This is a genomic window from Dictyobacter vulcani (genome assembly GCF_008974265.1).
GTDB lineage: Bacteria > Chloroflexota > Ktedonobacteria > Ktedonobacterales > Ktedonobacteraceae > Dictyobacter > Dictyobacter vulcani.
Genome location: NZ_BKZW01000007.1, coordinates 1 through 46,764, shown reverse-complemented (window position 1 = coordinate 46,764; position 46,764 = coordinate 1). Strand labels below are relative to the sequence as shown.

Genomic DNA, 46,764 nt, shown 5'->3' with positions numbered 1-46,764 from the left:
CCTATAAAAATCACGTGTGTGGGATGCTCAGGGTCTCACTATGAAAACTGTCTCTATTGGGCCTGTTTGATACCAGAGTGGTCAGCTTTGTGGTAGCACGCTTTCCTGGAGCAGGCCGTCGATGCGGGCGCTCGTCCGCGGCGAGCGGTCTGGCGGTAGAGCCGCATGATGTCGGTGATCGAGATGATGCCGAGGACATGTTCCATCTGTTCAAGCGGCTGTCTCTCGATGACGGGTGCCCAGCTGATGCGTTGCGTCGTCAGCTCCTCAAGTACATTGTCGAGGGTGTCCTCGACGTTGATGCTGGTGGACTTAGACTTAGGATTCATCGCCTCGCCGACGGTGCGGCTGGCGCGCAGCGAGGGCTCTGTGCGCTCAATATCGCCGGGCGTCAGGATGCCGAGCAGGTTCTCCTGTTCATCGATGACTGGCAGGCCGCGCAGTTTCTGCTCGGCGAAGAGCGTGGCTGCCTCACTGAGCGGGATCTCGGGATGCAAGCGGCGGGCCAGCGGTTTCATGGCCTGCCGTGCTGATAGCCGAGCCAGCAATGGGAAGGTGAACTGGAGCCGATGGGCCGGTGAATCCGCCCGGTTGGCGACCTGACTACTATAGATGGATTGCTGTCCCACGATCAGATAGGCCAGGCTGACCGCGATCATGGCCGGGGCCAGGAGCGAGAGATTAACCGGTCATTTCAGCTACCATCAGCATTACTGCGATCGGCGCATGGGCGATACCACCGAACAGGGCCATCATGCCCACGATCACAAAGGGTCCGGGTGAAGCCGGAATACCGGGCAGCACATGATAGCAGAGCCGCCACACCAGCGCCCCGAGCATCCCACCGATCACCATACCAGGACCAAAGATACCGCCGGAGCCACCGGAGCCGATGGAGAGTCCAGTGGTCAGGATCTTGACGAAGGGGAGCGCAATCACGATCCATAGTGGAATTGAGAGCAGACCAGTTTGATTTCATGCTGACCTGTACCCAGCCATAGCCCATGGCCGATGGCCTGCGGAATCATCAGTCCGATCAGACCTACCAGCAATCCACCGACGGCTGGCTTGAACCAGTTGGGAGCGGGATATGATGGAAGATGTGCGTGATTCCATAGAAGCCATTAGAATAGAGGCGACCAACCAGTCCGCAGAGCAGTCCCAGCACCACATAGTAGATCAACTGTGGCGGAGACGAGAAGGCCAGATTATTGGGCGTCGCGAAAATTGGATCCCAGCCGGACCAGGCGCCGAAGATGCTATAGCCGACGATCGAGGCCAGCAGGGCCGGAATCAGCGCTTCGACCTCCAGGTCATCGCGGTAGAGGATCTCGGCCGCCAGGATCGCGCCTCCCAGTGGAGCACGGAAGATCGCGCCGATACCTGCGCCGATGCCGGTTGCCAGTGCGATACGCCGATCCTGCGCATCCAGGCGCAACACACTACCCAGGATCGAGCCAAAGCCCGCGCTGATCTGGGCCGCCGGACCTTCCCGACCAGCCGAGCCGCCGGTGCCGATAGTAATCGCCGATGCCACCAGCTTGATCAGCGGAATCCGCGCCCGGATCGACTTACCTTCATGGAAGGCTGCAATCGCCGCATCAGTACCATGGCCCTCAGCCTCCGGCGCAAAGGTAAACACAATAATGCCCGCGATCAAACCACCCAGCGCAGTCACCAACGGCAACAACCATGGATGGGCCGCCGCCCAGAATGAGGTAACGACCGTCTCGCCCTCACCGGCTGGCTCCGGTGGCTGATAGCCAACCATCCCACCCAGAAAAACACTCGTCGAAAAATGGATCGCCGCATAAAAAGCGATCGCTCCCAATCCAGCAATACAGCCAATCAACGTACTTAAAAAGACCCATTTCAGTAGATAGCGCGGACTCTCAAAGCTGCGCATAAAACGCTGCAACGGAGACCTGCTACTCCCTGCCAACCTGCTCGCAAAAAATTTCATACAATTCCTTTCCTTAACACATAATATATATGAGTGGGCAGTCAACCATTAAAAAATCAATAAAAAAAAAAACCGTACCGTAGGTTCGACTCTTGCGGCCGATTGCGTCGCCCCCGCTGGCCTTGGCCCCTGAATTTACGTGACCGTGGGTTTTGGAGCCAGGCCCTGGATGATGGTGTGGGCGATGGCCTCGGCGCGATTGGTGATCTCAGCTTCAGGCCAATCGAGGACGCGTGCCGAGAGGATATAGGATTCGGTGAGGGAGAGGACGAGCAGAGAACTGGCCTCGATATCATCGCTCTGGATCTCGCCGTTAGCCTGTCCCTGTTCCAGGACCAGAGAGATTACCGCCAGATAGTCGCGTAATAGCCGGGTCGCCTCGGCCTGGAAGGCGCGATTAACGCCATAGAGGGCGCTCATATAGACACTGAAACTATCGCTATCCTCTTCCGCCAATCGGGCAAAGGCCAGAAAGAGCCGGGCGAGGCGTTGTTCCAGCGTCCCGGCCTCAGCCAGGGCTGCCCGTACCGTACCTAGTTGTGTCTGGGCAATCGTGCGTAGCATCGCCAGGAACAGCTCACGCTTATTCTCAAAATACAGATAAATAGTTCCCTTGCCGATGCCAGCCTGTTCCGCGATCAGATTAATATTAGCCTGATCAAAGCCCAGGCGCGCAAACTCGCGGGCCGCCTCACGCAGAATCTTCCTCCGCGTCGCCTCCCGCATCTGCTCATCCACAATCTTTGGCATATATCTCCCGTACCGGCAGCATTCATGGCTAATACGTTTCACTTAAGTCTTTTTCTGGACAAGATTGACGAAAGCATCTGAGCCGATCAGAGGCCCAGTGACTTCAAAGGATCAAGAAAAGCGAACCTACACGTTTTTCCTCTCTTGATCCTTTGAGAAGGTGTTCCTTCACCGTCATGCTATCATTTCAGCCATTCAATCCTTAAGTGAAAAGTATTAGCATTCATAGCTGCGACTTCTTGACGTATGAGCAAGTTCCAACGCTGGGAACGTTGCTCTTTTACGTAGTATAACATATAAATGGGCAGTTGGTCAATATAAAATTTTGGCCGGCTGCCAGCAATGGGCTAGAGTTTGTTTGCGCGCAAAAAGATCTTAACGGCCCTTTGGGTCTTCTCTTTCAACACAAGCCAATGTGTCGTTTATACTATAATTGAATAGGTGTTGATAATTATTGTCTCTTCTATTGGTTCTTGACGATTTTATGGTTGGATTCCAATAGTGGTAGATGTTTAGGAAAGGTTGTGATTTGTATGGCTGGTGTTGAGTTTGGTTGGATGCCTCCTGTGGGTGATAAAACGGTGTCGCGGCAGGAGTTTATGGGAAATGTGCAGCGTGGCCTGGATACGATTGTGGGCCATTTTGATTCGGTCTGGTTTCCGGATCATGTGCAGTTTGAGGACCGCGATTTTCTGGAGGGCTGGACGACTCTGACCTATCTGGCGGCGCGACAGCCACTCTTGAAATATGGACATATCGTGCTCTGCCAGTTGTTCCGCAATCCGGCCCTGCTGGCCAAGATGGCGGCGACCTTGCAGTATCTCAGTCAGGGAAACTTTATTGCTGGTATTGGCGCTGGCTGGAATGAGGCCGAGTGTAAAGCCTATAACATTCCTTATCCTGGTGCGGGTCAGCGCGTCGATGAGTTGGACGAGGCGTTGCAGATCATGAAGGCGCTCTGGCGCGAGGATCATGTGACCTTTGAGGGCAAATATCACCGTGTCACCGATGCCTTCTGCCAGCCCAAACCGGATCCCGTGCCGCCAATTATGGTGGCTGCCTTCCAGCCCCGCATGATGAAACTGGTGGCTCGCCACGCGGATTGGTGGAATACCGGCTTTAGTGATCTGGAAAAAACGCGTGAGCAATTGGCGAAGCTCGATGAAGCCTGCCACGCGATTGGTCGTGATCCAAAGACCTTGCGCCGTACCGCGATGATCAGTTGCTACTGCGCGCCCAACGAACAGAAGTTGCAGGAAATGACCTCGAAGCACAGCGGACCCTTCGGTGTCGGCCTGACCGGTACGCCTGAGCAGGTCGTCGAGCAATTTAAAGCGATTGTTGATCTCGGCATTGACTACTTCATGATCAGCGCCGGCGGCTTTCCCGACACCACACCCTCGAACTCCTGGCCCATGAGGTCCTGCCCGCCCTCAATGCACGTTAATCCTGGCCCGTAGGTTTGACCCTCGCGGTCGATTGGTGCCATGAGGTCCAGGCCGCCCCAACGTGAGCAAGAACCTGGGAATCGGTCTCTTTCGGGGCAAGATCGATGCGGGGGAGACAATCGACCGCGAGGGTCGAACCTACATTTTCGCTTTTCTTGCTCATTTGAGACAATGGTTCGTTTTATTGGCAGCAAACGATTTCGCCAACAGCAAGCTACTATTCCAGGGTGCGCACTTCTCGTACAAAGAGTGGCAGTAGCACGGTGAGTAGATTGAATAATCCGAATATTATGAATATGGGGCCGGCACCGAGACGATCAGTCATGATGCCCCCAAGGATTTCACCGACCGGGGCCATGGCGAAAGAGCCAAGGGTGTCAAGACTGATGACGCGCCCTAATTTGTCGCCCGGCACTGTTTCCTGGAGGATTGGTAAAAAAGATCGTATTAAAGAATGTCAGGCCAAAACCGACCAGTAAGCTTGCCAGGAAGGCGATGAATGGAGCCATGGCCTGTGGGAAAGGCAAACCAAAGATCAGGATGCCTGATTGGCTGTCAGACTGAGCGCGGAGAGTCTAGGAAATGACGCCGCGCTTTTTCAGCGATGCACTCCAGTCCGACCCAAAACCACACGCGGATTCCTGAAGCACTCAAATCACTCCCACGACCCGTGACCAAAGGGCAAAAAGGTTTACCTAAGAATATGCGCAGAAGGCATGCACCCTTCACTGATAGACATCATATTTCATCGTACTCCGAGAGATTGTTACATCGCGGACAAGGAGATGCGTGCCAGATAGAACACCGACTAGAGAGTTTAGCTTATAGTAAGCGAAGCGTGCATTCGCAGTGCGATGTGAAAGCGCCAGACCCTAGCGCCGAGTGAGCTTGCGCACATAACTAGACCAGCCCATCCACAAATATGTCGCTGCCGACCCAACCTCTGGTAGAAACAATCTTCGTCCGAAATCACGCGACTTCTTCTTATCGTGGATTTCTCAGAGTATGGTCATTTTCAACGAATATTCCCGAGCTCGCCTCAGCACCTGCTTTCGAGCTTCTACCTCAAAACGAGGAGATCCCGCTCTCGTTCAACGGCATTCTCTATCAATCTGCCTATCCACCTGATAGGGCGCGAGATACTGCTGGTTGTAGCGACAGGCGTCCAATCTCAACGCACGAGGGAGATGAGTAGACGAGCTGCTGAGTTAACAATAAAAGCTGATCGGTCGCATATAGACGGCATTTACGTTAAGATGCACTACCCGACGCCGGAGTCAGCTATGATCGCCGCCGGCTATTCACGAACCGGCTGCGGAGCGAATCTAACTGGTTCGCACGTACTTGATATCACTCATATTCACCCACGCGTATTCGTGAGTATCGTAAGTTAGAGCGCATCGCCTGAAGCCAAGTGATCACATAATTTTCGAGGACGAGCAAAAGCAGTGGACAACCGATAGAGCGCTTGCGAAAAGGAAAATTTCGTGCAGTAAACTTCCGCTTCCGTTGAGAATGTGCTCATAAACGCTTTCGACAGATTGCGACAATATAAGCCCGACTTGCCGAGAAAAACGCACAATACCAAAGATCAATGCTTCAATGATGAGATGCCAGAATTGTAGCTGACCCATAAAGCCAAGGATGCTGATGAGCAGCACCACGAAACCTCGTCCACCATCTGACCAGAGCATGATGAGGCGCCGGGGCAGACGATCGGCTGTGACACCACCGATCAACACAAAAATCAGGCGAGGTATGGTTGCCGCCATGAGAATTGTCCCATCGCCAACCCTGAATGAGTCATCAACAGGACCTGCCAGGCTAAAGCAATCGCAAAAACATCATCGCCGACATTCGATATCGCTTGTCCAATCCAGAGGAGTGTAAAGGGGCGTGAACGTAGAGCACGGGTAAGATTGAAACGCTTTCCAAAAATCATCATGATACAACCATAAATCCTTTTTTGTATAATAATAAGATCATTACTATAAAGAGACGTATTATATTATACATGAAGAATGAAGACTTATTCCACCTTTATGGAGGCTTCTTTTCAATACTCCATCCTGAGAGTACAGGTTTTTATTTGTTATGCGCATAAAATGGTTGTATACTGCGCAAAAGTATGGGCTGAACGCGGACAACTATTGCGACAGACAATGATTGCGTAGGAATTTAGCGGAAATAGAAACTTTTTTCGAAGATTTGAGTGTTATTAATAAGTAACCTATTAGCTGGCAGACGATAACGATAATCTCGTACAGGCTGTAGGATCTTCGATGGAAGGATCTTATTTTTTTTATGGCAAAAGAGCAGGTGGAACAGAGCGCTGCACAGACCGAGCAGATCAAAGCAGGTATGGTGGTTGAGGCGACACATGGTGATCTGGGTGAAGCTGATGTCAGCAAACCAAAGGTAAAAGATGTCATCCATGATGACAATGGCGATGTAGCGGCGATTGTGGTTGAGAAAGGTGTTCTCTTTAAGAAGCAGTTGGAGATTCCTGCCGACCGTATTCAGAGCGTAGAAATCAACGGAGGAAATGAGGGTGAAGGACTGGTACGGGTGGATGCCAGCGAGGTAGAACTGGAGGCGTTGAACACGGCTGGTCCTGAGGAACTGGTGGATGCTCAGGAGCATCAGCACAGAGAGAAACTGCAACCGCAGGATAGTGGGGTGTTGAGAGAGATCGAGGAGAATATCCCGACGGCCGAGGGCGTGCGTAGTATGGAGTTGAGCAATCGTCTGGGAGAGGATGCAGATCAGCAGCAGACTCCTCCGGCCGATGGGCAACGCCGGGGTGGTATGCCGCAGATCCTGCGCGTGCTGGGACCTGGCTTTATGGCCGGCGCGGCAGGTAATGATGCCTCGGCGGTCACAGCCTATTCCATCGATGGAGCGCAGAACGGTTACGGACATCTCTGGCTGCTGCTGCTCTCGACGCCGATGTATCAGGCGGTGCAGTATACCTGTGCGAAGATCGGGCGCGTCACCAGAATGGGATTGGCCGAGGTGTTGCGTGAGCATTATGGTCACTGGGTGGCCGTGATCGCGGCCCTGGTCTTGATCGTGGCTAATCTATCCCTGATCACGGCCGATCTCGTCGCCATTGGCAGTGGACTGGAACTGGTCACCGGGATTGCCTGGATCTGGTTTGTGGTTCCGGTTGCGGCCCTGCTCTGGTACTTTACGGTCTTTCGGGACTTTGAGACGCTCAAAAAGATCTTTATCCTCATGAGCCTGGCCTTTATTGTTTATGCCTTCACGGCGATCCAGTCGCACCCAAACTGGGGCACGGTCCTCTTCAATACTTTTGTGCCGCATGTGGATTTCAATTTTGCCAGCATCAGTGCCGCTGTCGCCTTGCTCGGGGCCACGATCTCACCGTATAACATTTTCTGGCAGGTCCAGGGTGAAAAGGAAGAGAAGCGTCCTGGACCGCTGCCACAGAAACTGCGTATGGCGGCCCTGGATATCGCGACCGGAGTGATCAGCGGCAACCTGGTAGCCTACTTTATTATCCTGACAACGGGCACCACAATCTTTATCAATCCGCAGCACCACAATAGCATCGAGACCGCCGCGGATGCGGCCCAGGCCCTGGTCTATGTGCTGGGTCCAATCGCCAAATACCTGTTCTCCATCGGACTGGTCGGCGCGGGCCTGGTGGCGATTCCCGTCCTGCTTGCCAGCACCTCATATGCCGTGGCCGGCACCTTTGGCTGGCCGGTTGGACTCTCGAAAAAGCCCTGGCAAAACGAAGGCTTCTACCTGATCCTGACCGTGGCCCTGGTGATCAGTCTGGGTATGTCCTTGCTGCGCCTGGATCCTATCAAGTTGATCTTCTGGGCCAACGTCATCTCAGGCGTCCTGGCCCCGATCCTGGTTGTCTACCTGATCTTTATTGGCAATAACCGCAAAGTGATGCGTGGCCAGGGACTAAGCTGGCTCACCAACATCTTCCTGGCCGCGACCGCCCTGATCATGATCGTTGCCAGCGTCCTCCTTTTCTATGGACTCTTTACCGGTCAGGGCTAAGCCTGGCTTGAATGACATATTAGGCTTGCCAGTCTGGTTTTTATCGGGTATGGTTGAGGTAGATGATAGAGAACGCGTGTTTTTTGTGTTAAAGGAGCAAACCTGTATGCCAATCTCTGCAGTAATCTTTGATCTTTTTGATGTCCTGTTATTGCACGAACAGCGCCATGTGCGGCATGCGTTTGAGCGGGAGCGCGGGCTAGCTGAGAATACACTGGAGCAGACGATGCTGCATTCGCCCCTGTTCCGGGATGCGTTAGCGGGCCGTGTCTCGGAGCAGCAGTTGTGGGAGGATGTGGCCACGCGGCTACAACTTGCCAGTGCTGAGTGGCGCACTGTAGCGGCTGTATTTTATCGAGGATTGACGCTCAATCAAGAATTGGTGGCCACCATGCGTACCCTGCGCCCGGCCTACAAACTGGGCATCCTGAGCAATGCGCCTTCAAGTGTACGTACGCTGGTCACGCAAGAATTTCAACTGGATCAAGTGGTAGATCTGATCATCATTTCAGCTGAAGAACTCCTGCATAAACCACAACCTGAGATCTATCAACTGGCCGCCCGGCGTCTGGACGTGCCAGTTGAAGCATGCCTGTTTATCGATGATCGCATGCCGTTTGTCGTCGCCGCCCGCCAGGTTGGCATGCAGGCCATTCAATTCCAGCATAACGAGCAAGCCATCGCCGACCTGCAAACGCTCCTATTGTAGCGGCAGCCTTCACGGCCAATACGTTTCGGTGAAGCGCATTTGTGACCATAAAAAACATGGTGGAGAAAAGCAGCGAATCATACGTGGAGAGGGCGCCACACGCGGAGGCCGGCATGCGGCGTTCTCGTGGAGCGAGGTGCTCAACGAGCATCGCATGCCTGTGGCGCCTCCACCGCGACGGATCCCGTGTCGTGATCCTCTTCGAGAAGGTACGGGGAGGATCCACGCGCTCACCCACCACGTTGCGGTGCGAGCAGGCACAAGAGATAGGATCCGTCGCGGTGGAGGCGCCACAGCACTGCGGACGCTTCGAGTCCGTTGCTCCACATAAACGCAGCAGTGCGGCCTCCGCGTGTGGCGCCCTCTCGACGTACGAGCATGTCCCTCCATGGGGTTGAGGTTAAATATTTTTGAGGTGACAAAAATATAAAAGCAGCGAATCATACGTGGAGAGGGCGCCACACGCGGAGGCCGGCATGCGGCGTGATCATGGAGCGAGGGGCACAACGAGCATCGCATGCCTGTGGCGCCTACACCGCGACGGATCCTGTGTCGTGATCCTCTTCGAGAAGGTAGGGGGAGGATCCACGCGCTCACCCACCACGTTGCGGTGCGAGCAGGCACAAGAGATAGGATCCGTCGCGGTGTAGGCGCCACAGCACTGCGGACGCTTCGAGTCCGTTGCTCCACATAAACGCAGCAGTGCGGCCTCCGCGTGTGGCGCCCTCTCGACGTACGAGCATGTCCCTCCATGGGGTTGAGGTTAAATATTTTTGAGGTGACAAAAATATAAAAGCAGCGAATCATACGTGGAGAGGGCGCCACACGCGGAGGCCGGCATGCGGCGTGATCATGGAGCGAGGGGCACAAAGAGCATCGCATGCCTGTGGCGCCTACACCGAGACGGATCCTGTGTCGTGATCCTCTTCGAGAAGGTAGGGGAGGATCCACGCGCTCACCCACCACGTTGCGGTGTGAGCAGGCGACGGCACACACGATCCCTGTAGGCGCCACAGCACTGCGAGTCGTTCTTGCACGCTGGCCTGCGCAAACACAGCACTGCGAGTCGTTCTTGCACGCTGGCCTGCGCAAACGCAGCAGTGCGGCCTTCGCGTGTGGCGCCCTCTCCACGTACACGACGCCACGCCATACCGTTGAGGTTATCTCCTTCAACGAAACGTATTGGCCGTGATGGCTGCCGCTACGGCCAATACGTTTCCAGTTGGTGTTGTAGGAATGCTAGCTTGTCGGGATTGAGGATGCTGCGTAGTCCTACGATGCTATTGCCGCGTAGCTCAAGGGCTAAGATCCAGTTGAGTTGTGCATCGATGTGGCATAGAAGTGCTGGCGCACCATTGATCTCTTCGATGGAGAGTGTGTGGTTCGCTGGCACTTTGTGCATGAGTGCGATAAACAGTCTGGCGATGTTGTCCTGCCCATAGACTGGATATAGTCCTGCACTGACTTTGCCGCCGCCATCTGCCCAGGCGGTTACGTCGCTGGCCAGTAGTTGCGTCAGGGTGGTGAGATTGCCTGATTGGCAGGCCGCGACAAACGAGCGCATGAGCTGACGCTGATTCTCTGGCTCAACATTCACACGATGATGTTTCCGCTCCACATGTTTTTTTGCGCGATGGAAGAGTTGCCGGCAATTTTCCGGACTCTTGTCGAGTATTTCGGCGATCTCGGTAAAGGGATAGTCAAACACTTTGTGCAGGAGAAACACCGCGCGCTCCGGCGGCGTTAACGTTTCCAGTAACACCAGAAAAGCCATGGAAATGGATTCTTGCCGCTCGAGCAGCGCTTCTGGCGATGACTCATCAGCTAGTGTGGTGAGAACTGGCTCTGGAAGCCAGATCCCGACATATTCTTCCCGCTGGACATAGGCGGACTTCAGATAGTTAAGGCTGAGATTGGTGACTATGGTGGTGAGATAGGTTTTGGGTGTATGAATAGTCGCAGGATCTGTCTGTTGATAGCGTAGATACGCATCCTGAACAATATCTTCAGCCTGACTCGTGCTTCCAGTCATTCGGTAGGCGATCGAGAAAAGCAAGGGGCGATAGCTTTGAAATTGGTCCATAGGGCAGTTGCTTCAGTGCCTCCTTACAATAATTATTGTTTTGAATATAGCATACATTACATGTTGACTTCAGCAAAAAATATTCACTGGATACCTGTCACGTTTGCGTGGGCTCAGTTGTCTCCTTTCCAGAAGCGCTTCATGAGATCTCAATAAAGCAACATAAGCACATATGAAAAAGGAGATAAAGATAAATGAACATTTTTGTGACTGGCGCCACCGGCGTCCTGGGCAAACCAGTGGTAAGTTCCCTTGTGAAAGCCGGCCATCGGGTCTATGCCTTGAGCCGTTCGGCAAGCAATGCAGAGCTGATTCGCCAGATGGGCGCGGAACCGCTAACGGTTGATCTCTTTGATCAGGATGAGCTGGTCAAGGCTCTGGCGGCCACGCAAGCTACTGCGATTGCGCATCTGGCCACGAAGATTCCGGCTACGTCGCGGATGGGAAAAGTGGCCTCGTGGCAGGAAAATGATCATATTCGGCGCGACGGCACGCGTGTTCTGGTGGATGCCGCCCTGGCCGTAGGTGTACAGACCCTGGTCTACTCGAGCTTCTATTATGTCTATCCTGACCGTGGCGAGCAATGGATCGACGCGTCCTCCACGCCGATACAGCCTCATGTGATCCAGCAAGCCACCATCGATGCGGAAAAGGAGGTCGCACGCTTCACGCAGTCCCGGCGCCGTGGGATCGTATTGCGGCTGGCTAATCTCTATGGACCAGAAACGCCATCCGCGCTGGAACAGCTCCAGATGGCGCAAAAGGGCTTTGCCGCCTTGCCGGGTCCGAGCGATGCCTACCTTTCCTATGTCTGGACAGAGGATGCCGCCAGCGCCATCGTGACGGCACTGCTAGAGGAGCCGCCAGCAGGTATCTATGATATCGCTGACGATGAGCCGCTCACCCGTGCCGGTTTTATGACGGCCCTGGCGCACAGCGTAGGCCGCAGCAGTCTGTTTCGGGTCCCCAACGTCATCATGAAAATGTTAACCGGTGCCGCTGCCGATATGATCAATCGCAGTCAGCGCCTCTCTAACCGCCGCTTCCAGGAGCTAACAAGCTGGAAACCCATGGTCCCCAACGCTCGGACCGGCTGGACCATGATTGCGCAAGCGCAACACAAATCCGACCGCGTGCCGACCCACGCCGCGTAGGTTCGGGGCATGCCCCGATTGCCTCGGCCCCCGTTAATCTCACCCGATGGAAACCATGTTGGATAGGTATTGATCCACATGATCTTGTGGAGGCGAGGATATCATGGGCCGGGACAATCGACCGCGAGGGTCGAAGCTACGATGGTATAAGGTGTTTGAGTTTGTCGGGATTGATGATGCTGTAGACGTTGCGGATGTGGGTGCCGACGAACTCTAGTAGTATCACGCCATAGATGCCTTTCTCGGTATAGCCGATGATGGCTGGCTGGCCGTTGAGCTGGATGATTTTGGCCTGCATACCCTCTGGGAAGAAGCGCATACCTCCGACCATACGCGCATGACCTTGTCGCGTCCGCTGACGGGTTTGCGTGCCATCGGGCCTGTGCCGTTGCCATCGCCGGTGAAGACGATGTCCTCAGTGAGCAGGCTAAGCAGTCCTTGCATATCGCCATTGAAGCTGGCGCGCATAAACTGTTGTATGAGTTGCTCTTGCTGCTCACGCGATGGCGCGAAGCGCAGGCGCTGCTGACCCAGATGCTGGCGGGCACGGCGCAGCACCTGGCGACAGTTGACCTCACTCTTCTCGACCATGGTCGCGATTTCGGCGTACTCATAGTCAAAGATATCGCGCAGCAGAAACACCGCTCGCTCCAGCGGTCCCAGTTTCTCCAGCATGACCAGGAACGCATAGGAGAGCGACTCGTCCTGGACCACGCTCTCGAAGAGTTCGGGATAGCGGTCGTTGGAGAGCGGTCCTGGACCACGCTCTCGAAGAGTTCGGGATAGCGTCGGTCGGTAGCCATGGTCCTGTATAGACCTCGCGCTGTACCCGTGCCGAGCGCGCGTGATCGATGCACAGCCGCACCACAACCGTCGAGAGATAGGCCTTTGGCGATGCTACCTCATCCTGGTTGGTCTGCAGCCAGCGCACAAAGGCTTCCTGTACCATATCCTCGGCATCGCTACTACTCCCGAGCATGCGATAGGCGATTGAAAAGAGCAGTGTTTTATACTGGCTAAAGATGCTTGTGGTTACATCTTCTTGACTATTCCCCATGGTCATGTTTCCTGTACTCCTCAAACAATGCTACGCGCTATTGTAGCACAGCTTCCTCTCGACTTACGTGCCTGGATGCTTGATCTTGCAGGAACAAGCGTGCGGCCTGACGGGCGCTGTTCATGCTGGCATTGACCAGAAATCCCTCGCCGATCCAGTCACCGATCAGGTAGAGCTGGTCAATGTTTGTGGCCTGGGTGCCTGGTCTACCAGCATAGCCGCCGATGCTGGTGGTTGGTAGCATGCTGACGCCGTTGATGCGGGGAAGAAAAACACGCTTGACCAGCAAGTCACGCCAGCCTGGCTGCACTCGGTCCAGTAATGCCTCCAGTTCGCGCTCATCGTCGTGGGGATCGCTGGGATGCTGTGGATCCAGCTGCTTGAAGGTATGGATGATTGCTCCACCTTCGGGCGCTATCTGCGCAAAGCAGGACTGCGTCGTCAGGAAGTGCGGTCCTTCCAGGTTCTGGACTATTGGTCGCATAGGATCAGGCAGGCTGCGCAGCGCTACATCCAGACAGGCGAGCTCGGCGGGCAGCATATTGTCCAGATAGCTCTTGAGTGGCGCGGCCGACTCCTCATCCAGCAACTTCACTGCCTCCTGGGGAGTGGTGGCGACAATGACGGCCCGCGCCTCTATGCGCTGTCCATTGGCCAGTCGCACGCCCCGCACCTGGCGATCCTGCTGCTCGACCGCCTCTACGCGCAGGCCATTATTGATCTGCACCCCGGCCTGTACGGCCTGCTGGCGTAAACCATCCACCAGTGTCTGCCAGCCGCCATCGATATACTGCAGCGGATGCTTTGTTATCAGTTGGAGATTATGTACCAGTACCTCCGCACTCACCTGATCCAGGGCGGCGCTATAAGTACTCGTGCAGGCAAGCATGCGCAGGAATTGTAGTACCCGTGGGCGTTTAGCGACCGTCATAATCCAGTCCGCCACGCTCACCCGGGCCAGCGTCTCTGGCTTTAAGCCTGGCAACTTGCTAAACATACTGGCCAGTTCCAACTTATCGCGTAGATCCAGGAGTCGGGTGCGTAGTAGCGCTGACGTACTATCTGGATACTGATAGAACTTTCCCGCGCGCAGCACCGAGAGGTGCATGGGACGATGCCCACTATAAGCGATGCCCAGTTCGCGCAATACCACCTGCTCGGCTGCGCCCCCACCATACAGGGCGTGCGCGCCCAGGTTCAAATGATAGCCATCAAAGGACGTGGTCTCCGCCGACCACCCAGCCGTGCCGACTTCTCATACAGCTGTACCGAGGCCCCGCCGCGCGCCAGATAACAGGCTGCTGCCAGACCCGCCAGGCCACCACCAACGATCACGACATCTGTAGTAACAACATCATTTTTCATTATCTTTGTCTCTTTCTTTTAATATGTTTACCAATTTGTTGCACACTAGACGGAAGAGGCCGATTATTTGTGACACCTTGTATGTTTTTGTCGATACCGATGAATAGCGTACCGGTCGCGTAGGTTCGTGGCTTGTCCACGATTGTGTTCCATCACGATGCCATCTACCTCAACACGATACGCGTTCGCCCCATGGAACGAGATCGTCCAAAGAGATCGTGCCCGGTGGAACGTTGTCGTAGGGCGAGGCAATCGTGGACAAGCCACGAACCTACTGCTGCATATGCAAGGATAGGGCTTGAAAATGCTTCTTCCTGGTGTTATCTTCGATGCAGAGATAACCGCACAGTTATTTTTATGTATCCATGTTTACATCTTTTTCTCATGAAGGAGCCTTGCATGACGCAAATTGATTTATCGCCTCTGGAAATTCTCCGTTCGCTTGGGATAGATGGGACGCCCACGGTAACCCCTGTGCAAAGTGGGTTTGACATGGCCATGTGGAAGGTGGAGTATGAGGACCAGACCTATGCTCTGCGCGTGTTTCGACCGGGGGAGCATGAGGAGTGCGAACACGAACGGGTCGTGATGGTTGCAGCGCGGGCTGCGGGCCTGCCTGTGCCAGAGGTGCGTGCAGCAGGTATCTGGCAGGATCACCCGGTGCTGCTGATCACCTGGCTGGCTGGGCGCATGGTGGCCGACGAGCTACGTGCGCGACCATGGCAGGTGTGGCGGCTGGGGATCTCCTTTGGCCGCATGCAGGCTGCGATCCATGCTGTGCCCGCCCCCGACCTGCTCTGCCAGCAACCAGATGCGTGGATTGCCTGGAAATGCGAAAGGGAGCAGACTTTGCAAGATCGCTTGCGTCACCTGTTGCTCGACGAGGCGGCTTTGCTGCATCTGGACTATCATCTACAGAACGTCCTAACTGATGGCAAACAGATCACTGGGATTGTGGATTGGACGAACGCACACGCAGGCGACCACGGGCCGATGTCGCACGCACTGTGTCTATCCTGCGCGTCGATCCACTAGCACGCAAGCCTCTTCTTCAGTGGATTGGCTTACGCATCTTTGAACAGGCCTGGCGCATCGGCTATCAACGCACGCGAGGACGCCTGAAAGATATGTCACTCTTCTATGTCTGGGCGGGGACCGTTATCCAGCACGATCTGGCACACCGCTACAAACACTCACCGCAGGAACTGACTCCTGCGCGCCGCTGGACTAACAAATGGAAGGCACGGATCGGGAGGCCAGGAATTGAAACGGTCGCGTAGGTTCGTGGCTTGTCCACGATTGCGTTCCATCACGATACCATCCACCTCAACACGATACACGTTCGCCCCCATGGAACGAGATCGTGCCCCAGGAACGTTGTCGTGGGCCAGGCAATCGTGGGCCAGGCAATCGTGGGCCAGGCAATCGTGGGCCAGGCAATCGTGGGCCAGGCAATCGTGGGCAAGCCAATCGTGGGCAAGCCAATCGTGGGCAAGCCACGAACCTACACGGGAAGATGTATTGAGCGGCCTCGGCTACCAGGGGCGCGGATCGTGCTGGTAGCTGTGCAGACGGGCGCGCAACTGCTCATCCAGCCTTTGCCTTGCCGGGTCTGGGCTACGAGCGTGGCGAGGGCCAGGCGGCGCAGGTGTGGGTCGGGACTGCCCGCAGGCTCTGCTCTAGCTCGGCCATGTTTGCTTCGGGTCGCGCGCTCAACTGCTCAATTTCTCGCTCAGCGCAGACCAGGCATCCGCATGCAGCTTTGGTGCCAGGGCCACGAGTGCTGAGGCAATCTCGTTCCATGGTAGCGCCTGAATGGTGAGTTTGATGCGCATTGTGAGCGTGAGTGGATCTTCTGCAAGCACCTGCAGGAGTATGTTGGTGGTTGGCAGTCGACGCTGGCGATCCCACTGGACTTCCCGTATGAAAGTTTCGATGGCTCTGGATAATTCTCGGCGTTTCTCTAGCAGTTCCCGGATAGCCTCCCAATGAGCGCGCTTTGCTGCTCAGCATAGATGGCAAAGACGGCCGGGAGGCGCTGGACGACTCATCGGGTAGTGGCGACTGCATTAACTGGAGCAGGCGCGGCGCCAGGATCTGCTCGGCATCGGTAAGAGGTAAATAGCTAAAGCGCTGCAGGGTACTCAGGCGTACTTCTGGTTCTGGATGGGTTAGCAGGAGGGCCAGCAGGTCCAGAAGCTGCCGTCGGGCCCAGGATGAGAGGCCATCGGCGGGAATGCGTCCGACGATTGGCGATTGAGAGGTCCGGATCTTGCGCGGCCCGTCTGAAGCTTTCCCATGTTTCTGGACGCTCTAGATAGGACCACAGGGCGCGGAGCAGGGCGATGCGTACATCGCGATGCAGCTCCTGCTGTTGCATTGCCTGTAGTTGCTGGTAGGCGGCCTCGGTGCCCAGTTCACCCATCAGGCGCACCACCTCTTTGGCCACTGTAATCTTGTTCAGCGGAGCGTCCTGCAGGAGCTTGAGGGCCTCGTCCTCAGGCATTCTCAGCAGGATGCGCCGTAAGGCATAGATCGCGATGCGGGCCCGCGCATCATCCAGGGCCGCAAATAATGTCGGAATACCCTGTCCGCGTCCAGGCGGCTCAGCACGCGCAGTGCCTCATCCCGGACTGGTAGGCGCGGGTCGCTGGCAAAGGCAATGATATCCGTAGCATCGATAAAGGCCATAGCTTCCAGTTGATGCAAGGTATGCAGCAGTTCGTGGACGGGACGATCCTCCTGGTGGCCAGTTCCAGTAGTGTCTGCGCGAACAGCTGTTGCTGCTGCGGGGTCCAGCGTTGGAAGCCATCACTAAACCCAACACCATGCGCGTCTTGCCGGTACTAAAGCGTCCTTCATAGGCGTGCTGACCCAGGAATGGTGTGACACTCCGCACGCCCTGAAGGGGCGGCGGCTTCTTGCACTCCTACGTAGTCGGCTCTCTGAGTCGGTGCCTCGTTGAGGCAACTCGTTGAAGAACCGTAGTGGGTGAGGAATACGCTCAAGCACAGATCCACACATCTGCTTGCTTAAAGGGCGGTGCCATGCCCGTTCACCGTTTCATGCCGTACCCGACGGGTGTGCAGCCAACGTCTGGTGTTTGGCGACCTGGAAAGGGTGAACACCTTTCTCTTTCGAAAACTGATGCACGCATCAGTGGGAGGCTTTTCTTGAACAATTTTACCTGGCAACACTTCCTAAGGCCGTACAGCCTGTGCTGTCGTGCCTTCGTTGCATCTATCCAGTATAATCCAACAATGCAATAAATGCAACAAGTAAGGGCTAAAGCCCAGGAGAAACCCGTCTATCCGCCTGGGTTTAAACCACAGCGGCTTGCGACGGGTTACGCTTTTGTCAGCAGATCCTGGCGGTGGCGATGCAGATAAGAGCTGACAGCCCCGATGGTAATAAAGCTTTTGTCCAGTTCGAGCAGACGTGGCACCAGCACATCTAGCCGCTCAGGCAGATGCAACGAGAAAAAATGGAGTATAGACCAGACAGTAGAATTGTTGCGGGTATCCTGCAGGAGTTTCTCCAGGATGGTCTGGAGTTCAGGAAAGTCACGGATGCGTTTCTTAAATAGAGAGGATAGTGCTACCAGGATGCCTTCATGCTCGCGGTCTTGCCAGGCATGGAGCATGGGGAGTAGCGCATGCGCGAGCTGGCGTGTCTCGTCTGTAGTCAGGGGACGGCCGAGCTGCGGGAGGCGGATATATTCGCGCTCACGATAGATCAGGGCCAGCTGGGGGGCCGACCATGCGGGATAAAATGGGAGGAGCTTCGTGACCAGCGTGAGGAGCGCCTGGACACTGGCGGACGAGAGATCGCTGGCATCCAGGGCATCGCGGACAATCCGTGTCAGGTCGCTGAGATCTTGCTCCTGCCAGCGACCTGGAGGTAGCGCGGCCAGCGCGGTCAGCATCGCCAGCCGCACCGGATCCTGCTCAAAGCGGCGTTGGAGTACCAGCCGCAGGACATCCTTGCGATGATCGGACTGGTAGCGTGTGCCGAGATCAATGTGCGCAACGTGAGCGCACGCGTCTCAGCATCGGGGGAGCGCAGCGAACGATCCAGGAGAGCCACGGCCTCATCCCAGGGTAAAAATGCCGCATAGGGTATGCGCTCGGCGGGTCGTGTCTGCAGCGCCGGTAGCTCCAGATGCCGCCGGGCCTCCGCCACCCTCTGCTCAGTCGGCAGCACCACCACAATATGCAGGGCTATAATACCTTCGGAGAGCGCCAGCCAGCCCCACAGAGCTGATAAATCGCCACGCGTTGCTCCGGTTTGAGTTTGCCCAGGCTGTTTTGATGGATCGCGTTGGATAGTGCTCAAATAAGGCAAGCAACTGCTCTGTGCTTAAATGTCTGACTACCCTCAGAAAGGAAATAGAGCTAGCCTCATGGCTATCCAGAACGAGATCTGCAACCTCTCGCGGTCGTCTTGTAATCAGCGTGTTCAGTGGCAAACGTGCCAGCGGAACCAGGGTATGCATCGCGTGTACCAGATCCAGAGCCAGATCGGGCGCAAGCTTGCTGAGTCCAGGGATCACTACACCCACGACCTGCAGTAACCGCTGATCCTGTGGTATCCTGTTCGCGGTCTGGATCCATGAGCGTATTTGTGCATGGGCAATTTCAGGATGGTGGCGGGTCAGCCGTTTCCAATCAATAAGATCGAATGTGTCTATCAATGGAGGAAGGGCACGCCGTACCAGATCCTGGGAAGCCAATGGCAACAGGCGCTTAAGATGCCGATCCTGGCGTGCAATCAGCGTCTCGATATAGGCATCCATCACCGCCTGTCGGTGTCGGCGGTCCAGATCATGTAGTAATGCCACCTTCGCATCCAGCGCCATCGTCTCCAGACCTGCCAGCACCTGAGCATCGCTGCCCAGCCGCGCCATGATAAAGCCCGCCAGTCCGCGTACACTGCGCGAAGCATCATTCAGTGCCTGCAACGCCGGATCAGCATCGCCGCTGCCAAAGCACGCCTGCAAGCCCAGCAGCCGCTCATAGATCGAGCCCCGCAACAACTCCCCGATTATCTCCCTGGCCCCCTGATCATGGCGTGCCAACCGACCAACCTCAACCATCCGCTGCATACGCCCCTTATGCGTCAACTGCGCACACCCTCAAGCAGTTCTGCTCTCGTCATGATATCCCACGCCTTCCTATAGCCTATAACATAGAAATAGCATCATTCCCATTTATGCGTATCGTAATCAAAAAAGCCCAGCTTGTCAATCAAGCCCCCCGTACCGGCAGCGCTGGTCGCCAATATTTTTCGGTTAACGATTTTTGTGGCTGCGAAAGACGTTGTGGAGAAAAGCAGCGAATCATCCGTGGAGAGGGCGCCACACGCGGAGGTCGGCATGCGGCGTGATGGTGGAGCGAGGGGCTCAAAGAGCATCGCATGCCTGTGGCGCCTCCACCGAGACGGATTATGGTTCGCGATCCTCTCCGAGAAGGTACGGGGAGGATCCACGTGCTCTTCTACCACGTTGCTGTGCGAGCAGGCAACGGCACGGCACCCACGATCCCTGGAGGCGCCACAGCACTGCGCATCGTTCTTGCACGCTGGCCTGCGCAAACGCAGCAGTGCGGCCTCCGCGTGTGGCGCCCACTCGACGTACACATGGCTTGCTGGTCACGTCGAACCATCTCTCAACGTTTCGCTTAAGCCCAGGGACGGTTTGATCCCTAGAGGAGATGAACGAAAGTAGGTTCGACCCTTTGGGTCGATTGGTTCCCTGCATACTATCCTTGCTTGACCATGAGCAAGCTATGCCATGTGAGGCAATGCGTTCGTGTGGGGAGAGACAATCGACCCAAAGGGTCGAACCTACCATTTGTATCTCTCTTGATCATTTTTGCATGCGTTGCTTCATGATCATGCCACCATTGTAGCCATTCCATCCATAACCGAAACGTATTGGCGACGAGCGCTGCCGGTACGCCGGGATTCCTGCTCGTATTTTCTTTGTTTACTGAAAAAGTTCATCTATTGCGACAGGAATAGAGCAGTGCCATCCGGGCCAACTGGGGCAGTGGTTGATGACCATACTGATGAGGATAACTATAATTGGTGCCAGGAAACCGATTATGGAGAACCCCAGTCCCCAATTGGCCAGTGATTTGCGGGTAATTGATATGCGTCCGACAAGCGATAAGAATATACCAACAATCGCAAATGGTAGGCTGAAGAGATAGATTGTACAGACAAAGAACCAGCTGATCGCGCCGAAGCTATAGCCAACTATCGCCAGTATTGCATATGGATCTGATACGGCTTTCCTCTCCCATATATTCAGTTTGATCGATTGAATGCTCAAGAGCAGGGTTATATACAGGATTGGAAATGTTATCCAACTGAATATTAGAGGAATGGAAAATGGCTCATTGAGGAAGATTATTTGATACAGCGTCTTGAAGAAGCAGAAGATTATGAGAATGGCTATGGCATGTAGAGGCTTTAATGGGGATATGATCCATTTTGGGAGCTCCACGTGCATTCCCAATGCTTGATTACGTCTACTCTGTATAATAATGCGGGTTAGATAGCCGATCCCTATGAACCAGGCAATAATCCAGAAAGCCACGAACGCTATACGTGCGATCTGATGAAGCATATCAGGTGGGGCCGGTATGAATGGGAGTGGAAAGACGATCAGCGAGATCAACATTAGCAAGTTAATAAAGCTAGCGGGATAATAATGCCAATGATGATCAGGATGACACGCAATGCGTTCTTGCTGCTGAGAGTATCCTGGCTTGATTGCATAAGGGGTCTCCTTAAAAGATGAGCTTAGGTAGAGCAAGTATAGCAGTAAAAGAAACAAGAGGCAAGAAGGATTTTACTGTCAATATGCTGTTTATGGCACCTATCTGGTTTGAATTAGTAATTGAGGAAGAATTCCCTTGATATCCCCTTGACCTGGAGTGAACTTAAGGTTGTATAGTTCTTGCATGGAAACAGAATTCTCGATCCAGCAGGTTGCAGACTTGACAAGGCGCTCCATTTGATCCTGGGGCTGCTTCTGAGCAGAGTGAATAGCCTCCTTGAGGGCAAGGTAACAAACAGCACATATGAGGAAAAAGGGGATTTGTATGTCTCAAGCTAGCGAACCATATATGATTACTACGGGATCTGTTGAGATCATTGTAGATGAGGAGGCGGGTTCATCCACTATGGGTGCCTATATGGCACGCCCGCAGGCTCCGGGCAGGTATCCCGGGGTGATCGTTGGCTGTGAACTTTTTGGTGTGACTGGCTATATCCGCCATCTTGTCGAGCGCATTGCCCAACTTGGTTATGTGGCACTCGCGCCTGATTTTTATCACCGTTCTGCGCCCGGCATAGAGTTGGAAGCGACGGCCGAAGGTCGCACTCGTGGCTTTGAATTGTTGCATCAGCTCACTCGCCAGCAAGCGATCAATGATGTGCGTGCCGCCATGACCTACCTGCGCACTGAGCAGCAATGTCCAAAGATTGGCATGGTGGGTTTAAGCGTTGGTGGGCATATTGCCTATCTTGCCGCAACCCAATTAGATCTCAAGGCAACGGTGGCCTTTTATCCAGGCTGGCTCACGACTCAGGATATTCCTGTCAGCCAACCGACCCCTACGCTGTCCCTGACACCTGGCATGGCTGAACATGATGGATACCTGTTATTGCTTGTTGGCGAGCAAGATAACCTCATCTCGGCTGCGCAACGTGAAGCTATTGCCCACGAACTGCAGGCGGCCAATATCAGACACGAACTGGTGAGCTATCCCGACACAGCGCACCGCTTCTTCTACGAAGCAGGCGAGAGTTATCGTCCGGCTGCAGCAGAGGATGCCTGGCGCCGCGTGCGCGAAGTACTCGCCGCCGAACTGGCTTAGCATAAAGGTGAGTGAGATTCCCCGGCCTGGAGAATCTCACTCACCTTATGTTACTAACTGATACCGTAGCAAGGGGTTCAAGCCAATTATTGTCTGTATTTAAAAGAAATTTTCGGGTCCTGCGAGCTTGAGATAGTCTTCTTTGGTGATTATTCGCAGTGTGTGTGAATCTTTTCCGAGGAAAAACATATAGATCGGACTGGCTTTCCTGGCTCCGGTGGGTGTATATTTGATCAGTGATACCGCCTGTTTTCTGATCGGTCCTGTCCACTGAATCTCTGGATGCGCCTTTTGATCTACATAGAGGAATGTCCAGCTTGAGTCCATGTGGGAAATGGGCATGATTTGTATCAGGGGTGTCAGTTGCCAGGCTACGCTGGTCTGGCCGGGTTTGAAAGCGCGTAGCATGACATGCTGTTGCACGTGATCCGTGGCGGGCGCATAGATGTAGCCCGCCTCATAGGGGCCTACATGACCCAGGACCTGTATGCTTGTTGGCAAGTTGGTTAATGTCCTCGGTTTATCTGTCTGGTAGGTTGTCACCGTCAACCTGGGCCGGATGGTGCCCTGGTTGGCCCGATAGACATAGAAGAAGCCATACTCTTCTTTGTTGATACTGATGCCCAGCAGTGAGAAGAAGCCATCGCGATTAGAGATCGCGTCCTGATCAGGTTGCGTGGTCCAGGATATTATTGATGGAGATTGCTTAGCAACCGAGGGGCCCCCGGGTGCTTGCTTGATCGCCGGTTGATATTGCATATAGTCTAAAAGGAAGGTACCAGCCAGCACTAGGCAGATCGCGGCCACCAGTAGCAGGAGTGGGCGTTGCCAGCGCTTGCTGACTGTGCGGCGCTTATGTGCCAGGACAACTGGTGTGGATATCTGCGAACTTGCTGCTGCATTTTTTTGTAGATTCGCTATGACAGCATCCGCCAGGTTGGATGTCGGGCGTGCCGGTGTGGCGTCCTGGACTACTGGTTCGGTTTCCAGGAGCATCTTTCTGAGCCAGTGGATTTCTGCGAGGCGTTGCTGGCAGTGCTGGCAGGATGATAGGTGCTGCTCTACCTGTTGCTGTTCCTGTATGGATACTTCATTGGTTGAATAGGCATCCAGTAACTCGCTTATAGCTGTACATGTAGGCTCAGCGTCGTGCAGTATAAACTTATTCATCGTGCCACCTCACTATCCAGTTTCATATAGATCGTGCGCAGGGCGTTCAGGCTGCGCGTGACGCGTTTACGGGCCGCTTCTGTACTGATGCCGATGGCCGTGGCGATCTCGGCATAGCGCTCACCGGCCACGAAGCGTAGTACCAGGCAGAGTGCATCCTCCTCCGATAGGTGGCGCAACGCCTCCTGCAACAAATCGCGTACAGCCAGCCGTTCCTCCAGTGGCATCTCAGGCGGTGTCTCCATCATATCCTGTCTCTCATCCTCATTATGCTGGGGAACCAGCGTGCGCAGATTGGATTGCTTTTTCAGTAATGTGAACGCCCGGTTCGTGGCAATGCGATAGAGCCAGGGGGTCAGGGGATGCTCCTCCTGGCGCAACTGCTCGGGTGCTTGCCAGCGTGGCAGCGCGTAATAGGCCGCGATAAACGTTTCTTGCGCAATATCATAGGCATCATCTCGATCACCCAGCATGCGCCAGAGATAGGCCAGCAACGGTGGCTCATAGATCACAACCAGGCTGCGAAACGCCTCGTGATCCCCGGCTTGAGCCTGCTGGATTACATCAAACTCACCCGCAAAAGAAGATAGATTCATCACATATCTGTCTCATTTCTTCTCGTTCTATATAGAAGTTTCTTGTATCTATAGATTATGCTCAATCAGAAACCCTTTACCAACAGAACAATGCCAGTAGCTAAAAGCGGACATTGTGTGTGGCTTGCAGGTACAATGAATATAAATAGGTTATTTGACACTGTCGATGTAGGAAGCGGAACCATATAATTTTAAGATAGGATAGCGTTTCATTGTGTATGTGGTGTTCAGCATTACTTTAAAAAATATGTTGTTATGTGTCCATTTCTTCAATAAGTGAAAGGAAGGATGCTATGGGGTCGATGGAGAACCGAAGCAATAAGTTCGGGTTGATCGTAGCGGGGATCGCGATAGCTGTGATTGGTATGGGGTGGCCGTTTTTTCCGCTGGTATGTATTGATGCATGCCACCTGTGCGCCTTCCAATGATTTTTGTGGCCTGGAGAATATATTGCTTATCATGTTCCTCGGAGTCCCGTGTTTGTTACTGGGCCTGCTACTAATGATGATGGGTTTGCTGATAACCAACCAAACACGGCAACACCTCTACTGGCCCGCGCTTGTAAGTCTGGGATGTAGTGTGCTGACGGCCGTGCTGGCCTGGTTTCTTCTGCGTAGCATGGGAGGACTTATGGTTACGTTAATGGGAAGCTTTGGCTCGGTGTTTGCCCTGCTCATAGCCGGTGTGGCCATATTCAATACAGCAAATCTTGACTGGTCGAAGGGACGCCTGCTCTCATTGATCGCGTTACTGATCAGCATGATCCTGCTGCTCCTGTTCATATTCGTAATACCTCCTTTCCTATAATATATACATGTCTTTATTTCTTTTTATATGATTCAGTATGTATTTATCTTGCTGAATATGGTATATTTCCTCTGGTACATAGACAACTCCACATCATGTCAAACATGCTGGCTTTCTTCTGGAAGCGAGCGTTCATTGTCGCCTTGAAAGGAGACTTTGAAGATGTCAATTCGTGGAACCGATGCAGTGTCTAGCACTGGAGGCAAGGCCAGCGGCTCTCAGCGCTGGCTTCTATGGGCTGGTATTATCGCCCCTCTTCTTTTTTTCGTAGTTTTTATGCTGGATGGCTTTTTGAAGCCGGGCTACTCGGTCGACAATGAGGCGATCAGTTATCTGGAAGTAGGCAGCTATGGCTGGATCCAGCAGATCAACTTTATTGTTTTTGGTCTATTGCTGCTGGCTTTCATGCTTGGTTATCGCCAGCGCATGCGTCCCATCCTCGGCCGGAACTGGCTCTATGCTGGCTGTATCTTCCTGGCGCTCTCCGACCTGGGCTGGATTCTGGCTGGTTTGTTCATTCCCAACACCTTTCTGGCCCGCAGTTTGGCTGGCCCGCGATTCTGCACCAGATCGCCTTCGATTCCGTCTTCCTGCCCCTCACGATCGCCTGGCTGATCCTGGGTCTCAGGTGTATTATGACGCGGAACTGGCGCATCTACGGCATCTACAGCCTCATTATCGGATCCCGCTGTTTATCTTTACCGCCATCGCCGTCGTCAACCTGATCGCGCCGGCCTGGTCGCGGGTTTCATCGGCAATCCCAACCCTCCCCATGACGGGATCATCAATCGCGTCATGCTCGTGATCGCGCCCTTAGCCTGGTATATAATCAGCGCCACCGCCGTCATGCTGCGTACTGCCCCGCAGTCTGAAACATCAACCATCGTAAATGCAGACAGCGTAGCATAGCATTGAGCAGGTTTCCTGCCGGTACGCCAGGAAACCTGCTCGGACGCGGACAGGTTGCAGCCGAGCGAGGGGGCTCACGGATTGGGGAGGCTCACGGAAAAGGTTGTGCCTTTGCCCTCTGCTGATTCCACCCACATCTGTCCGCCGTGGCGTTCAACGATTTCTTTGCTGATGGCCAGACCGAGCCCCCAGCCTTGTTTTGTGGATGATCGGGCGATGGGTGCACGGTAAAAGAGCTCGAAGATGTGTTGCTGTTGTTCTAAAGGAATGTGTGAACCGGTATTGTGGATCTGGAGTAGCACCTTATTTTGCTCCTGTCTCATGCTTACCCGTATGGTTGCATCCCTGGGGAATACTTGATGGCATTGGTGAGTACGTTTATGAGTACTTGTGAGATGCGTTCGCTATCAAGCTGGATCATAAAGGGGGCTGGAGGCAGTTCTAGATCCACATGGCGGCCAGTCAGGGTAATTTGCTCTTCCACAACTTCACGGCACAGACAAGTGAGATCACAGGGAGCCAGTCGCAAGGGGAGTCCGCCCGTTTGCAAACTACTCAGGTCAAGCAGGTCATCAACTAATGCATGCAGGCGCCGTGTTTGCGCCTCCACCTTTGCTAATTGAGCAGGCAGGTTTGTGAGGCTCGCGGGTAGATTTTGTTCTTTGGCGAGACTGCGTGTAGTAATCTGGACATATCCGCGTATGGTGGCGACTGGTGTCTTTAACTCATGAGCGGCTCGTGAAAGAAACTGGTCTTTGAGCTGATCCATCTGTGCCAATTTGGTATTGTTTTCGGCAAGCGCCTGATTATTCTCTGCTAATTCTCGCGCCTGTGTGCGCGCCTCCTGTTCAGCTAGCAATAGACGCTGCCGATCTCTCTCTCGTAGAACAAACAGGAACAGCAAAAAAAGTTGTGCAATTATAAAGGGGATGAAAACTACGATATCTTTCCAGGTGTGAAAGGTGAAAGTGCCAACCGGGGGGATAATAAAATAATCCAAAGCAAGCACACTGAGTACAATGGAGAATAGAGCCGGACCAATGCCCCACACGAGTCCAATGACAATCGTCACAATGTAGCTGGTTGACCCAATAAAACGGTTGTCGATTCCCAGGGTGGCTTCGAATGCCGGCACGAGGAGGGATACCCCAACAAAAGGAAAAGCCAGTAGATAGCCAACGAGAGGAGCACGCCACCAACTCCGTCTCCTGCGATTCCCCTGCTCGTGAGGCTCTCCAGGACGTTCGTTCCTTTGCATTATGGCCTCGAAAAAAAATTGTCAATACACCTGCAACTCATTGATCGGCTTGTCTGAGCAGAAAAGATGAAATAGCAGAGTTTCCACTATTCGCAAGCACTCCTTTCTACTGCTAGTTACTCTAGCAGCAATGGCGCAGAAATGCAAGTGAACAGCAATTTGATGAGAAAGGTAAAAGCTGCGTTCTGGTCGCGTCCGGGACAGTGCCCGTCTGATGGAAGAGCGCCACCGTACCGGCAGCGCTGCCGGTACGGTACGGTTATAGATATTGACTGGTTAGCGAATGTCTGGCGCCGAGGAGTTCTCTCGGTGTGCCCTCGAAGATGATCTGGCCGCCTTTGTTGCCGCCTTCTGGACCCATATCAATGATCCAGTCTGCGTTGCGGATCACGTCGAGATGGTGCTCAATCACGATTACGGTGTTCCCGCCATCTACCAGCCGGTTCATGATGGTGAGCAGGCGACCAATATCCGAAAGGTGCAGCCCGGTGGTTGGCTCATCCATGACATAGATACTGCCCTGTTTGTGGAGTTCGCTAGCCAACTTCATTCGCTGGCATTCGCCGCCGGAGAGCGTGCTCAGGGGTTGGCCCAGCGTCAGGTAATCCAGGCCTACATCGCTCATCGCCTGGAGCTTTGGCCGTACGCCTTTGATGGTAAAAAACTCTAGCGCCTGGTGGATGGTCATGCCCAGGACATCGGCGATGGATTTGCCGTTGAAGGTATAGGTCAGTACCTCTTCCTTAAAGCGTTTCCCTTCACATACTTCGCAAGGAAGCTTGACTCCTTCAAGAAAGCCCAGGTCGGTGTAGGTCACGCCCAGACCCTGACAGTTAGAGCAGGCTCCCTTGGAGTTAAAGCTAAACAGACCGGCGTCAACGTTGTTGGCGGCCGCGAAGGCCTTGCGTACCTCATCCATAATACCGGTATAGGTGGCGGGATTGGAGCGACTGGAGGTGCCCACGGGCGCCTGGTCAATCACGATTGCTTTCTGATGCTGACTGAGAAAGGCTTCATTGATGAGCGAGCTTTTGCCTGAACCAGCCACGCCAGTGATGACCGTCAGTACGCCTGTGGGAATATTCACGCTGACATCCTGCAAATTATTCACTGTCGCGTGGACGATTGGCAGCGTTCCGGTCGCCTGGCGAAAGCTCTCCTTCAGCGGCCTCTTACGCAACAAATAGTTGCCGGTCAGCGTATCGGCCTGGAGCAGACCGGCGTAATCGCCTTCATAGACAATCGTGCCGCCTTCGCTCCCGGCATATGGTCCCATATCGACGATGTAATCGGCCTTCGTAATCACATCAGGATCGTGCTCTACGACAATGACCGTGTTCCCTTTGTCGCGCAATTGTTCCAGGAGTTCGTTCAGCCGATGGACATCGCGTGGATGAAGTCCGATGCTCGGTTCGTCAAAGATGTACATGACATCAACCAGGCTGCCGTTCAGATGCTTGACCATTTTGACCCGCTGCGATTCACCTCCAGACAGGGTATCGGTGGATCGATCCAGGCTGAGATACTCCAGCCCAATCTCCACCAGATGTTGCAGCCGTTCGGTCAATGTGCGCACGATTGGCGCCGCCGCCGGTTCTGTGATATCCTTGACGACCTCTAACAGCTCATCAACCTCCATCGCTGCCATGTCGGCAATATTGTATCCCTTGACCTTACAGTTTAAGGCGGCCTGATTGAGGCGGGCACCCTTGCAGAGCGGACAGGGACCGAGCTTCAAAAAAGGCTCGACCTTTTGCCGGATGCGTGGCGAGAGCGTCTGGATGTCCCGCGCAACAAACCTGCGATTGAACTTGTACACCAGACCCTCATAGGTGTTGTACGGCAGAATCGTATGTTTGCGCGGTTCGCTGTAGAGAAGCAGGTCCCGTTCCTCTGCTGTGTAATCGGCTATCTTCTTGTCATTGTCGAAGAAGCCAGAAAGCCCATAAATATCGCATTCTCCGGCGGTCAGCCCCGGGGCGATGACCGCTCCCCCATTCAGCGATTTCGTGGTATCAATCAGTCCGTCAAGGCCAATACCGATCTTGCGGCCAAGCCCATTACATTCCAGACACATACCCTGGGGATCGTTGAAGGAGAACGCATTTGCATAGCCCACATAGGGTTGACCGATGCGTGAAAAGAGCAGGCGCAGCACAGACGCGATATCAGTCACCGTGCCCACCGTCGATTGCGATCCGCCACCCAGGCGTTTCTGATCAACAATCACCGCCATACTCAGGTTCTCAATCCCATCGGCGTCTGGTTGCGGATAGCGTGGCAGGAAGCTACGCACAAACATGCTAAAATTCTCGAACAACAGCCGTTGTGCTTCGTTGGCGATGGTATCAAATACCACCGATGACTTCCCAGATCCGGACACGCCGGTAAAAATAGTGATTTTGCGCTTGGGCAGCCTCAGCGAGACATCCTTGAGGTTATTCTCGCGAGCGCCACGAATCTCGATATATTCTTGAACCATACTGATAGATGTGCCCTCCGGAGCTTTTTGGTTTCCACACTTGGAACGCCTTTGTTCAGTCCCTTCCAGGCGTCTGCGCTCCTACCATACAGCCAGGAGCGCAGACACTTGAAGCGGTTGATTGCAGAGATGATGGCAATACTGATCGCCAGCCGAGGCGACTAGGACTGAACTGCCAGCCAGCCGTTGCCATCGGGATCCTGAAGATCAAACCACCTGACGCCAGAGCCCGGTCCATACAGGTCATTCTTAATTTCATCGACCTGGACGCCTCTGGCTTTGAGCTCATTGTAGGTTGCTTCAATATTTGAAGTCGAAAAATAGAGCTTCATCGTACCAGGTTTCATATGTTCATGCATCGTCGACAGCGTCAGCGTGGCACCCCCTCCTGGGAGCGCCAGCGAGACCCAGTGGTGAGCGCCCTGTCCATAGTCTGTGGTGACAGACCAGCCCAATTGCTCCGCGTAGAACGTTTTGGCCTTCGCCATATCGGTGACTGCGATCATTACCATTAGAAGTTTTTCATCAGCCATCAGTTCAGTTCGCGTGATGCGGGTACCCCTCGGTTTACCCATGGGGAGGAGCATCACGCACTCCTTTCGTGTGTGTACTCATAGCCGTCTGCCCGATGCAAACGGCGCATATATTTGGGATGAACATCGGTTTTGCCCAGGTGAAATGATGGACGATGGCGGATGGCAATCCGTCCCTGATAGGTGCCCTTCGGGGTGATCGCCCTGACCATATCGCCTGTTCGATAGCCCAGGTAAGAGCCTTTGCGTGCTTTGTGCTGTTTGGGAAAGCCGTACTTGTCAGGCACACACATCTGGCGCCTGCCGTTTCCCATGGCTTTGATTACCAACGGTTTGACACCCTTGATGATCAGGACAGCGGGGGTACTCCTGCCCACGTTGGCGGCATCGATCCAGTGCTCTTTGCCGAGTCCTCTCGTGATGCGGTTGTACTTCGTTAATCCGCCTGAGCCACACTCAACAGGCAACCTCGTGGCTTTCAAGCGTTCGTGAAGGGCCCAACGCGTCGCATTCACCGCGGCGGCATCCTTGAGTGGTGTTTTTGCCTGTGCCTGGATACGCTTCAGGACCTCCGGTTTCTTTTTGAGGAAGGTCACAATATCCTGCGTCCCTTTGGCCGTGTTGCACTTCTCACACGCTAGACACAGATTGCTGACTCTATTGGTGCCACCATTGGCGCGGGGGTGAATGTGTTCTATTTGCAAAGGAAGGTCTTTCGCCCCACAATAAGCACAGGTCCGTTGCCATTTTTCCAGCAGTCGGGTAGCCGAGTGAGCATTGCTGCCCCTCGGCCCCCTCAGAACGGCCCGTGAAAGTTTCCCTTCAAGCCGCTCAAGCAAATCACGAACTTCCCTACCCCGATAGCTCATCTTTTACATCCTCTCCAGCGTGGATCTTTTGATGGCAGAATGCGTGTACTAACACGAGATTGCCGTAGTTGCTTTTTCCACCCTTTGCCTTTGGTATCCTGTGATGCACATGAAGCTCCTCGTCGTTGAAGAGCGTCTCTCGACATTCCAGGCAAATTCCCTGTTGTCTCTTGGCGATCTTCTGCCTACTGGGTGTAAGATCTTTGGCTTTTGCCGCGTTTCTTCTCTGCCAGTAGTCTTTCAGGGTTCGATCGTCAGGTGACGCCGTTCCTTTGACCAGGATGTGCCTCTCAATGGGAAACCATCGGTATTTGAGCAGGTGTTGACCTGTTTGTCTGTCTCCAAACACCCAATGGTCTTGCCTGTCCAGGTTGAACTTCCCCCAATATTTGCGTTGTTGCCATTTCTTGGGTTTGTGGGGGTGCATTCGCTTGACGTGCCTTACCTCTTTGTAAAACATCCAGTTATCAAGCTTGTTGAATGTTTCCTTGGCTGTTCCCGTTCGGTAATAGTTCACCCATCCGCGAATGATCGGGTTAAGTTTCCACAGGATTTTCTGCATTGTCCATCCTCGGACCGCTTCCCATTCCTGCTTCATCTTCTCTCGATGTTTCTGTACCGCTTCTTTGCTTGGTTTGGTCAGCAGCTTCCATCCTGTTTTTGTGTTTGCGGCTTTGTAGTGTCGCATGTTAAAGCCCAGGAAGTTGATCCCTTCTGTCAGATGAACAATGTGGGTTTTCTCTGGTGAAAGAGCTAACCCTCGTTTGCCCAACCATTCAGTAAGGATCTGTTTGACCTTTTCGGCATCTTCCTGGCTCTCACAAAACACACAGAAGTCGTCTGCGTACCTCACTAATGCTCGTTTGCTGTCCAGTTCACCACGTTTTCGATGCTTGATCTGCAACGCTTCTTCCATTCCGTGAAGAGCAATGTTGGCGAGTAACGGACTGATCACGCCACCTTGAGGCGTTCCCGCCTCTGTTTCGTAAAACACTCCTTTATCCATGTATCCTGCTTTTAGCCACTGCTTGATGAGTTCACACCCTGGAACGCTTCCAATGGTTTTGAGCAGGTGCTCATGCGAAATGTTGTCGAACGCGCCTTTGATATCGGCGTCGAGAACCCATTTCTTTCGCTTGTTTGGGCGAGCTAGCCTGTAGATTTTCTCGATAGCATCATGGCACCCCCTACCCGGTCGAAATCCGTAACTACATCCTTCAAATCGAGCTTCCCAGCTTGGTTCAAGGGCATTCTTGACCATTGCTTGAATGCAGCGGTCTATCATTACAGGGATTCCGAGTGGGCGTTGTTTGCCATTTGCCTTCGGGATGTACACGCGACGCGCGGGTTTGGCCGTCCAAAGGAAGTAGTGACCGAGATGATCGACCATTCGACCTCTGGCGGCTGGTGTTTTTAAGAGAACCTTATCCACTCCCGGCGTATTTTTGCCAGTGTTGAGTTGCGCAACTCGTCTCACGCTCACCAAACGGTTCGCACGACTGCGCAACATGAGCTTTTGGAGCGAGCGGACGCGTTTCCCATCGCCCGCCTGGGTTGCCCGAAAGATCCGCTGTCTCAGATTACGAACACGCCGCTCCTGCTGGTGCCAGTCAATGCCGTTCCAGTTGGTGTCGGGGTGCGTTTCGGTTCCGTTTGCTAAGGTTTTGCCTTGCATCTAACTTTTCCCTCAATGAGTAATCTTCACATCGTTCTTTGGGTGATTCACCAGAACCACGTTTGCGACCTTTCGATCTGGATATCTCCAGCTGCTATGATGGTCCTATCCGCCAGGTTATGTCTTCCCTTTTGCCTTACGGCTGGCGGCGTTCGCTTCTTGGTTCCTCCTGTTCCCGCTAGGGAGTTAGGCCTTCCTTACGGTTGGCTGACTACCATTGCTAGTAGACCCTATCGGGGTTCCTGTGTCCCGCATATCCGAGATATGAGCGGGGTGGGTGCCCTCTTTACTGCGGGGAGGTCTGGTGTCCTAGCTGACAGGAATATCGCCTGCCAGCCTTCATGAAGAGGAATACCGTCCCTTCATCTTTCTCCCAACATCATCGTCTTTGTTATCCACATTCCGATGACCAGTGCCTAACGCAGCCTCATCAAGGGTTCACTCGCGTTCACCCGTCCGCTCTTCACCTAGCCCGGTTCCGCTTTGTGGCTAAACTTCCCCTTAGACATTTCCTCTGGCTTCGCACCCTCCCGTTACCAGGAACGCACGCAGAAGATGGTGACAGGCTTGGACACTTGCCTGGAGGAGTTCTGAGGCTCCTCACTCAAGATAAGCGATTAGCACATCGCACAATATTCACGCACTTCGTAGCCAGCCAGGGTGCCTTGCTGATACTCAACGCCAGCTATTTCTGGATTCTCCATCTGTTGCAGATCAAAACGCACCAACTCCATACTGATCGCAGTAATCGGGCAGACACGAGAAAGACGAGCTACCCAGGTCAACACATTGGCCCCCCGACTTCCTAACGATGGTGGAAGCCACCCCTTCTTTTTGTTGCGCCGATTGGCCCAGCGAGCTTTTCTATAGCGTGTCTTCCGGTTTCGGCGTGACCGTCTCACCACTCTTCGGTCATCCAGGGATGCTTTCACCGCGTGCCCACGATGTGACAATTCTGCCGCAAAGACCACTTCGCCAGAAACATCGTTGACAATGGCAATGCCCGTGATTTTGCTGCCAGGATCGATCTTGACCCGCAACGGTTGTACTGCTGGTTCACGCACCTCAATCTTCAGGATAAGCGTAAACGGGTACCGGCGAAAGATCGACGCCTTCCCCTCTTTGAGGAGCATGCGTGCTCTTCCCGGATGCACCGGGTTGAGTGGTTGGTAGTTCGTATCAATGACAAAAACCTTGCTCATAAAGAGCCTCTACTTTCGTAGGTGATGTGTTCCTCGTCAAGGTTCGTGAGTGGTTTAGCGCCAATGACACTGGATTCACCCTGTACTCCTGTTTAATCATTGACCGTAGTGGTCGGAGCTGGAAAGCACCCCGACTATTTCACTCCGAACGTAGTCATTTAAGACTGAGACTGGTCAGGTATGGGCTTACCGGAGCAAGCCCCCGCATTCATGCGTGGGGTTCCTGACTGTCAAAACCTACCTTTCACATACTATTAAAAAGCATGCCGTAAAACGGCGCATTTTCTTTATCATTACTCTGACGAACCAGCACGCAGAAATGTGACCGCTGGATATGCATATGCGGGCGGAGCATTCGCAGCCCATTCTCACGCAAACAGAAAAGCTTCTGCATGCCTTATTCAGTTCTCAAGATACTACTTACCTCTTCTTTATAGCAGAGAAAAAGCCGGAAATGCAAGGGCGAAAGCCCCAACCACTCTCATCGCATCTACCGTAGGTTCGGAGCTTGCCTCCGATTTTGCTCCACAATCCTGCCCAAAGCAAAGAGGTCCCGGCCAGAAGATTCCGACCGGGACCTCTTTGCTGTGTTGCCTGGTTTAGACAAATTTATAGGAATCAAGGATGGGTTGGATCATATTTTTCATATCAGCATCAGCGGTACCGGCTGTCAATGAGTAGGTCATGAGATAGGACATATTGCCATGCTGGACGGCAAGCGAATAAATTTTCAGTGATACCATTTTGCCCTTATTATTGGTGTCCATGGTAGCCGCTTTCTGCTTCCAATCCTCACCACCAATTTTTGTTGTGGCAGGAGTGGAAGGATCTTCTTTATAGTTTTTGCCGGCCATTTTGAGGGTGCCCATCATGGCATTCACAGCATCATCCAGATTGGCTTTTTTCCCCTGCGTATTCAAGGCATTGACCGTGAAGATTTCAGCACTATCTTTGTTCGCACCAGTCCAGAGATGGTTTTGGTCTGCTGGAAAGTCCAATCGGAGGGCGAGTAGTTCGCAGTAAAGCCGTTGCCTTTAAACACGCTCGTGGGTTTAGTGTAGCGTGGGGGTAGCCTGTTTGGCGGCCGGTGTAGAGCTGGCCTGGCCCGTTGTTCCACAGGCGCTTAAAACAAATGTGAACAGGACAAGGCAGAGGGCAAGTGTTAACCAGCCGGATAAACGAAATTTCGCTTTTTGCATCAGGGCATCAACCTTTGCATTCATGTACTACTTATCATAGTAATAAGAAATCAATTAAAGTTTGTGTATTTATTTATTTACTATTTAAATGCACAAATATAGAACGTTAAGCACTAATAGAAAGTTACAAAATTTCCATCAAATTTTGCATTCTCTTTATATTACTCATATAACAGATATATTGAATTTTTGACGTGCAGATTCACAAATTTATCATACTGCATAAAAGTACGTAAATAGACAAAATGATCTATTGCATCTTTGTTGTGGTGACGCAGAGGAGAGTTACTGATAATGAGAATTGTGGTTGATTTAAATAAATGCCAGAGCTATGGTCAGTGTGTCTATGCCGCGCCGACGATCTTTCGTCTGCACGGTGAAGAATCACTTGAATATGATTACGCACCCGATGATGCTTTGCGCGAACAGGTTGAGCGAGCCGCGGCCGCCTGTCCGGTGCAGGCGATTCAGATCGGGCGGTCCAGCGAGCCGCTCCCTATGGTGAAGCGGCCGCATGAGGCAGATCCAGAGACAGGGAAGGAGTCGGCCTCATGAGTATGGACAGACAGGATGGGGCGCGCTTTGATGGTCGCGTGGTGATTGTGGGGGCTTCGCTGGCTGGCTTGCGTGCGGCCGAGGCGCTGCGTGCGCAGGGCTTCAAGGGTCAGTTGACCTTGATCGGTGATGAGCCGTATCCACCCTATGATCGTCCTCCGCTCTCCAAGACCGTGTTGAGCGGCTGGCTGCCAGTCTCACATACCTATCTGCCGCAACTGCAGGACATTAACGCGGAGTGGTTGCTTGGCGTGGCCGCGACCGGTCTGAATCTACAGGAGCATGTGGTGGAGCTGGCGGATGGTCGGCGCATTCCGTTTGATCGTTTGTTGATTACCACAGGCACGCGGGCACGGCCCTGGCCCGATGCGGCGCAGATGGCCCTGGATGGCGTCTTCAGTATTCGTACGCTGGATGATGGGCAGCGCCTGCGCGAGGTGCTGGCCACTAAACCTGAACGCGTGCTGGTGATCGGTGCCGGCTTTACGGGTTCAGAGGTGGCCTCGGTCTGCCGCGAACTGGGACTCAATGTGACGGTGGCGGAGCGTAGTGCGGCTCCTCTGGCCGGTGCGCTCGGTGGGGCGGCCGGGATGGTGGCGGCGCGTTTCCAGCGTGCGCACGGTGTTGATCTACGCTGTAACGTGACGGTGCTGGCGCTGGAGGGTGATGCCAACGGCCACCTGAGTCGCGTGCACCTCTCGGATGGTGATGTGCTGGATGTGAAGGTGGCGGTGGTGGCGCTGGGCGCGGTCCGTAATGTCGAGTGGTTGCTTTCTTCGGGCCTGGCCGTATCCGCGCGTGGCGTGGCCTGCGACGGTTCCTGTCGCGCCTTCGATGCCAACGGGATCGTGCTGGATGATATTTTTGTCGCGGGAGACGTGGCACGCTGGCCGCACCCGCTCTATGATGGTCAATTGCTGGCCGTCGAACACTGGGGGAATGCCGTGGAGCAGGCTGAGGCGGCGGCACACAATATGCTTTGTAGTCCGGCTGAACGCAAGCCACACCGGCCCCTACCCACCTTCTGGTCCAATCAGTTTGGCCTCAATATTAAAGCCGTTGGCCTGCCGACCGTGGCCGACCAGGTCGTGGTGACGCAGGGATCCGTTGAGCGCAAGCGCTTCGTGGCGGCCTATGGCAGAAAGGACGCCTGGTGGCGGCCGTGGCGGTCAACATGCCGCGCTCGCTGGGCATCTATACACAGATGATCGAGGCGCGCGCCCCCTTCCCACCGCATTTGAACGCGCCAGATGGACCCACCGAACTGAACGTGATGCCGTCCGGCTTCCCTGCACCTGGTCAATCCACGCATAGTCCGGTGGCGACCTCGACCGGCCCGGGACCTTCGACGCCCCCACAGCCGGCCGGTGGACCCGAGCACGCGGCTGAGAGCGATCCCCGCGTTCCCTCTGGTCCTACATCCCTCTAGGGACACATCAAGAGAGAAAGGGCCGGGAAGCGGCCCTGTTCTCTCCTTGGCCCAGTGACTTCAAAGGATCAAGAAAAGCGAACCTACACGTTTTAACTCTCTTGATCCTTTGAGAAGGTGTTCCTTCACCGTCATGCTATCATTTCACTTAAGCGCTTTTGTGACCATAAAAATATGGTGGAGAAAAGCAGCGGATCGTCCGTCGAGTGGGCGCCACACGCGAGGCCGGCATGCGGCGTGATCATGGAGCGAGGGGCACAACGAGCAGCGCATGCCTGTGGCGCCTCCACCGAGACGGATTATGGTTCGCGATCCTCTCCGAGAAGGTACGGGGAGGATCCACGCGCTCACCCACCACGTTGCTGCGCGAGCAGGCAACAGCACGGCACCCACGATCCCTGGAGGCGCCACAGCACTGCGTGTCGTGCTCCCACGCTGGCCTGCGCAAACGCAGCAGGGCGGCCTCCGCGTGTGGCGCCCACTCCACGTACACGACGCCCCGCTACGGAGTTGGGCTTATCTCCTCCACCAAAAAGTTTTATGCACGCTTCCGTTTTGGATATTGTTAGGAAGAAGAGTATTATTAGCATAATTGAAATGTTTGCTAGATCGAGGAGATAATATATGTGCAGGAATATCAAGACACTCTACAATTTTGAGCCACCAGTGACCGATGACGAGCTTCATGCGGCGGCATTGCAATTTGTGCGCAAGGTGAGCGGTTTCAATAAGCCATCCAAAGCCAACGAAGCGGCCTTCCAGGCGGCCGTTGATGCCATCGTTGAGGTTGAGCGTACGCTGCTCAATTCGCTGGAGACGAATGCGCCACCCAAAAACCGCGAAGAAGAAGCGGCCCTGGCCCGAGCCCGTAACGCGCAACGTTTTGCCCGTTAATTCTATTATAGAATGATGTAACGAAATATCTTGAATAGAGGGAGTGTATTATATGGTTATTTTACGGCCGATGGCGGAAACGGAATTTCAGGCTTATCTGGAGCCGGCGATTCAGGATTATGCGCAGAATATATTTGAGAATGGGACGTTGACGGAAGCTCAGGCGTTGGAGCGCTCGCGTCAGCAATATGGCGAGCTGTTGCCGCAGGGTCTGGCGTCGCCGCGGCAATATTTATTTACGCTTGTTGAGCCCGAACAGCAGCAATCCGTGGGCATTCTCTGGTTCGCGATCGAGGAGCGGCCGGGGCGCGCACCATATGCCTTTGTCTATGATATCCGTATCAATGACGCTCATCAGCGCCATGGCTATGGTTCGCAGGCTTTCCAGGAGATGGAAAAGAAGGTGCGTGAGCTTGGCATTAACCAGATCGCGCTACATGTCTTCGGTAGCAACACCGGTGCCCTGGAAATGTATAAAAAGCTCGGCTATATCAGCACCGACGTCAACATGGCCAAAACCCTGGATCCTGCCTGATCAGCAGGGATCAGGACAGGTAGCGAGCGGCGAAGGTGGTGTGTTCGGATGGTAGCAGGGCCAGGGTTTTGAGGAAGAAGCGTGAGAGGCCGCGCTGCAGGGCGTGGTCGATGGCCCCCTGGGCTTCGTCATAGCGACCCAGGGCGGCCAGAGCCATCCCGCACCAGAAGTAGCTATCCCCACTGAAAGGGCGCGAGAAGGTGATGTCTAGCTCAAACTGGTTGAGGGCATCCATATATGCTCCATTAAACCAGAGGTCCATACCTTGATACATGTGATGGAGGCCATTGCGATCTACGAGTGCTGCCAGGCTGGTAAAGCGCGCACGTATTTCGTCGGTAAGCTGTGGTTGCAGGCAGAGCTGACACCATTGGAGAGCCAATGGGTGAATAAGCTCTTGTGGCTCAAGCGCACAACTTTTCTGGAAATCAGCCAGTCCTTGCGTATAGTTGCCCAGGATCATATGCGCGTGGCCGCGGTTATGATAGGCACTCGAGGTAGTGGGCTTCAGTTCTATGGTTTTATTGTAGTCGGCAATTGCCTCAGAATAGTGTTTGAGGCGCATATGACAGATGCCGCGGTTAAAGTATTGAACGGCTAGTTGTGGGTGCCTCGCAATTGCCTGGTCATAATCTTTGAGGGCGGCCGCATAATTTCTAAGTCCAAAGAGGGCATAGGCTCGATTATAATATGCGCTCGCAAGATCAGACTTCAGGTGCACGGCCTGGTGAGCATCGCGCAGCGCTTCAGGATATCTTGTTAATCCCAGGAAGGCGGCCGAGCGATTATTATAGGCCATAGCCGCTTCGGGATTGATATAGATGGCTTGATCACAGTCCGCGATCGCTTTATCGAATTCCTTGAGACAGAGCCTGACCCAGGCTCGATTGATATACATGGCTTCGCTCCAGGGCAGCACGACGAGGAGCGCGGAATAATACCAGGCGGCCCAGCGATAGCGCTTCAGGTAGCGTATCAGCGCATAGCCGATGAACTGTACCACTATTCCAATAATCACCAGCACGCAGAGAATATTGCCAAATAGATTCAAGATCGCCAAAGCATCCATGCCGTGCACCTTCCCCTTTTTCGTTATTCCTGCAAAGACAAGCCTCTCAATAGCCTCTACTATAGAGGCTTCTCCACGCCGTGTCAAATGCGTTTTCAGGCGGAGTCGCGTCAAATCAGGCGGAGTCGCGTTTAAATAGTACGACGGTATTATATTCAGCTTTATCTATCTGTAAACTGAGGCTGGTACGTATATATACTGTACTATCGAAAAGCGATCATAAAACGGAATAGTATTATTTTATAGAGAAAGGCAGGGGATGTCTTGGAGACGATAAAGCAAGACGTCGCGTCAGACGATACGACGCTTGAGCCCACGGGCGAACTTCCCCGGCTATCCTGGACGCGCATTGTCGCGATTAGTATTTTTGCGCTGGCCTTGAATTTCCAGTGGGCAGCCCTCGGTACGATTGTATTGCCAAGCCAGATCGTGAAGATGGTCGGTGATATGGATAAAGGGACCGCGCTGGCTTTTGTGCTGATTCCGGGAGCGTTTGTGTCGCTGTTTGCGAATCCCTTATTTGGCTGGCTCAGCGATCGTACGCAGGGTCGGCTGGCAGCCTGGGGACGCCGCCGACCTTATATCTTTTTGGGCACGCTGGGCAGTGTGGCCTCGTTGATCTGGATGGCGACGTCGCATAGCATACTCTCGCTGGCACTGGCCTATGCCACAACCCAGTTTGTCAATAATGCGGCCCAGTCTCCATTCCATGCCCTGTTGCCCGATATCGTGCCAGCGCAGCAGCGCGGCCTGACATCGGGCGTGATCGGTATTTTTGTGATCATCGGCAATATCGGCGGCGTTCTGCTGGCCGGCCACTTTATCGATGCATCCCTACCTATTGGACTCTACACCCGGGGACTCTGGCTGACCTATGGCTTCATCATCGCGATCCTGGTGATCTTTATGGTGATTACGCTGTTCAGCGTGCAGGAAAAGTCTGTCGCGGTGCGTCGCCAATCCAGACAGGAGCCACGACCACTGTCATACTGGCTACGTCTGCCTGCTACGCGCACTATCGCGGGCGTGCTGGTGGCGGCCTGCCTGCTCTGGGGGGGCATCAACTTATGGAATGAGTGGCGACCGAATGGCATCATCATTAATAGTAATCTTGAGCAAGTCGTCATTGAAGTCATCATCACCCTCGGCATCCTGCGCCTGTTCGATTTTCGGCCGCGGCGCGATCCCGATTTCGCCTGGGTGCTGGCGACGCGCCTGATCATGATGCTGGGCATCAACATCATCCAGTCCTTCCTGCAATACTATATGCGGGACGTCGTTAAAGTGGCGCATCCAGAGCAGGCCACGACCAACTTCCTGATCGTGGTCTCGCTTACCAGCCTGGTAAGCGCCTTTGCGGCCGGCTGGTTCTCGGATCACTTTGGGCGCAAGCGACTGGTCTATATCGCGGGCGGATTGATGACGGTGGTTGGCTGTGTCTTCGTGGTCACGCACCAGTTACCGCTGTTGCTGGCCGCCGGAGCCATCTTCGGACTGGGCTATGGGGCCTATCAAAGCGTCGACTGGGCGCTGGTCGCGGACACCCTGCCATCCAAAAGCAACTATGCACGCGACATGGGCGTCTGGAACGTCGCGCTCTCGCTGGCCCAGATCGTCGCCCCCGTCATAGGTGGTCCTCTGGTCGACTCCTTTACTCACGCCGGCCAGCCAGTCCTGGGCTACCAGGTCCTCTTTAGCGTCTCGATCATCTTCTGCCTGCTCGGCACCATCACCGTACGCTTTATCCGTGGCGTCAAAAGATGATTCCTTATAATAAAACAGATCCGCCCCATGCTGTATGGGGCGGATCTGTTTTATGGATGGGTGGATTTTAGTTAAAGGTGCCGTTGAAAATTCTGTTATTCTGATCCAGTCGTACTCCCGTGGTAAGGGATGAGAACTGGGAGCCATCACTGGTTGTGATGGTGAGTGTGACATCAAAGATCCAGTCTCTTTGCGCATGGTTATGCAAGGACAGGTCGCGGTCGCGAGCTAGTTGCTCGAACGCGAAGAGGTTGCAGCGACAAGCGCCAATACGTTTCGTTGAAGGAGATAACCTCAACTGTATGGCGTGGCGTCGTGTACGTGGAGAGGGCGCCACACGCGGAGGCCGCACTGCTGCGTTTGCGCAGGCCAGCGTGCAAGAACGACGCGCAGTGCTGTGGCGCCTACAGGGATCGTGGGTGCCGTGGCCAGCCTGCTCGCACCGCAACGTAGTGGGTGAGCGCGTGGATCCTCCCCGTACCTTCTCGGAGAGGATCACGAAACAGGATCCGTCGCGGTGTAGGCGCCACAGGCATGCGATGCTCTTTGTGCCCCTCGCTCCACGAGAACGCCGCATGCCGGCCTCCGCGTGTGGCGCCCTCTCACGGATGATTCGCTGCTTTTCTCCACCATGTTTTTTATTGCCACAAAATGCTTAAACGAAAAGTATTGGCGACCAGCGCTGCTGGTACGCTGAAGCCTGCTATGCGGGCTGCTGGTTAATAATTGTGTTTTGTTTGTTTTTGCGCTATTTCTAGTATAAAGATGGCAAAAAAACTTATCTGGCTGCCTGATGAGGTAATCAGGCAGCGATGGTGATTCTATGTGCTTATGGGCGCAGGCGCATGTCGTGCAGGAGGGTTTTGAGCAGGTCGGGGCGGTTGGTGAAGAGTCCGTCAGCCCCCAGCTCGATCAGTTGACGCATCAAGGTGGGTTCGTCGATGGTCCAGTAGTAGAGTTCCATGCCGCGGCTGCGGGCCCCCTCGATCAGGCGCTGATCTTTGAGGTTGACGCCGCTGTTGGCGTCCGGGATGGCGAGGATGGTGGAGCGCTGGCGATAGAGCCAGGGCAGGTGGGCTTTATGGGCCAGGACAAAGTTGGCGACTTCGGGCCGCCCGGCTCCGGTGGCTACGCGACCACCACTCAGTTTTCTGGAAGCGTGTCACGACCGCCTGGATGAAGGATGACACAATCACGCGCTCCTCGACGCCATAGCGCTGGATCAGGGCCCACAGCTTTTCCTCGATCTGCGATGGACCGGACTTTGGATAGGCATCCTTGATCTCGAAATGCAGATGATACTTCGCGGCATAGGTCTGAAATATCTCCTCAAGGGCCGGAATTTTCACGCCCCGGCCGCGATAGCTATTGGTCCCCTGGAGATCCTGGAAATGGTAGCCAGCATCCAGTTGCTGTAACTCTGCCAGCGTATAGCTATCGACGCGGCCCTGGCCATTGGTGGTGCGATCCACCGTCGCATCATGGATGCCCACCAGGTGTCCATCGCGGGTCATATGCACATCAATATCCAGAAAATCCACGCCCCCGATCGCATCCGCCACCGCGCAGGCCGCCAGGGTATTGGTTGGAGCCAGATGTTCGCCCCTTGATGCGCAAAAATCAAGGGTCGCGGCAACTCAGGAAAAAGCGTTGGTCCAGCATGTTTCAGCATAACAAATATCCCCGTCCTTTATCCAGTCCCGCCCACAGGCAGGCTTACACTCACAGGACATTCTTTGTCCTCTTGCTATTATGGCACAAAACCTTCAGCGGCGATAACGGTGCTACCAGGATACGATCAGAGGACAGGCGGGCTTGCTGGTGAGCACATGAGTCGCGGGACCACTTCCTGGCGTGTCCAAATTACCTATCAAAGCTCATGTGTCTGGTAGAAAGCTGGAATGCGGTGTTATGATAGATGTCAATTAATAAAGCAGGCATCCACACATGTATATAGCTGAATTTTGTTGTGAAAGAGGAAGGGCGTTATGATTCAATCCACGCATGATCAAGAGACCGTGATGGCGGTATTGCGGCAGATGGGAGGGTACATCGAGGATGGGAGTGTGGGGATGGAGCAGGAATGGCGATATGCGTGGGACGCGAGCAACTTGCAGGTGGTGGCCGGCTTTGATGAACTGGGCAGTCTGACTTCTTTGCAGCTGACCGGCGATACGCTGATTGTACCAGGCGAAATAAATCGGCTGAGCCAGCTTAAAGAGCTACAGGTGTGGGGCCGTGAAAGCGTGTCCTTGCCAGACGACCTGGGCGGCCTGCAACAGCTTGAGACGCTTTCGCTGGCCTGCGCGGTCGCACCCGTTCTGCCTGCTTCATTGAGTCAATTATCCAGCTTGCGCACCCTGGCGCTGTGTGGCTATAGCCAGTGGGAACAACTGCCGCAAGAACTCTGGCAACTCACGCAGCTTGAAAAGCTGTCGTTGAGCCAGTGTCCTGTGGCGCGGCTGTCAGGTCAGATCGGACAACTAGATCAGCTGCGAAGCCTCGCCATCAACGAATGCGGCCTGACCACACTACCTGCGGAGCTCGGCCAACTCACGGCCCTGGAGCAAATCGACCTGCGCCAGAATCAGGTGTCCCTGCTGCCTGCCGAAATAGGAGACCTCTCCCGACTCCAGCGACTCCTGCTGGAGAACAATAGCCTGACCACGCTACCAGAGGAACTGGGTGCCCTTAGTAGCCTGCTAGAACTGAACCTGAATAATAATCCCCTGGAACAACTGCCTGCCAGCCTGGGACAACTGGCCCACCTGCAGTGCCTGTACCTGGCCGCGTGTCCGCTGCGGAGTTTTCCCGAGCAGATCGGACAGCTGGCACAGCTCCAGACCCTGATCTTCAGCGGCCTCAAGATCGGTGGTGAGTCCTGGTCGCAGCATCCTGCCTGGGCAGACGCGATCGGCCAGCTCGCACGCCTGCGCTACCTGTCCCTTGAGAACTGTAACATTTCCTACCTACCAGGCACAGTCGCGCAGTGGCATAGTATCCAGGAACTGGACCTGCGCTGGAACCGGCTGCGCAGCCTGCCAGATGAAGTTGCTGCCTGGACACAACTCCAGGTCCTGGCGCTTTCCTATAATCCCTGGAGAAGCTACCCGCCGCAGTCGGAGAATGGCGGCAGATCCAGCGCCTGCAGCTTTCCCGTACCAGATTGCAACAGCTTCCCCGACCGTAGATGGCTGGCAGCGGCTGCAAGAAATCCAGCTTAATGATAGTCTGCTCGAAACCTTGCCCGTAGCCGTGGGGGCCTGGACGCGGCTGCAGAACTTCTATGCTCAGAACAACCGCCTGCACACCCTTCCTGCGGAAATCGGCCACTGGAGCGAGCTGCGCCTGCTACGACTGCACAAAAACCGGCTCACCAGCCTGCCCGCCACCATCGGCAACTGGATCCAGATCACCGACCTGATCCTCTCATCCAACCGGCTACACGAGCTCCCAGAGCAGATCGGACACCTGAGCCAGCTACACGAACTGATCCTATCCAACAATCGCCTGCAGGCCCTTCCCGAGCAGATCGGGACCCTGGCGCACCTGCACACCCTCAACCTGATGAATAACCTGCTTGAGACCCTGCCCGTTGAACTAGCCCAACTTGGCACCCTGCACCACCTGATGATCTACAACAATCCTTTGCAGGAGATCCCGGCCGAGATCAAAGCCGCGCTCAAAGATTGCGATATCTATATGTAGTGTTTTTTTTGCCCAACAAATTTCCAACAGCAGGAGAAATCTATGCAAGGTGATCCTCCATATTATGATCCTTCTAGACCTGGTGGACCAGGCCTGGAACCAAAAGTAAAATCTTCAGTAAAATCTTTTACGGAAGAAGAGGCCAAAACGTTTGCTGAAAACCATCGTTTCATCCACGCTGATCCAAATAGTAAAAGGAAGTTGTCAGTGTTACGTTTATGACCAGTAAACAAGCATCTGTACTTTTGAATGATGGTTCTATTGGTGTGCCAGATAATGACCTTGTTTGTGTTGTAGAGTTGAAAGGCCTACGTGTGGTCGCTTCAAACCCTGCGGTACCCCCAGAAAAACGCGTAGCACAATTTGCCAAAACATATTTAGTTCTTGATGCCCAATCAGGGAATGCTTTGCTTGAAGGCCATTCATAACCCAGTGACACTCCTATTTTTCGTTTAACGAGTTTTGTGGCGGCGAAAGACGTTGTGCAGAAAAGCAGCAAATCGTACGTGGAGAGAGCGCCACACGCGAGACGCTCTCTGTCAAGGGGGGCCAAAAAAGACCTTTTCAGCTCATATCCCGAAGGCTTTTTGAGCACAGACTGACCCAGTGCCCTGATGCTGGGTGTGCAACCAGCACACCCAGATGATGAGACAGGGTACGGTCGTTCAATGGGTGAGGCTCGTTTCGCTTTTGACTCGCCGTGGTCTCAAGCCCGCTGCTCTTCCCCTTGACTCCACGGGCGCCAGAGGCCCTCCCATTGAAGCAAAGAGTTGCTGTATCGGTTCCAATCGCGGATCTCTGGGTGCTCCGCTGTCGCGTGCTGCCGTGATCTGCACGGCATGCCGTGCAGATCACGGCAGCACGCACCGCTCAGGCGGCCGCTGGCGCATGGCGAGCCTGGGCTTGTACAAACGTGTCCTCCTGATAGGTCTCTTTCTTGCGCCGCATCGCCCAGATAATCCGAAGCCATGTATTGGCCAGCCCCCGAAAAATGGTCGCACTCTTTTTGCCTTGCTTCTTTTTCTGGTCATGATACGCTCGCGCCCAACTGATGTTCTTGCAACTCTCTGCCGCCAACAGATACACTGTAGCGCGAAGCGTTTTGCTACACGCTTGGCGTTGCACTACATAGCGACTGTTGCCGCTTTGTTTGGTGACTGGAGCGGTGCCTGCGAGTTGTTGCGCGACGGCGACAGTGGCTTCATGAGGGTCAATGACCGCCAACTCCGCCAGCAACCGCGGGCCCAATCGCTTGCCAGAATTGGGGAGGCTCGCGAAGACCTCATATTCATCTTGCTGCTGATAGAGCTCCTCAATGGCCAGATCATAGTCATGGATCTGCGCCATGAGGGTGTGCAGTTGGGCGACCAGCGTTTGCGCCAGTCGGGATTTGGCATGCACCACCGCCGCGCTCGCCTCCAGGTGCGGTTGTTGAAGCAGTGGCCAGACCCGTTGCGCACACGGTAGGGGATGAGGATGGCGTGCCTGTTTGAAGATCTGGGTCAGCTCCTCTACGCTTGCCTGATGTGCCTGCTCAGGAGTCGGATAGGCGACGATGAAAGCGAGCAAACTTTTCTGCAACGTGGTCCCTTTGTCAAAGGCGTCGAGGACCACCGGGTAGTACGCTTTCAAGCCACGCAGCCGGTACGTTGTA

Annotated in this window: 56 protein-coding genes and 3 pseudogenes; 26 read left to right on the top strand and 33 right to left on the bottom strand. The window is 54.3% G+C overall.

Going from position 1 to position 46,764, the window contains the following annotated elements:
• Positions 1 to 53: 53 nt before the first annotated feature.
• From KDW_RS31455 to KDW_RS31445, 4 genes are all read right to left on the bottom strand, one after another.
• A complete protein-coding gene (locus KDW_RS31455) occupies positions 54 to 659 on the bottom strand; it encodes a CBS domain-containing protein (RefSeq protein WP_198925734.1) in 606 nt (201 codons plus the stop codon).
• A 22-nt stretch (positions 660 to 681) separates the two neighbouring features.
• The gene (locus tag KDW_RS35570; RefSeq protein WP_198925733.1) at positions 682 to 939 is read right to left on the bottom strand and encodes a chloride channel protein; all 258 of its coding nucleotides are present in this window, start codon (positions 937 to 939) and stop codon (positions 682 to 684) included.
• A 103-nt stretch (positions 940 to 1,042) separates the two neighbouring features.
• Complete coding sequence (locus KDW_RS35565) at positions 1,043 to 1,963, bottom strand: chloride channel protein (protein WP_151759831.1); 921 nt, start codon at positions 1,961 to 1,963, stop codon at positions 1,043 to 1,045.
• 135 nt (positions 1,964 to 2,098) lie between these two features.
• A complete protein-coding gene (locus tag KDW_RS31445; RefSeq protein ID WP_151759830.1) occupies positions 2,099 to 2,713 on the bottom strand; it encodes a TetR/AcrR family transcriptional regulator in 615 nt (204 codons plus the stop codon).
• Positions 2,714 to 3,246: 533 nt separating this feature from the next.
• On the opposite strand from KDW_RS31445, the gene KDW_RS31440 reads away from it, so the two are divergent.
• Positions 3,247 to 4,173 carry an LLM class flavin-dependent oxidoreductase gene (locus tag KDW_RS31440; RefSeq protein ID WP_151759829.1) on the top strand — a complete coding sequence of 309 codons (927 nt, stop codon included), beginning with the start codon at positions 3,247 to 3,249 and terminating at the stop codon, positions 4,171 to 4,173.
• Here the strand turns inward: KDW_RS31440 and KDW_RS32150 are convergent.
• The 4 genes from KDW_RS32150 to KDW_RS31425 form a co-directional block, all read right to left on the bottom strand.
• Entirely contained in the window at positions 4,157 to 4,324 is a 168-nt protein-coding gene (locus KDW_RS32150; RefSeq protein ID WP_162005804.1) for a hypothetical protein, read from the bottom strand. The two genes, KDW_RS31440 and KDW_RS32150, sit on opposite strands and share 17 nt — an antisense overlap.
• A gap of 54 nt (positions 4,325 to 4,378) precedes the next feature.
• Complete coding sequence (locus KDW_RS31435) at positions 4,379 to 4,576, bottom strand: hypothetical protein (RefSeq protein ID WP_151759828.1); 198 nt, start codon at positions 4,574 to 4,576, stop codon at positions 4,379 to 4,381.
• Positions 4,577 to 5,579: 1,003 nt separating this feature from the next.
• Positions 5,580 to 5,933 (bottom strand): MFS transporter, encoded by a 354-nt coding sequence (locus KDW_RS31430; protein WP_151759827.1) that lies wholly within the window; start codon positions 5,931 to 5,933, stop codon positions 5,580 to 5,582.
• Entirely contained in the window at positions 5,909 to 6,106 is a 198-nt protein-coding gene (locus KDW_RS31425) for a hypothetical protein (RefSeq protein WP_151759826.1), read from the bottom strand. The genes KDW_RS31430 and KDW_RS31425 overlap by 25 nt, the downstream gene beginning before the upstream one ends.
• 359 nt (positions 6,107 to 6,465) lie before the next feature.
• Between KDW_RS31425 and KDW_RS31420 the strand changes: the two genes are divergently transcribed.
• The 3 genes from KDW_RS31420 (at position 6,466) to KDW_RS31410 (ending at position 9,309) form a co-directional block, all read left to right on the top strand.
• Positions 6,466 to 8,202 (top strand): divalent metal cation transporter, encoded by a 1,737-nt coding sequence (locus tag KDW_RS31420; RefSeq protein WP_151759825.1) that lies wholly within the window; start codon positions 6,466 to 6,468, stop codon positions 8,200 to 8,202.
• Positions 8,203 to 8,308: 106 nt separating this feature from the next.
• A complete protein-coding gene (locus KDW_RS31415; RefSeq protein WP_162005803.1) occupies positions 8,309 to 8,911 on the top strand; it encodes an HAD family hydrolase in 603 nt (200 codons plus the stop codon).
• 113 nt (positions 8,912 to 9,024) lie between these two features.
• On the top strand, positions 9,025 to 9,309 hold the full coding sequence (locus KDW_RS31410) for a hypothetical protein (protein WP_162005802.1): 285 nt from the start codon (positions 9,025 to 9,027) through the stop codon (positions 9,307 to 9,309).
• A gap of 195 nt (positions 9,310 to 9,504) precedes the next feature.
• Here the strand turns inward: KDW_RS31410 and KDW_RS32145 are convergent, their stop codons facing one another.
• On the bottom strand, positions 9,505 to 9,654 hold the full coding sequence (locus KDW_RS32145; protein WP_162005801.1) for a hypothetical protein: 150 nt from the start codon (positions 9,652 to 9,654) through the stop codon (positions 9,505 to 9,507).
• A gap of 137 nt (positions 9,655 to 9,791) precedes the next feature.
• Here KDW_RS32145 and KDW_RS31400 point away from each other — a divergent pair, with 137 nt between their 5' ends.
• A complete protein-coding gene (locus tag KDW_RS31400; protein ID WP_151759821.1) occupies positions 9,792 to 10,103 on the top strand; it encodes a hypothetical protein in 312 nt (103 codons plus the stop codon).
• 9 nt (positions 10,104 to 10,112) lie between these two features.
• Here the strand turns inward: KDW_RS31400 and KDW_RS31395 are convergent, their stop codons facing one another.
• On the bottom strand, positions 10,113 to 10,994 hold the full coding sequence (locus tag KDW_RS31395) for an RNA polymerase sigma-70 factor (protein WP_151759820.1): 882 nt from the start codon (positions 10,992 to 10,994) through the stop codon (positions 10,113 to 10,115).
• A gap of 194 nt (positions 10,995 to 11,188) precedes the next feature.
• Between KDW_RS31395 and KDW_RS31390 the strand changes: the two genes are divergently transcribed.
• A complete protein-coding gene (locus KDW_RS31390; protein ID WP_151759819.1) occupies positions 11,189 to 12,148 on the top strand; it encodes an NAD-dependent epimerase/dehydratase family protein in 960 nt (319 codons plus the stop codon).
• A 222-nt stretch (positions 12,149 to 12,370) separates the two neighbouring features.
• Here the strand turns inward: KDW_RS31390 and KDW_RS33470 are convergent, their stop codons facing one another.
• The 4 genes from KDW_RS33470 to KDW_RS35560 are packed head-to-tail and all read right to left on the bottom strand — an operon-like array spanning position 12,371 to position 14,570.
• Positions 12,371 to 12,823, bottom strand: coding sequence for a sigma factor-like helix-turn-helix DNA-binding protein (locus KDW_RS33470; protein WP_198925732.1), 453 nt, complete (start codon positions 12,821 to 12,823; stop codon positions 12,371 to 12,373).
• Positions 12,765 to 13,211, bottom strand: coding sequence for a sigma factor (locus KDW_RS33465; RefSeq protein ID WP_198925731.1), 447 nt, complete (start codon positions 13,209 to 13,211; stop codon positions 12,765 to 12,767). The genes KDW_RS33470 and KDW_RS33465 overlap by 59 nt, the downstream gene beginning before the upstream one ends.
• A 31-nt stretch (positions 13,212 to 13,242) precedes the next feature.
• Positions 13,243 to 14,406, bottom strand: coding sequence for a phytoene desaturase family protein (locus KDW_RS31380; protein WP_151759818.1), 1,164 nt, complete (start codon positions 14,404 to 14,406; stop codon positions 13,243 to 13,245).
• The gene (locus tag KDW_RS35560) at positions 14,403 to 14,570 is read right to left on the bottom strand and encodes an FAD-dependent oxidoreductase (RefSeq protein ID WP_151759817.1); all 168 of its coding nucleotides are present in this window, start codon (positions 14,568 to 14,570) and stop codon (positions 14,403 to 14,405) included. Before KDW_RS35560 ends, KDW_RS31380 begins: the two co-directional genes overlap by 4 nt.
• Positions 14,571 to 14,969: 399 nt before the next feature.
• Here KDW_RS35560 and KDW_RS31370 point away from each other — a divergent pair, with 399 nt between their 5' ends.
• The 3 genes from KDW_RS31370 to KDW_RS32140 all read left to right on the top strand — a co-directional run bounded on the left by KDW_RS31370 (position 14,970) and on the right by KDW_RS32140 (position 16,357).
• Positions 14,970 to 15,605 carry a phosphotransferase family protein gene (locus KDW_RS31370; protein WP_162005800.1) on the top strand — a complete coding sequence of 212 codons (636 nt, stop codon included), beginning with the start codon at positions 14,970 to 14,972 and terminating at the stop codon, positions 15,603 to 15,605.
• Complete coding sequence (locus KDW_RS31365; protein ID WP_162005799.1) at positions 15,578 to 15,850, top strand: hypothetical protein; 273 nt, start codon at positions 15,578 to 15,580, stop codon at positions 15,848 to 15,850. Before KDW_RS31370 ends, KDW_RS31365 begins: the two co-directional genes overlap by 28 nt.
• Positions 15,851 to 15,952: 102 nt before the next feature.
• The gene (locus tag KDW_RS32140) at positions 15,953 to 16,357 is read left to right on the top strand and encodes a hypothetical protein (RefSeq protein WP_162005798.1); all 405 of its coding nucleotides are present in this window, start codon (positions 15,953 to 15,955) and stop codon (positions 16,355 to 16,357) included.
• A 338-nt stretch (positions 16,358 to 16,695) separates the two neighbouring features.
• Here the strand turns inward: KDW_RS32140 and KDW_RS31355 are convergent, their stop codons facing one another.
• Positions 16,696 to 17,076, bottom strand: a complete 381-nt coding sequence (locus KDW_RS31355) for a hypothetical protein (RefSeq protein ID WP_151759814.1) — start codon at positions 17,074 to 17,076, stop codon at positions 16,696 to 16,698.
• Positions 17,077 to 17,916: 840 nt separating this feature from the next.
• The gene (locus tag KDW_RS31345) at positions 17,917 to 18,507 is read right to left on the bottom strand and encodes a hypothetical protein (RefSeq protein WP_151759812.1); all 591 of its coding nucleotides are present in this window, start codon (positions 18,505 to 18,507) and stop codon (positions 17,917 to 17,919) included.
• A gap of 51 nt (positions 18,508 to 18,558) precedes the next feature.
• On the opposite strand from KDW_RS31345, the gene KDW_RS35555 reads away from it, so the two are divergent.
• Positions 18,559 to 18,687, top strand: coding sequence for a hypothetical protein (locus KDW_RS35555; RefSeq protein WP_269822565.1), 129 nt, complete (start codon positions 18,559 to 18,561; stop codon positions 18,685 to 18,687).
• Between the two features lie 72 nt (positions 18,688 to 18,759).
• Here the strand turns inward: KDW_RS35555 and KDW_RS31335 are convergent, their stop codons facing one another.
• Both KDW_RS31335 and KDW_RS31330 read right to left on the bottom strand, forming a co-directional pair.
• On the bottom strand, positions 18,760 to 19,692 hold the full coding sequence (locus KDW_RS31335; protein ID WP_151759810.1) for a hypothetical protein: 933 nt from the start codon (positions 19,690 to 19,692) through the stop codon (positions 18,760 to 18,762).
• A gap of 77 nt (positions 19,693 to 19,769) precedes the next feature.
• Positions 19,770 to 19,982 carry a hypothetical protein gene (locus tag KDW_RS31330; RefSeq protein ID WP_151759809.1) on the bottom strand — a complete coding sequence of 71 codons (213 nt, stop codon included), beginning with the start codon at positions 19,980 to 19,982 and terminating at the stop codon, positions 19,770 to 19,772.
• Positions 19,983 to 19,985: 3 nt separating this feature from the next.
• Between KDW_RS31330 and KDW_RS31325 the strand changes: the two genes are divergently transcribed.
• Positions 19,986 to 20,252 (top strand): hypothetical protein, encoded by a 267-nt coding sequence (locus KDW_RS31325; protein ID WP_151759808.1) that lies wholly within the window; start codon positions 19,986 to 19,988, stop codon positions 20,250 to 20,252.
• A 1,427-nt stretch (positions 20,253 to 21,679) separates the two neighbouring features.
• Positions 21,680 to 22,456 carry a dienelactone hydrolase family protein gene (locus KDW_RS31315; protein ID WP_162005797.1) on the top strand — a complete coding sequence of 259 codons (777 nt, stop codon included), beginning with the start codon at positions 21,680 to 21,682 and terminating at the stop codon, positions 22,454 to 22,456.
• Between the two features lie 99 nt (positions 22,457 to 22,555).
• On the opposite strand, the gene KDW_RS31310 is transcribed toward KDW_RS31315, so the two are convergent.
• Together KDW_RS31310 and KDW_RS31305 are read right to left on the bottom strand one after the other, a co-directional pair.
• The gene (locus tag KDW_RS31310) at positions 22,556 to 23,626 is read right to left on the bottom strand and encodes an anti-sigma factor family protein (RefSeq protein ID WP_151759805.1); all 1,071 of its coding nucleotides are present in this window, start codon (positions 23,624 to 23,626) and stop codon (positions 22,556 to 22,558) included.
• Positions 23,623 to 24,222: an RNA polymerase sigma factor gene (locus KDW_RS31305; RefSeq protein ID WP_151759804.1), complete on the bottom strand. Its 600-nt coding sequence runs from the start codon at positions 24,220 to 24,222 to the stop codon at positions 23,623 to 23,625. Before KDW_RS31305 ends, KDW_RS31310 begins: the two co-directional genes overlap by 4 nt.
• A gap of 459 nt (positions 24,223 to 24,681) precedes the next feature.
• On the opposite strand from KDW_RS31305, the gene KDW_RS31300 reads away from it, so the two are divergent.
• The 3 genes from KDW_RS31300 to KDW_RS32135 all read left to right on the top strand — a co-directional run bounded on the left by KDW_RS31300 (position 24,682) and on the right by KDW_RS32135 (position 25,834).
• Complete coding sequence (locus KDW_RS31300; protein WP_151759803.1) at positions 24,682 to 25,029, top strand: hypothetical protein; 348 nt, start codon at positions 24,682 to 24,684, stop codon at positions 25,027 to 25,029.
• Positions 25,030 to 25,191: 162 nt separating this feature from the next.
• On the top strand, positions 25,192 to 25,644 hold the full coding sequence (locus KDW_RS31295; RefSeq protein WP_151759802.1) for a DUF998 domain-containing protein: 453 nt from the start codon (positions 25,192 to 25,194) through the stop codon (positions 25,642 to 25,644).
• 13 nt (positions 25,645 to 25,657) lie between these two features.
• On the top strand, positions 25,658 to 25,834 hold the full coding sequence (locus KDW_RS32135) for a hypothetical protein (RefSeq protein ID WP_162005796.1): 177 nt from the start codon (positions 25,658 to 25,660) through the stop codon (positions 25,832 to 25,834).
• A 178-nt stretch (positions 25,835 to 26,012) separates the two neighbouring features.
• Here the strand turns inward: KDW_RS32135 and KDW_RS31290 are convergent, their stop codons facing one another.
• The 9 genes and pseudogenes from KDW_RS31290 to KDW_RS32130 form a co-directional block, all read right to left on the bottom strand.
• A complete protein-coding gene (locus tag KDW_RS31290) occupies positions 26,013 to 26,240 on the bottom strand; it encodes a sensor histidine kinase (RefSeq protein WP_233098058.1) in 228 nt (75 codons plus the stop codon).
• Positions 26,241 to 26,263: 23 nt separating this feature from the next.
• Positions 26,264 to 27,196, bottom strand: coding sequence for a sensor histidine kinase (locus KDW_RS31285; RefSeq protein ID WP_151759800.1), 933 nt, complete (start codon positions 27,194 to 27,196; stop codon positions 26,264 to 26,266).
• 259 nt (positions 27,197 to 27,455) lie between these two features.
• Positions 27,456 to 29,678 (bottom strand): ATP-binding cassette domain-containing protein, encoded by a 2,223-nt coding sequence (locus KDW_RS31280; protein ID WP_151759799.1) that lies wholly within the window; start codon positions 29,676 to 29,678, stop codon positions 27,456 to 27,458.
• Between the two features lie 161 nt (positions 29,679 to 29,839).
• Entirely contained in the window at positions 29,840 to 30,265 is a 426-nt protein-coding gene (locus KDW_RS31275) for a glyoxalase superfamily protein (protein ID WP_233098057.1), read from the bottom strand.
• A pseudogene (locus KDW_RS31270) lies at positions 30,246 to 30,969 on the bottom strand (HNH endonuclease); the annotation flags it as partial. The pseudogene KDW_RS31270 and the gene KDW_RS31275, both read right to left, overlap by 20 nt.
• Before the next feature lie 94 nt (positions 30,970 to 31,063).
• Complete coding sequence (ltrA, locus tag KDW_RS31265) at positions 31,064 to 32,755, bottom strand: group II intron reverse transcriptase/maturase (protein WP_151756866.1); 1,692 nt, start codon at positions 32,753 to 32,755, stop codon at positions 31,064 to 31,066.
• 620 nt (positions 32,756 to 33,375) lie between these two features.
• A pseudogene (gene iscB / locus KDW_RS31260) lies at positions 33,376 to 33,957 on the bottom strand (RNA-guided endonuclease IscB); the annotation flags it as partial.
• 599 nt (positions 33,958 to 34,556) lie between these two features.
• Complete coding sequence (locus tag KDW_RS31255; protein WP_151759796.1) at positions 34,557 to 34,955, bottom strand: hypothetical protein; 399 nt, start codon at positions 34,953 to 34,955, stop codon at positions 34,557 to 34,559.
• Between the two features lie 54 nt (positions 34,956 to 35,009).
• On the bottom strand, positions 35,010 to 35,156 hold the full coding sequence (locus KDW_RS32130; protein WP_162005795.1) for a hypothetical protein: 147 nt from the start codon (positions 35,154 to 35,156) through the stop codon (positions 35,010 to 35,012).
• A gap of 294 nt (positions 35,157 to 35,450) precedes the next feature.
• Here KDW_RS32130 and KDW_RS31250 point away from each other — a divergent pair, with 294 nt between their 5' ends.
• The 5 genes and pseudogenes from KDW_RS31250 (at position 35,451) to KDW_RS31230 (ending at position 38,569) form a co-directional block, all read left to right on the top strand.
• A complete protein-coding gene (locus KDW_RS31250; protein ID WP_151759795.1) occupies positions 35,451 to 35,711 on the top strand; it encodes a ferredoxin in 261 nt (86 codons plus the stop codon).
• Positions 35,708 to 37,140 (top strand): annotated as a pseudogene (locus tag KDW_RS31245) (NAD(P)/FAD-dependent oxidoreductase). Before KDW_RS31250 ends, KDW_RS31245 begins: the two are co-directional and overlap by 4 nt.
• 271 nt (positions 37,141 to 37,411) lie before the next feature.
• Positions 37,412 to 37,732: a hypothetical protein gene (locus tag KDW_RS31240; protein WP_151759794.1), complete on the top strand. Its 321-nt coding sequence runs from the start codon at positions 37,412 to 37,414 to the stop codon at positions 37,730 to 37,732.
• A 32-nt stretch (positions 37,733 to 37,764) separates the two neighbouring features.
• Positions 37,765 to 38,034, top strand: coding sequence for a DUF2277 domain-containing protein (locus KDW_RS31235; RefSeq protein WP_151759793.1), 270 nt, complete (start codon positions 37,765 to 37,767; stop codon positions 38,032 to 38,034).
• A gap of 52 nt (positions 38,035 to 38,086) precedes the next feature.
• Positions 38,087 to 38,569, top strand: coding sequence for a GNAT family N-acetyltransferase (locus KDW_RS31230; protein WP_151759792.1), 483 nt, complete (start codon positions 38,087 to 38,089; stop codon positions 38,567 to 38,569).
• Between the two features lie 10 nt (positions 38,570 to 38,579).
• On the opposite strand, the gene KDW_RS31225 is transcribed toward KDW_RS31230, so the two are convergent.
• Positions 38,580 to 39,638, bottom strand: coding sequence for a tetratricopeptide repeat protein (locus tag KDW_RS31225; RefSeq protein WP_151759791.1), 1,059 nt, complete (start codon positions 39,636 to 39,638; stop codon positions 38,580 to 38,582).
• Between the two features lie 264 nt (positions 39,639 to 39,902).
• Between KDW_RS31225 and KDW_RS31220 the strand changes: the two genes are divergently transcribed.
• Together KDW_RS31220 and KDW_RS31215 are read left to right on the top strand one after the other, a co-directional pair.
• A complete protein-coding gene (locus KDW_RS31220) occupies positions 39,903 to 41,402 on the top strand; it encodes an MFS transporter (protein ID WP_151759790.1) in 1,500 nt (499 codons plus the stop codon).
• A gap of 302 nt (positions 41,403 to 41,704) precedes the next feature.
• Positions 41,705 to 42,061 carry a hypothetical protein gene (locus KDW_RS31215; RefSeq protein WP_151759789.1) on the top strand — a complete coding sequence of 119 codons (357 nt, stop codon included), beginning with the start codon at positions 41,705 to 41,707 and terminating at the stop codon, positions 42,059 to 42,061.
• Positions 42,062 to 42,231: 170 nt separating this feature from the next.
• Here the strand turns inward: KDW_RS31215 and KDW_RS36380 are convergent, their stop codons facing one another.
• A complete protein-coding gene (locus KDW_RS36380; protein ID WP_371876296.1) occupies positions 42,232 to 42,390 on the bottom strand; it encodes a glycerophosphodiester phosphodiesterase family protein in 159 nt (52 codons plus the stop codon).
• A 91-nt stretch (positions 42,391 to 42,481) separates the two neighbouring features.
• A complete protein-coding gene (locus KDW_RS31205; protein ID WP_162005794.1) occupies positions 42,482 to 42,964 on the bottom strand; it encodes a glycerophosphodiester phosphodiesterase family protein in 483 nt (160 codons plus the stop codon).
• Positions 42,965 to 43,390: 426 nt separating this feature from the next.
• Between KDW_RS31205 and KDW_RS31200 the strand changes: the two genes are divergently transcribed.
• Genes KDW_RS31200 through KDW_RS31185 form a run of 4 tightly spaced genes read left to right on the top strand, consistent with a single transcriptional unit; the run spans position 43,391 to position 45,538 of the window.
• A complete protein-coding gene (locus tag KDW_RS31200; RefSeq protein WP_151759787.1) occupies positions 43,391 to 44,626 on the top strand; it encodes a leucine-rich repeat domain-containing protein in 1,236 nt (411 codons plus the stop codon).
• Positions 44,529 to 45,110: a leucine-rich repeat domain-containing protein gene (locus KDW_RS31195; protein WP_162005793.1), complete on the top strand. Its 582-nt coding sequence runs from the start codon at positions 44,529 to 44,531 to the stop codon at positions 45,108 to 45,110. The genes KDW_RS31200 and KDW_RS31195 overlap by 98 nt, the downstream gene beginning before the upstream one ends.
• A 42-nt stretch (positions 45,111 to 45,152) precedes the next feature.
• Entirely contained in the window at positions 45,153 to 45,332 is a 180-nt protein-coding gene (locus KDW_RS31190) for a hypothetical protein (RefSeq protein WP_151759785.1), read from the top strand.
• Positions 45,329 to 45,538: a hypothetical protein gene (locus tag KDW_RS31185; RefSeq protein ID WP_151759784.1), complete on the top strand. Its 210-nt coding sequence runs from the start codon at positions 45,329 to 45,331 to the stop codon at positions 45,536 to 45,538. The genes KDW_RS31190 and KDW_RS31185 overlap by 4 nt, the downstream gene beginning before the upstream one ends.
• A 442-nt stretch (positions 45,539 to 45,980) precedes the next feature.
• On the opposite strand, the gene KDW_RS31180 is transcribed toward KDW_RS31185, so the two are convergent.
• On the bottom strand, positions 45,981 to 46,764 hold a 784-nt coding region (locus tag KDW_RS31180), incomplete at its 5' end, for a transposase (protein ID WP_151759783.1).

What these genes read in the sequence shown, in the direction of transcription:
- KDW_RS31455 (WP_198925734.1), bottom strand. Translation starts at nt 659, where the DNA reads ATGATCGCGGTCAGCCTGGCCTATCTGATCGTGGGACAGCAATCCATC.
- KDW_RS35565 (WP_151759831.1), bottom strand. Translation starts at nt 1,963, where the DNA reads ATGAAATTTTTTGCGAGCAGGTTGGCAGGGAGTAGCAGGTCTCCGTTG.
- KDW_RS31445 (WP_151759830.1), bottom strand. Translation starts at nt 2,713, where the DNA reads ATGCCAAAGATTGTGGATGAGCAGATGCGGGAGGCGACGCGGAGGAAG.
- KDW_RS31440 (WP_151759829.1), top strand. Translation starts at nt 3,247, where the DNA reads ATGGCTGGTGTTGAGTTTGGTTGGATGCCTCCTGTGGGTGATAAAACG.
- KDW_RS32150 (WP_162005804.1), bottom strand. Translation starts at nt 4,324, where the DNA reads ATGAGCAAGAAAAGCGAAAATGTAGGTTCGACCCTCGCGGTCGATTGT.
- KDW_RS31430 (WP_151759827.1), bottom strand. Translation starts at nt 5,933, where the DNA reads ATGGCGGCAACCATACCTCGCCTGATTTTTGTGTTGATCGGTGGTGTC.
- KDW_RS31425 (WP_151759826.1), bottom strand. Translation starts at nt 6,106, where the DNA reads ATGATGATTTTTGGAAAGCGTTTCAATCTTACCCGTGCTCTACGTTCA.
- KDW_RS31420 (WP_151759825.1), top strand. Translation starts at nt 6,466, where the DNA reads ATGGCAAAAGAGCAGGTGGAACAGAGCGCTGCACAGACCGAGCAGATC.
- KDW_RS31415 (WP_162005803.1), top strand. Translation starts at nt 8,309, where the DNA reads ATGCCAATCTCTGCAGTAATCTTTGATCTTTTTGATGTCCTGTTATTG.
- KDW_RS31410 (WP_162005802.1), top strand. Translation starts at nt 9,025, where the DNA reads ATGCGGCGTTCTCGTGGAGCGAGGTGCTCAACGAGCATCGCATGCCTG.
- KDW_RS32145 (WP_162005801.1), bottom strand. Translation starts at nt 9,654, where the DNA reads ATGCTCGTACGTCGAGAGGGCGCCACACGCGGAGGCCGCACTGCTGCG.
- KDW_RS31400 (WP_151759821.1), top strand. Translation starts at nt 9,792, where the DNA reads ATGCCTGTGGCGCCTACACCGAGACGGATCCTGTGTCGTGATCCTCTT.
- KDW_RS31395 (WP_151759820.1), bottom strand. Translation starts at nt 10,994, where the DNA reads ATGGACCAATTTCAAAGCTATCGCCCCTTGCTTTTCTCGATCGCCTAC.
- KDW_RS31390 (WP_151759819.1), top strand. Translation starts at nt 11,189, where the DNA reads ATGAACATTTTTGTGACTGGCGCCACCGGCGTCCTGGGCAAACCAGTG.
- KDW_RS33470 (WP_198925732.1), bottom strand. Translation starts at nt 12,823, where the DNA reads ATGCTGGAGAAACTGGGACCGCTGGAGCGAGCGGTGTTTCTGCTGCGC.
- KDW_RS33465 (WP_198925731.1), bottom strand. Translation starts at nt 13,211, where the DNA reads ATGACCATGGGGAATAGTCAAGAAGATGTAACCACAAGCATCTTTAGC.
- KDW_RS35560 (WP_151759817.1), bottom strand. Translation starts at nt 14,570, where the DNA reads ATGAAAAATGATGTTGTTACTACAGATGTCGTGATCGTTGGTGGTGGC.
- KDW_RS31370 (WP_162005800.1), top strand. Translation starts at nt 14,970, where the DNA reads ATGACGCAAATTGATTTATCGCCTCTGGAAATTCTCCGTTCGCTTGGG.
- KDW_RS31355 (WP_151759814.1), bottom strand. Translation starts at nt 17,076, where the DNA reads ATGCCTGAGGACGAGGCCCTCAAGCTCCTGCAGGACGCTCCGCTGAAC.
- KDW_RS35555 (WP_269822565.1), top strand. Translation starts at nt 18,559, where the DNA reads ATGATCGGACTGGTAGCGTGTGCCGAGATCAATGTGCGCAACGTGAGC.
- KDW_RS31330 (WP_151759809.1), bottom strand. Translation starts at nt 19,982, where the DNA reads ATGCTCTTTGAGCCCCTCGCTCCACCATCACGCCGCATGCCGACCTCC.
- KDW_RS31325 (WP_151759808.1), top strand. Translation starts at nt 19,986, where the DNA reads ATGCCTGTGGCGCCTCCACCGAGACGGATTATGGTTCGCGATCCTCTC.
- KDW_RS31315 (WP_162005797.1), top strand. Translation starts at nt 21,680, where the DNA reads ATGTCTCAAGCTAGCGAACCATATATGATTACTACGGGATCTGTTGAG.
- KDW_RS31310 (WP_151759805.1), bottom strand. Translation starts at nt 23,626, where the DNA reads ATGAATAAGTTTATACTGCACGACGCTGAGCCTACATGTACAGCTATA.
- KDW_RS31305 (WP_151759804.1), bottom strand. Translation starts at nt 24,222, where the DNA reads ATGAATCTATCTTCTTTTGCGGGTGAGTTTGATGTAATCCAGCAGGCT.
- KDW_RS31300 (WP_151759803.1), top strand. Translation starts at nt 24,682, where the DNA reads ATGTTCCTCGGAGTCCCGTGTTTGTTACTGGGCCTGCTACTAATGATG.
- KDW_RS31295 (WP_151759802.1), top strand. Translation starts at nt 25,192, where the DNA reads ATGTCAATTCGTGGAACCGATGCAGTGTCTAGCACTGGAGGCAAGGCC.
- KDW_RS31285 (WP_151759800.1), bottom strand. Translation starts at nt 27,196, where the DNA reads ATGCAAAGGAACGAACGTCCTGGAGAGCCTCACGAGCAGGGGAATCGC.
- KDW_RS31280 (WP_151759799.1), bottom strand. Translation starts at nt 29,678, where the DNA reads ATGGTTCAAGAATATATCGAGATTCGTGGCGCTCGCGAGAATAACCTC.
- KDW_RS31275 (WP_233098057.1), bottom strand. Translation starts at nt 30,265, where the DNA reads ATGCTCCTCCCCATGGGTAAACCGAGGGGTACCCGCATCACGCGAACT.
- ltrA (WP_151756866.1), bottom strand. Translation starts at nt 32,755, where the DNA reads ATGCAAGGCAAAACCTTAGCAAACGGAACCGAAACGCACCCCGACACC.
- KDW_RS32130 (WP_162005795.1), bottom strand. Translation starts at nt 35,156, where the DNA reads ATGCAAAAAGCGAAATTTCGTTTATCCGGCTGGTTAACACTTGCCCTC.
- KDW_RS31250 (WP_151759795.1), top strand. Translation starts at nt 35,451, where the DNA reads ATGAGAATTGTGGTTGATTTAAATAAATGCCAGAGCTATGGTCAGTGT.
- KDW_RS31240 (WP_151759794.1), top strand. Translation starts at nt 37,412, where the DNA reads ATGCCTGTGGCGCCTCCACCGAGACGGATTATGGTTCGCGATCCTCTC.
- KDW_RS31235 (WP_151759793.1), top strand. Translation starts at nt 37,765, where the DNA reads ATGTGCAGGAATATCAAGACACTCTACAATTTTGAGCCACCAGTGACC.
- KDW_RS31230 (WP_151759792.1), top strand. Translation starts at nt 38,087, where the DNA reads ATGGTTATTTTACGGCCGATGGCGGAAACGGAATTTCAGGCTTATCTG.
- KDW_RS31225 (WP_151759791.1), bottom strand. Translation starts at nt 39,638, where the DNA reads ATGGATGCTTTGGCGATCTTGAATCTATTTGGCAATATTCTCTGCGTG.
- KDW_RS31215 (WP_151759789.1), top strand. Translation starts at nt 41,705, where the DNA reads ATGGCGTGGCGTCGTGTACGTGGAGAGGGCGCCACACGCGGAGGCCGC.
- KDW_RS31200 (WP_151759787.1), top strand. Translation starts at nt 43,391, where the DNA reads ATGATTCAATCCACGCATGATCAAGAGACCGTGATGGCGGTATTGCGG.
- KDW_RS31195 (WP_162005793.1), top strand. Translation starts at nt 44,529, where the DNA reads ATGGCGGCAGATCCAGCGCCTGCAGCTTTCCCGTACCAGATTGCAACA.
- KDW_RS31190 (WP_151759785.1), top strand. Translation starts at nt 45,153, where the DNA reads ATGCAAGGTGATCCTCCATATTATGATCCTTCTAGACCTGGTGGACCA.
- KDW_RS31185 (WP_151759784.1), top strand. Translation starts at nt 45,329, where the DNA reads ATGACCAGTAAACAAGCATCTGTACTTTTGAATGATGGTTCTATTGGT.